Raw genomic sequence first — 57671 nt, forward strand, 5'->3', positions numbered from 1 at the left:
GGATTCTGACATCCACTGTCATTGAACCTCCCTGTCATTGGTTTTCTAAGGGTGAGCGACTATAGCCCCCCTTTTAATCATCTTGTTGGAACGGGTAATTAAAGCATAGCTGCTGTTTGCAAAAACTTTAAATACCACCAATTCACCGACTTTTATGGCAGGCTGCTCGGTTTCATCGCCCGATTTGAACACCGAGTTCAACCACGAACTCTCCCCTTCATATTTAGGTTCATCGGAAGCATTAATCTTTGGTCCCTGATTATAAATCCCCATCACTGTTCCGGGTACAACATCAGCGTTGCCTAAATTCAGCGCCACTACATCATATTTGCCCATCAACTGATGCTGCTGCAAGTTACTTAGGATGTAGCCACTTTGACTGCTGGCAGGAACAAGCCCTAGTGCTCTATCCGCAGACAACGGTGAGGAGCGCATGATCCTATCACCGCGCATCGCTTCAAATTTGGAACCTTCCACGTTGACTAAAGTACCTTTTCCAGCATCCGCTGGAACCAGTTTAGCATCCGCCACATGACGTATATGCAAACCTAATGTTTCACCTTGCATATCAATAATTTCGCCTTGTTGGCGAACAATAGCGTACTCACCTTTTAAGTCGGTTATTTTGTCACTTAATACCAAATCACCGCTGGCAAACCGAACTCCCCCATCCGCATCGCCCAAAATAATTGGCAATGCCTGATATTCATCTTCGGACAGGATAAAATCATTGGACACAAAGTTTTCAATGACTGACCAAGGAATGGTAGGAATCGGCAAAACCGGTTTAACAATCCGCTTGCCCTTTGGTGATAATTTTACCACTGGTTTCGTCACTTCAGGTTCACGCACCAATTCAAGTTCAGGTTCACCCGCTTGATTAGTCACCAGATACAGTTCATCACCCGGGTAAATTAGATGCGGATTGACAATATAAGTATTGTTACGCCACAACTCTGGCCATTGCCAAGGCTGCTGTAAATACAGGCTGGAAATATCCCAAAGCGTGTCGCCTTTTTTAACCACGTATTTTTCCGGCGCGCTGTCCTTTATCGTGATTGCGGCACAACAGAGTGGAAACATCAGCAATATGAATAGCCACCTTGCTACACGAGCGGTCATGGTTTTCCCCTTAATTTTTAGTTGTCACACTGTAATTTTATACCCAATACCGTAAATTCTAGACCTTAAGTCGTTGGGTATATCATCAGATATACGCTAGAATAGCCAGCAACTGTTAACGGAGTAAATACATTCATACGACGGATCGTATACTATTTCATACTAACCAATTGTAGCTGAATTAATAAATGGCAATATTAGAAGTACTCAGATTTCCCGATGAACGGTTACGCACTGTCGCCAAACCGGTCACAGAGGTGGACTCACAGATCAAAAATCTCGTGAATGATATGTTTGATACCATGTACGATGAAAACGGTATCGGTCTAGCCGCCACACAGGTCAATTCCCATGTGCGTGTGGTGGTCATGAACGTATCTGAAGAGCAAGATCAGCCTCTCGTGTTTATTAACCCCGAAATCACTGATCGTGAAGGTTCAACCATCAGTGAAGAAGGCTGTCTATCGGTTCCCGGAAACTACGCAAAAGTAGAAAGAGCTGAAAAAGTCTCTGTGACTGCGCTGGATAAAGACGGAAAGGAATTTAGCCTTGAAGCCGATGGATTACTGGCGATTTGTATTCAGCATGAACTGGATCATTTACAAGGCAAGTTATTTGTTGATTATCTATCGCCACTCAAGCGTCAGCGGATCCGCAAAAAACTGGAGAAAGAAGCCCGTTTGGACGCTAGACCTTAATAACCGGATGAATCACCTTTGAAGATTATTTTTGCCGGTACGCCGGATTTTGCTGCGAAACATTTAGAAGCGCTTATCGCATCAGAGCATCAAGTGATAGCGGTTTATAGCCAACCTGATCGTCCTGCCGGTCGAGGTAAAAAGTTACAAGCCAGTCCGGTCAAACAAGTAGCAGAACAACATCAAATTCCGGTTTATCAACCCGCTTCGTTAAAAGATTCAACCGCACAACAACAATTAGCGGAACTACAAGCTGATATTATGGTTGTGGTCGCGTACGGATTACTTCTGCCCAAAGAGGTACTGGAAACGCCAACATTTGGTTGCTTAAATGTGCATGGTTCATTACTGCCTAAATGGCGAGGAGCCGCCCCTATTCAGCGCGCGATATGGGCAGGAGATCAACAAACCGGTATCACTATCATGCAGATGGATGAAGGCTTGGATACCGGTAATATGCTGTCAAAAAGCCCCCTAACAATCCAAAGTAATGACACCAGCGCTTCATTATATGAAAAGCTCGCTGAATTAGGGCCCATCACCTTGATAGCAACCTTGGCCAACCTGTCAACATTAAAACCGGAAGTGCAAGATAATCAACTTAGTAGTTATGCACATAAACTTTCCAAACAGGAAGCGCAGATTGATTGGTCACTTAGCGCAACGCAATTAGAGCGCAATATTCGGGCATTTAATCCTTGGCCGGTAGCCTTTTTTACTCTGGATGAGTTAGCTATAAAAGTGTGGCAAGCAGAAGTGGTTGAGAAAGTAGCCCCGCAAGGTGACATGCTTGCCGGTCAAATACTGATGGCAGATAAACATGGCATTGTCGTCGCCTGTGGCGAGGATGCATTACGTATCACCCAACTGCAAATTCCAGGCAAAAAAGCCATGTCAGCAGCGGAAGTACTCAATGCCCGGCAAGACTGGTTTGTTAAGGGACGAGTATTATCTTGAGTAAACCTAATTTGCGGGCTGATGCCGCCAAAGTATTATTACAGGTACTTGATAAGGGACAATCTTTACGTGAAACCTTACCTGCCGCCCAAGACAGGCACCAAGATAAAGATAAGGCCTGGATACAAGAAATGGTATTTGGCGTGCTGCGCCAACTACCTTTATTACAATATTGGTTAAGACAACTATTGGACCGCCCCTTAAAAGGCCGTAATAAAGTCGCCGAACACTTAATCATCTTAGGGCTATATCAGCTGGCGTTTAGTCGTGTATCCGAGCACGCCGCAGTATCTGAAACGGTTGCCGCTTGTCCATCCTTGAAAGTACAGGGATTAAAAGGGTTAGTTAACGCGGTACTGCGGAATTTCATTCGCCAAAAGTGGGCAGACAACCAACCTGACGATGCACAAATACTTTCTGGTCTTCCCAGCTGGCTATTCAAGCAACTCAATCAACATTACCCGGATCAAGTCGAGCAAATCATCCAAAGTATGCGACAGAAAGCCCCAATCTGGTTGCGAGTCAATCAACAACAATGCTCAATAGAACAATATTGCCGAGCTTTGGATGAGCAGAATATCCGTTATCAACGCTCTGACTCTCATCCTGAGGGGCTAATTCTCTCACGCAGTGGCGATATTACGTCTCTGCCGGGTTATGCAGCCGGTTGGTTCGCCGTACAAGATGGGGCTGCGCAACTGGCAGCCCATTTACTAAATCCACAAGCTGGTGAACGGGTACTGGATGCTTGTGCAGCACCAGGCGGCAAGACCTGCCATATCCTGGAAATACAGCCCGAATTAAAGCGTTGTTTGGCTCTGGATGTAGATCAACAACGTTTAACCCGGGTTACAGAAAATTTGCAGCGTTTACAGCACCAAGCGGATTTAATTGCAGGGGATGCAAGTGATCCGTCAAGCTGGTGGGATGGCATTCCTTTTGATCGGATTTTACTCGATGCTCCATGCTCTGCGACAGGGGTTATCCGTCGTCATCCCGATATAAAGTGGCTACGTAAAGCCGCTGATATAGATGAACTGGTCGCGTTACAGGCACGTATACTGGACGCACTGTGGAGTACTTTGAAACCCGGTGGAAAAATGTTGTACGCCACCTGCTCAATCTTACCGCAAGAAAATGGTCAGCAAATCAGTGCCTTTTTATCCCGAACCCCTGACGCATCAGTGCAAATAATACCAAACGGAGCGATTGAACCATCGCCTGGCAGACAAATTCTACCTGGGGAGCAGCAAATGGATGGTTTCTATTATTGCATGCTGCTAAAGTCTTAATAATGCTATTACTTCCAACGAGTTAGATAACAGATGAAGATCATCATTCTGGGTGCCGGGCAGGTTGGCGCAACATTGGCGGAAAATTTGGTCGGTGAGCAAAATGAAATTACCGTTATTGATGCCAATGCCGAAACTCTAAGCAATATTCAGGACAGACTGGATCTTCAGGTCGTGGTGGGAACCGGTTCCCATCCTGATGTACTGAAAAGAGCTGGCGCTGAAGATGCCGACATGTTGATTGCCGTCACCAACTCCGATGAAACCAATATGATAGCTTGTCAGGTTGCATATAGCCTGTTTAAAACGCCCAGTAAAATAGCCCGGATCCGCTCCGAACAATATCTCAATTACCAAGACCAGCTATTCCGCCACAGTGATGTACCAGTTGATCACTTAATTGCACCAGAACAACTTGTCACTAAATCAATTCGTCGCTTAATTGATTACCCCGGCGCTCTGCAAGTTGTTGAATTTGCGGAAGGCAAAGTAAGTCTGGTCGCCGTCAAGGCTTATTATGGTGGCCTTTTGGTAGGACACGCTTTATCAGCATTACGTGACCACATGCCTAATGTGGAAACCCGGGTAGCCGCCATTTATCGTAAAGGACGCCCAATTCGCCCACTTGGCACCACGGTGATTGAAGCCGACGATGAAGTATTTTTTATTGCAGCGACCAAACATATTCGTGCTGTAATGAGTGAATTACAAAAACTCGAATCCAGCTACAAACGCATTATGATTGCCGGTGGAGGCTTAATTGGTGCGGGTTTAGCTAAGCAGCTCGAAAAAAACCACAACGTTAAATTAATTGAACGCTCTGCCGAGCAAGCCAGCTATCTATCTTCGATATTAAATAACACCTTAGTGTTTAATGGTGACGCATCCGATCAGGAATTACTTAGCGAAGAACACATTGAGCAGTCAGATGTCTTTATCGCTGTCACTAATGATGACGAAGCCAATATCATGTCAGCCATGCTAGCCAAACGTATGGGTGTGCAGAAAACCATGGTGTTAATTCAACGCAGTGCCTACGTAGATTTAGTTCAAGGCGGTGAAATCGATATTGCCATTTCACCACAGCAGGCGACTATTTCTGCACTGCTTACTCATGTTAGGCGTGGCGACATAGTCAATGTGTACTCACTTCGCCGTGGAGCCGCAGAAGCAATAGAGGTAATTGCTCACGGTGACGAAAAAACATCCAAAGTGGTCGGCAAACAAATTAAACAAATTAAATTACCTCCAGGCACGACTATTGGTGCCATTGTGCGTAAGCTGGAGCCGTTAGTGGCGCACTCAAACAAGATGCTTGAGTCTATCAGTAACAAAGAAGAAGTCATCATTGCCCATTCGGATACTGTCATCCAGCCTAATGATCATGTCATTATGTTTTTAGTGGATAAAAAATATGTTAATGACGTGGAAAAACTGTTTCAGCCCAGTGCGTTTTTCTTTGGTTAATATATAGCCACTCGACTAAACTTAGCGCTCGTCTCTAACAAGGAAAAATAACCGTGAATAAAAAACGCGTTTTAGCTTGTTTGTTTGTCACTAGTATCCCATTTCAAAGCTTTGCAGATGGCTGGTTAGATTCAATTACCAGCATTTTCAGCTCAAACACCCAAGATACTGCCGCTGTGGAGCAAAATGCTGCCACGAGTATTAACGGCTTGTTAGGTACCCTCACCTCTTCATTAGGCATCACCCACGAACAGGCTGAAGGAGGATTGGCATCCATTATGAACTACGTAAAAGGCAATGTTACCGCCAGCGACTTTAGCCAGATAGGGGAATCATTACCCGGCTTAAGTTCTATCATGAAAGCCGTACCAGAGGTTGATAATCTTGCTTCTGGTAATGGACTAAGTGGGCTGATGGATAAAGTGGGTAGCTATAGTGATTCACTGAAAGGGGCCAACGAGGTTAAAAAGCAGTTTGAATCCTTGGGATTATCACCGGATATGATCAGCCAATTTGTAAGCCAAATTCAAAATTATTTGAATACTCCCCAAGGGGCAGAAGCGAAAAAACTGGTGATGCAGGGTGTCGGTAAATTACTAGGCTAAATATTTGATGTTGAGTGCCCCAAAAGGTTGGCACTCAATACCTATCAATAATTGCTGGTTAACTGCGCCAAAACGCTGGGGTAAATAACACCAATAACGAAAATACTTCCAATCGGCCAAACAACATCGCTGAAATTAACAGCCATTTCGCCGTATCCGTCACATCACCATAATGTGCAGCCACTTCGTTTAAACCCGGGCCCAAATTATTCAAACACGCTGCGGTAGCAGAAAAAGCGGTGATATCATCTATTCCGGTGGCAATCAGCGATAACATAATAATCAAAAATACCGCGGCATAGGCCGAAAAGAAGCCCCAAACAGCATCCACCACTTTGTCAGGTAATGTTCGAGAGCCTAATTTAACCGCATACACTGCCTTAGGGTGGATTAAACGATTCACCTCACGTACTCCCTGAATATACAACAAGACCACGCGGATGACTTTCATTCCACCTCCGGTCGAGCCCGCGCAGCCACCAATAAAGCTGGCAAGAATAAGGATAATGGGCAGAAATACCGGCCAATCAGTGAAACCATCGGTAGCAAAACCGGCAGTGGTACTGATAGACACCGCCTGAAACATTGCATGATCAAAAGTCGTTTCAGCATTGGAATAAATATCATGCTGCATCAACACCCCAAAACAAATCACGATCAAAATGAACTGGATAAGAAAAAACGCTCGTAATTCCGGATCATGAATGTAATTGCGTAAACTCCGGTTACTCACCGCGGCATAGTGTAAAGCAAAGTTAAGCGCTGCAATCCATAAAAACACTGAACAGATAATATTGATAAGGCCACTGTTGAAATACCCCATACTGGCATCGTGGGTAGAAAAACCACCAATGGCAATCGTAGAGAAAGCATGGCAAACAGCATCGAACCAATCCATCCCCGCTGCCCAATATGAGAACGAACAAGCAATGGTTAATCCCAGATAGATATACCACAAATGCTTAGCGGTATCGGCTATCCGCGGGGTCATTTTAGAATCTTTTACCGGCCCGGGGGTTTCAGCGCGGTATAACTGCATACCTCCCACCCCCAAGATTGGCAAAATCGCTACCGCCAACACAATGATACCCATTCCGCCTAGCCACTGTAATTGCTGGCGATAGAACAACACCGCTTTAGGCAAATAATCGATGCCTTGAATTACCGTAGCTCCCGTGGTGGTTAACCCCGAAAAGGCCTCAAAAAAGGCATCTGTCACCGTTAATTGTGGCTGTTCCAACATCAGTAAGGGCAGCGCAGCAAAACTGGCCAGTACAGTCCAGAATAGCACTACAATTAAAAAGCCCTCACGCGCTTTTAAATCTTTACGATGTTCTCGATTGGGGTACCAGAAAATAAGACCGGTAAATAAACAAAGGAAGAAGGACAGCACGAATGGCAGGCCGCTGCCATCACCAAATACCACCGAAATGAGGGCTGGTGGGATCATCGTCACGCTAAACAATGCAACCAATAAACCCAAGATCCTGATTATTGAACGATATTGCATAATCTAGACGGACACACCCCGATTGTGTTGCAGAAAAATAAGTAACGGCATACTAACGCTTAATTTATTGTTTTTCCTATTATTGTCGGGTTTGGCCTAAATCAAAAGGACTATAATGATTATTATCAAAGATAAACAGCCCAGAAATAAAAATGGTTGTTTTTTGAGCTGCATGTTGACACTGATTACATCCTGACTTATCGTTAATGTAATCACCGATAACATCATCATGGACAGCAATGAAAATCTCTCACTTATCCCTTTTTACACTTGCCTTTTGCCTACAGGTTACTCAACTGAGCGCAGCCCCAACGGTAAAAACGGCCAATGTGCATTTTCAGAATTATGCTAAATCCATTTTGATTAGTGGCAAATTAGCCAATAAAGCGGAACAAAAGCTGTCATTCAAAATTTCGGGATTAGTGGACTCAATCAGTGTGGATGAAGGGCAGCCAGTCAAAGCCGGTCAATTACTAGCACGCTTAAACTCTGCCGAAATTAATGCACAAGTCGAGCAAGCTCAATCCGTTTTCGATAATGCAAAAAATAATCTGGCACGTTTCAAAACCCTATACAGGGATAACGTTATCAGCCAGGAACAGCTTAATAATATGCAAACCCAGCTTGAAGTGGCCCAAGCGGATTTACAAATTGCCCAGTTTAATCAAAAGCACGCTGAAATACGGGCCACCAGTGAGGGTTGGGTGTTACAGCGTAATATTGAAGTGAACGAGTTGGTCACCCCCAGTCACCCCGCATTTATTATTAGTAATTCCCAAAAAGGCTGGATCCTGCGAGCCGGTGTCACAGACAAAGATATTGTGCGCATTCATCAGCATGATCAGGTCGATGTAAAAGTAGATGCCTATCCAGATAAAATTTTACGCGGCCGAATAGCCGAAATCGCTGCGGCGGCCAGTCAAACCACCGGTTTGTTTGAAGTAGAAATACAATTGGATCAACAGGACCTAAGACTTTTCAGTGGCTTTGTGGCACAAGCTGAAATCTATTCCAGTCAACAGCAATCACTTGCATTGTTACCCATCGAATCCATTGTCAGTGCCAATGGCAAAAGCGCTCAGGTCTTTGTGATGAATTCCCAGCATCAGGCGGAACGACGGACAGTTGAAATCGCCTTTATTAAAGATGACCGCGTTGCCATTGTGCGAGGACTAAAAGATGGAGAACAGGTAATCAGCGTTGGAGCCGCTTATTTACGCGATGGGATGTCTATTGAATTAGCCAATAATTACTAAGGTTTTAAGGATGAATTTAGCCAAATTTGCGTTACGTAATTATCAGGTGTCAATGGTAGCGTTGCTATTGTTAGTAGTACTGGGAATCATTTCTTTGTTCACCATGCCCCGCTCGGAAGATCCCCAATTTGATTTCCCTGCCAGTATGATCACCGCAGTGTATCCAGGTACCAATCCGGTGGATATCGAAAAGCTCATCGTTGATCCGATTGAAGACGCCTTGAATGAGTTGGAAGATATTAAAATTATGCGTGCCGATATTGAAGATGGCTTAGCCGTTATTCGTATCGAATTTTTATATGGTGAAGATCCCGATGACAAATACGATGATGTCGTCTCCGCGATTGCCCGTATTCGTGATCAATTACCCACCGGGATTCAGCGCTTCTCGATTGATAAAATTGCACCGGCTGAAACCAATATTCTGCAACTGGCACTAATTGGTAAGCCGATGGATTATCGTCAGGCCAGCTATTTGGCGCAAAAGCTGGAAAAACGCCTACAAACCTTAAATGGGGTTAAGCGAGTCGAATCGGTAGGCATCCCGGCTCAGCATTTATCAGTCAGAGCCAACTTGCCACGTATGCGAGCGATGGGGATTTCGATGAATCAATTAATTGAGACAATCGAAAGTGCCAGCGGCAATATTCCAGCCGGGCACGTCAATGCCGGATTAAGACGCTTTACCGTGCGGACCAGTGGTGATTTTAAATCAGTAGAACAACTTAAGCGCACCTTGATTAGTCAACATGGTCCTGATCTTATCTATGTTGAAGATGTTGCTGACGTAAAAGTTGATAATGCCATGAGTAATTATGTGGCGGAATTTAATGGTCAGGATGCGGTGTTTATCAATATTGTGCAGCGCAAAGGTACCAATATCTTTGATGTCGTAAACAACATCAAAGATCGTCTAAAACAATTCGAGCAAAACTTGCCTGCCGAGTTTCATATCGAGATAGCCCATGACCAATCTGTTAGTGTCGAAAAACGCATTGACGGCTTCTTTAACAATTTATTGCAAGGACTCCTTATTGTTGGGGTATTGTCGATATTACTGATTGGTAGCCGGGCGGCCATTGTGGTGGTTTTGGCTATCCCTATGTCGGTATTTATTGGCTTGGGCTGGGTGGATCTAGCCGGCTTCGGATTACAACAGATGTCGATAGTCGGCTTGGTAATTGCGTTGGGCTTATTGGTCGACAACGCGATTGTGGTCACCGAAAACGTCGGACGTTATATCCGCAATGGAGAATCAGCAATCCAAGCGGCAGAAAAAGGTGCCAGTCAGGTGTCTTTGGCAGTGGCCAGCGGCACCCTAACCACGATATTAGCGTTTTTCCCGATATTACTATTACCAAGTGGCTCCGGTACTTTTATGCGCTCGATGCCGGTCACCGTGGTATTTACTCTTTTTGCTTCGTTGATTGTCGCGATCGCGTTTACTCCGATGTTAGCGGGTCGATTGCTCAAAACTAAAAAACCGATCCAAGATCCACTAATGCAGCGCAAACTGGAAGCCTTTGCCGATAATCGTTATCGTAAAATGCTGCAAGGTACCCTTTCTCATCCATTTAAGATTGTCGCTATCGCTATCGTGGTTTTTGTTGGCAGTGTGAGCTTGTTTCCCTATATCGGTGTTAGTTTGTTTCCTAAAGCGGAGAAACCCTCGTTACTCATTAACATCGACCTGCCCGAAGGAGCCAGCTTTGCCAATACTGAAGCGCTGGCCAAACAGGTGGCTCAGCGCACCAGTAAATATGATTTAGTCAAAAGCATTGCGCTCAATGTCGGTCGGGGCAATCCACATATTTATTACAATGTCTTTCCTAAACGACAAGTCCCTAACTTTGCCCAACTATATGTACAACTAAAAGACTATGACGCCGCTCAAGTCGATACGCTGATCGGTGATATGCGCAAGGAATTCAATAAGATTCCGGGGGCTCAAATCGCGATTAAAGAGTTTTTGCAGGGTCCACCTTCCGAAGCCCCGGTGGAAGTGCAATTGGAAGGAGACAATATTGAAGATCTGCGACGGGTATCGATGGACGTGGAAAAGATGGTTGAGAATACCGATGGCACAGTGAATATCGATAATCCCATTAGTAAGAACAAAGTCGATTTAGCGGTTAATATTAATCGCGATAAAGCCGCCTTAGCCGGTGTCAGTCTGGCTAATATTGATCAAACCATTCGGGCCAGTTTATCCGGATATTATGCCGGTACTTTTCGGGATAATTTAGGCGAAGATTTTGCTATTGTGATCCGCAAGCAAGGTGAGCACGAGCCGAGTATTGAAGAATTACAAACAATCTTTATTAGTAATCAACGAGGCGAGTTAATTCCTTTACAACAATTAGCTGACATTCAGTTAGTTACCGATATTCCGCGCTTTCGACATTTGAATATGCAACGTATGGTACATGTGACCTCAGACGTAATAGCCGGTCATCAAACCGAGGTGGTCACGAATGATATTATCGCTAAATTGGAGCAGTATGACTTTCCACCCGGGGTAACTTATTCCATTGGTGGCGAACAGGCTAATCGCAAAGATTCATTTTCAGGCATGGCAAAAGCTTTTCTGTTCGCCATGCTAGGGATTTTTGCCGTATTAGTCATGCAATTCCGTTCTTTTGCGCAACCGGCCATTATTTTTGCCGCCATACCTTTTGCCATCAGCGGTGCGTTTTTAGGGCTTTATATCACCGGTTATACTTTTTCGTTTACCGCCTTTATCGGGTTGACCTCACTAATCGGCATAGTGGTAAATAACTCAATTATATTGGTTGATTTCGCTAATCAAATGGTCGATGAGGGTCACTCGGTACAACAAGCCATTATTGAATCCGGTGTAACCCGCCTGCCTCCTATCTTGCTAACCACCCTCACAACGATTGGAGGATTGCTGCCATTGACCTTACAAGGTTCCACCATGTGGTCGCCAATGGGTTGGTCGATCATTGCCGGATTAGCGGTTTCGACGCTGCTAACGTTGTTTGTTATACCGGTATTATATCAATGGTTTAGCGGCAAAAACTCCGGTCAGGTTGACGCATGAAAAAAATACGTTTAGGCGACGCCCCTGGTATTGTGGCGCATCTATTTCATCCAGACACAGAGGTTAGAGGTGTTATTGTTATAGCCCCTGCAATGGGGGTTTCCCAATCGTTTTATTACCCGTTGGCAGCATGGTTGAGTCAACAAGGTTACGCCTGTATTACCTTTGATTATCAAGGCATGGGACTATCGCGGCACGGCCACATCAAACACTGTCAAGCCAATATAGTCCATTGGGCCGAGCACGACGCTTCATTAGCGCTCGCTTATATCAGCCAGCATTTTCCGAGTATTCCACGCTACTGGATTGGCCATAGTTTGGGTGGACAGATATTCCCGATGGTTAACAATATTGAGTCGGTGGATAAAGTCATCACTATTACCTCAGGGAACGGTTACTGGCGAGATAACGCAGCGACGTTGCGTAAGAAAGTGTTATTTATGTGGTATTTTCTGGTGCCGATATTAACACCGTTATTTGGTTACTTCCCAGGCAATAAATTAGGTGTTATCGCTGATTTACCTCGCCAAGCCATCTGGCAATGGCGCAAATGGTGTCTAAATCCTCACTATGTAGTCGGGATGGAAAGTGACCGAATCGATCATTTTTACCAAAGCATCAACAAACCCGTGACCGCCTTGTCTTTTAGTGATGATGAAATGCTCTCGCAACGGGGGATTGAGTCTTTACACCGGCTATTTAAGCAATGTGAATGCAAGTTTGTTCAGGTCACGCCACAGCAAGCTAACCTGCAGCGCATTGGTCATTTTGGTTTTTTCCGTGATGGGCATCAGCAATTATTGTGGGAAAAGTATTTGTTGCCGGAATTAAGATTGTAACTCTTCCCCGTTAGGATTATTTGACGACTTTAGCTATGATGGCGTTACGTTAACATCCAGATCACTAGGCAAACGATGAAAAAACTCAAAAATGAAGCAGGATTGCTAAAAAAAGCCATCGAAATTGGTGAGCGCTATGCCAATAACCTGGGTTATAACAAGTTCTCCCCCACCGACTCCGCCAATCAAAAAGTCGAAGCGCTGTATCGGCTATTAGTGCATCAGAAAATGATCCAGCCTTTAGCCTCTGATCAGGAAAACTTGCTCAATATGAAACATAAACTGGCCTTATGGATTGCCAAACAGTTACCTGAAAATCATCCTCTATTAAAAGAATAACAACCCATTGGCCTAGTCGGAACCAGCAAACACCTTAACCGCACCGGTATGAAAGAAATCCGCTAAACTCAATTCGCCTTTGGGATCGAGTTGTTGCATTTGTGCATACAATAATTCAACCGTCGCCATGGCATCATCTAAGGCATTATGCGCTGGTGCGGCTGGTAATTCATGGCGCTGACGGCTTACCTGTAACGTTGCACTATCAGGAGGAACGACTTGATGCTGTCTCTTCATCTCATATCGCGCTAGTTGCATTGTATCGAGCGTGACAATAGTCGGCCAAGGGATCTGCAATGTTTTACACACGCGTTGCAACACACTCATATCCAGAAAAGCATGATGGAAAACCCAAATATGCGACGTTGCATAGGTTAATAGCTGCTCTAATACAGGTACTAACTTTTTACCTTGCTTAATATCTTTTTCGGTTAGCCCATGTATTACCGGACTTTGATTGAGTGAGTTTTTAGTCGAAATGACCTCATAGAAGCTGCTATTGAGTTCTATGCTGTAAGCTTGGGCTTGTACCCACCCGATGGATAATATATCCGCCTGTTTATAGTCCAGTCCGGTTAATTCACAATCCACAGATAACAATGGTAACTCGTACCAAGGTTTACCCTGCCATTGTTCCGGTAGCTGAGTCGCTGGAAACAATCTACGCTTGATACGCTGCCACATTATTTTTCTGCCTGTTACCTTAGCCTAATCCAGCGGTAAATTTCATCTGTATCCCTTGTTGCGCCACACGAATGCCTTGTAATGAGGCCTTCAACTGATGTTTTTCAATTGCAGACAAGTCACTCACCGATACAAAATTATCGGTCACATGATTTTGTAATTGATGGCGCCAACGGATGCGATTTAGAAATAACCAAATATCCCGCAAGTTATCAGCATCTTTTTTGGTTAGCCCCGAGTCGGCGGGTAAATGTTTTAAACGTTCTAATGTCGAAGGCATCGTCAAACCATTGGCTAAGGCATATAAACGCACGATATCGTTGATAATTCCCACCGCCTTGCGTTTCAGATTGATCGCGTCTTTAACTTTATGATCCGATTCATAACTAAATTTCTGGAACATTGTTAGTGGCACCACTCCCTGAATCGCATGACGCGCTAAGGCAGAGAGAAAAAATGACTGTTTAAACAAAGGAACGCGGGCTTTTTGCAATTGATTCAATAAGGTTTTATTACCAGCCACCGCTCTTACATCCAGATAGATATTAAAATTTAAAATCGCTTGAGCACTAGGGGTTTTAACCCATTGCTTAGCTTCTTCAATCGCCTCATCTACTGATTTACGCAAATCTGGATTAGTCGCCATTACGTTGCCTTTACACAACTTGATACCGCACTTAGCTAATCCTTCACAAACATATTTAGCCATAGATTCAAAATAGGCCGCTTGCTGTTCATTCGGAGTTTGCGCTAGTAACAAACCATTATCCTGATCGGAGCCCATAAACTGATCTTCCCGGGCCTGTGAACCGTATGCTAACCAGCAATAGTCGAATGGCGCTTCCCCCTGTTGCTGAACAAAAAACTGTAACAACTTGCGGGTCATAATATCGGTAGCTTGCGATAACACTTTGCCAGCAATATCAAAATCCCCAGGACGACGGGCATGCCGAGAAAAGTAATGAGGCATTTGCCAAGACAGGCGAGTTAATTCATATAAACTCTTGGCTTTACTCAGCTCACCGATTAAAAACAAAATATTACCGCGCTGATAACGTATTACATCAGTCACCGTAATGATGCCTAGCGGTTTGCGGGATTCACTATCAATAACAGGCAAATGATGCACATTATGTTCGGTCATATAACTCATGGCGTCGAATAATGTGCGCTGATGAGAAATCAACACAGGCTCAGTGGTCATAATATTTTTAATTGGCTGGCTACTGTCGCGCTGTTCTGCAACCACCCGATTGCGAATATCACGATCAGTGACAATCCCTACTAATCGTTCTTTTTCGGTAATCAGTAATGACGACACACCTTTGTCTGACATCAATTTTGCGCTTTGATGAATACTCATTTCCACATCAGCAGCGACCGGTTCTGCATTAATTAGCTCGGTAAGAGACTTGTACAACCACATGGAATTGGAATCATCAGCCGCTTGATTCTGCAAACTTTGCGCTTTGCTATTATTAAAAAAACGGTCAAATTCGGGATAAAATTGCAGACATTGAATAAAGCGCTGTTGGCTGAGGCAATAAACCAAGCCGGGACTATCCACTTCCAGCTCGATGGGAATATCGGTATCGTCCAGCAAATTACCGTAACCAAAGTAATCGCCTTCACTTAAATAACGCAACGGACTATCCGAGTCTTTAACCAAAAACTGGCCGCTATGGATCAAAAACAAAGAATGACCTTGCTGGCTCAGCAACGCATTTTTATTTTCGTTGGTTAGATAAATGACGCGAATATCGCTGACAATATCCTGTAAACCCGTTTCATCAATACTGTCAAAGGGTGCAGAGGCCTGCAAAAACCCAATCACTTGCTGAGGTACTGCGGTCATAATATTCCTGATTATTTACTTGCTGTGGCCACTATACCTTTATTTAACACCTGTTCGATGCCTTGAAACTGCAGCATCGCTTGCTGCTCATCCAAATCGATCACACCATCAATCAATAACGACGCATAGCCATGCACCATACACCATGCAGCGGTGGCAATATCCGAGCTGTCATGGGGTGCAAAAACCTTGCTATCTAATCCCATGCGAATGACATCTTCCAGCACACAAAACCCTTCTGTATGGCCGGCATCCATTTCTTTGGTATTAAAATCTGACGCCTTCATACCAAACATCAACCGATAAGTTTCAGGATGTTGCATGGCAAATCTAACATAAGTTAAGCCAACCTGTCGCAATGAACTTTCCGGATCATTACCAGCAGCTTCAAATGCTTGTCGCATCGCATTGCCAAGTCGTTCAAACCCATCACTGGCTAAGGCCGATAATAACGCAACTTTATCTTTAAAATGACGATAAGGTGCTGCTTGAGACACCCCCAACTCTCTGGCTAAGGCTCGCAAACTCAAATGCTCTGCACCATGCTCACGAATACAATGTAGTGCACCATCCATCAACGCTTGACGTAAATTGCCATGATGGTAATTAGGCTTAGATTCAGTTGTCATTGCCGCAGTTAAAGTAAGTAATCAGTGTCAACATTAAAGCAAAACGGCTTGTGTAAGTAAAAATTTAATTACACTTAAAAATTAGTGCCTACAAACACCACGGTTTACACTACGTTAGCAGTATCAATACCGTCCAATAAATAAAAGGAATCAATAATGAAAAAATGGTTATTGGGGTTAGTATGGCTCACCGCTGCAATACCAGCGTTGGCTGTAACAAAAGCGGAAGATGTAAAGTCATTTACATTAACCAATGGAATGCAGATATTAGTACTGGAGGATGACTCTATTCCCAATGCCAATATGTACTCTTTTTGGAAAGTGGGGTCGCGTAATGAAGTCCCGGGCATCACAGGTCTATCTCATTTCTTTGAACATATGATGTTTAATGGCGCTAAAAAATACGGTCCGAAAATGTTTGATCGCACCATGGAAGCCGCTGGTGGCAGCAACAATGCCTACACCAGTGAAAATATCACCGCATATACCGACTGGTTTCCAGCGGACGCATTGGAATTAATGTTTGAACTCGAAGCCGACCGAATTGAGCATCTCGCTATTGATCCGGATATGGTAAAAAGCGAACGAGGAGTGGTGGCATCAGAACGCACAACCGGGCTGGAAAACTCCAACTTTCAGGCAATATGGGAAGAAGTAAAAGGCGCCGCTTTTCGTGCCCACCCTTATAGTTGGCCGGTGATTGGGCATGAATCAGATATAGCCAACTGGACTCTGGAAGACTTGCAGCAATATCACAAAACTTACTATGCCCCGAATAATGCTGTGGTTGTCATTGCCGGTGCAGTCAAACTTGAACAAGTTAAAAAGCTGGCCAAACAATATTTTGAGCCAATTCCTGCTCAGCCCGCTCCACGACCGGTACATACGGTAGAGCCTGAGCAAAAAGGTGAACGGCAGGTGTACTTGTACAAACCTTCCGTTTCCAGCCCGAATATTATGCTGGCATTTCATATCCCCGCCAGTCAAAGCGAGGATTATTATCCACTTCAAATGCTTGGCGATATTCTGTCCAATGGCAATAGCTCCAGATTAATGACGTCTTTGGTATTTGAGCAACAATTAGCCACCGACGTTTTTACCTATATTCCAGAATCTATCGACCCAAATTTATTTTATGTTTATGCGGTAGCAGCCCAAGATGTTACGGCCGATACTTTAAAAAAGGCCATTATTGAGCAGTTAAATAAGGTTGCCCTGCAGGGAGTCACTCAAGATGAACTACAAAAGGTAAAAAACACCCGCTTGGTAGATTTTTATCGCACCATGCAAACCATTAACGGAAAAGCCAACACTATTGGTACCTATCAAGTTTTCTTTAACGACTACCGCAAGCTTTTCGATGCGCCTAAAGCATTTGAGCAAGTTAGTGTTGAAGATATTCAACGCGTTGCCAGACAGTATTTACGCAAAGCCAATCGAACCGTAGGTATCTTAAACAACAAGGAAGACAGCAATGAAAATGATCTTTAAATCCCTTCTTCTTGTCTGCGTGATTTGTTTATCTCATTCTAGTTGGGCGGCCAATTTTCGCTTACCTGAATATCAAAAATTTACCCTTGATAATGGCCTCACCCTGTATTTGATGGAGCAACATGAAGTCCCCCTGATTGACGTTCAGGTAACGATTAAGGCTGGCGCCGTCCAAGATGGCCAACAAGCTGGATTGGCACAAATTACCGCGGCTAATCTTATGTTGGGCACCAAAACACTGGAAAAAGCGGAGTTTGAAGCCAAGCTCGACTTTATTGGTGCCCAAATGAATACCGATAGCGGCATGGAATCGTCTTTGATGCAGGCTTCTTTTGCTAAAAAAGATACCGATTTGGTTTTATCGCTACTACATGACGCATTACTCACTCCAGCCTTTTCGGAGCAAGAATTTAATAAACACAAACAGCGTTATTTAGCTGGATTACTGCAACAAAAAGAAAGCCCCAAGGCAGTGATTAAAGATTATTTCAATAAGCTGTTATTTAAGGGGCACCCCTATTCAGCTTTACAAGGCGGTGATAACACCAGCATCAATGACATGAACCTGGATGATATAAAAACCTTCCATCAACGCTGGTACACCCCCGATAACGCAGCTATCGCAGTCGTGGGTGATTTTGATAGCCAAAAAATGTTAAACCAATTGAAAACATTGTTTGCCAATTGGCAGGGACAGGCCCCCAAGTTTACGCTTGACGATACCATTTCGGCTCCTAAACAAGCCAATGTCGTATTAGTCAATAAATCCGATGCGATAGAAAGCACCTTTATGATTGGTGGATTAGGTATCAAGCGCAGTAATCCTGATTATATTGCCGTATCGGTAATTAATACGATTCTGGGAGGGCGTTTTACTTCTTGGTTAAATGACGAATTGCGTGTCAACTCTGGACTGACCTATGGCGCTCGGAGTACTTTTGAAGCCCATAAACAAGGTGGCAGTTTTTACATCAGCACCTTCACTAAAGCCGACTCTACTGAACAAGCCATGGACTTAGCGTTAAAAACCTATGCTCGTCTGTGGGAAAAGGGCATTGACCAAGACACATTGGATTCCGCCAAAGCCTATGTAAAAGGACAGTTTCCACCCCGTTATGAAACGTCGGGGGAATTAGCTAACTTACTTTCTAATATGTATCTCTTCGAATTTGATGAACAGTTCATCAATTCCTTTAGCCAGCAAGTAAACGCATTAGATATTAATAAGGCCAAGCAAATTATCCAACGTTATTTCCCCAAGGATAATCTGCAAACCGTGGTAATTGGCAAGGCTGAAGTAATTAAGAATATCGTTAAAAAGTATGGTCAGTTACACGAAGCAGACATTAAGGATAGCAGCATTAATTTCTGAACGATCAAACAGGGCTTGGGCAGATGTGATATCTGCCCAATCAAGTAAGCGGAACAATGCGGTAAGCACAGCGCCGTGCTCCATTTAAAATATGTTCTTCGCGACTCACATTAGCAATGCCTTGCAAGCAGCGCTTAAATAACTGTAATTCAGATCGACAAAATTCCTGACACTGGTTAGCTGCTGCGCAGATAGGACAATGGTTTTCCAATAACCAAAAATGACCTTGTTTATCCTGTTCATATTCTGCCATGTATCCCTCCTGACTGCGTATATTGGCCAATTCACGCACTCGCTCAAGTAAACTGCTTTTATCCTTAAGTAACTCCAGGTATTCCTGTTCACTGCGCGATTCTCGCTCAGCAAGCAATTTGTCCAATCCTTGTTGACCAAAAACAGTCCTAACTGACTCAAGCATACTTAATGTCAGTTGTTCATGCCGATCAGGAAAACGTCTCATCGCCAACTCCGTTAGTTGCCAATATTGACTGGGACGACCAACCTTTTCCGCAAGACTATAACTATTTACTAATTTACTTTTTTCAAGTTGCAACAAATGCTGACGAGCGCCCATCGACGTCATCCCCAACATTTTGGCCAAGGTTTGTGACTTTTGCGCTCCCCGGGTTTTTAACATGTATAAAATTTTATCTGCGTTTCCACTCATTCGTGCCACCTCGTGCCGCGCAGTTAGGCTAATGCCAGTACCGATAACACCCACTTGGTAATGCCAGCGTAAGCCTGCTCAATTGACTCTGCCAACATATAAGCTGGTGTTGAGACCACTTTGTGATTTTTATCCAGTACCACATCATCGACAGCACAATTCACATGATCTCCACCCATTGTCCGGATTGCCGCGGCGGTATCCTGATCATTACCAATCGTTAATTTAACTCCTGGCCCATAGATCCGCGCCATCATTGCTGGCGCAATACAAGCATACCCCACCGCTTTATCTGCTTGTGCAAAAGCCGAACAAACGCTTTCAACCTGGGGATGTAATTTGGCATCGGCTCCCTTTAAGGCGAAGTCACATAAATTCTTAGCCGCGCCAAACCCCCCGGGCAATAATAATGCGTCATAATCTTTAGCCTGTAATTCGGTTAACGGCTTGATTTCCCCTCTTGCAATCCGAGCAGACTCAATCAATACATTACGTTTTTCACCTTCCATTACTTGGCCATCAAGGTGGTTAACCACATGAAGCTGTTCTATATCAGGGGCAAAACACTGATAGTTAGCACCCGCCAACCTGATAGCCAGCAAGGTCAAAACTGACTCATGAATTTCAGCTCCATCAAATACACCGCAGCCACTTAATACCACTGCAACTTTTTTCATAATCCGCTCCATTCCTTGTAATTAAAGGCTTATGCTTTTTGACCATTTTTTTAGTTCTACTTGTGTCAAAAAACTTTAATAACAACACTTCTCATCATCCATGGTTATGGTAGAGTAGCTGCCCTACTACGCCAAGCTGTAATTTTTACGAGTAGTATTATCCACAGGGATATAATAAAAATAATAAAAGGTCTAAGTTCTTACTTTTATTCTTGCAGTCCACAATATATAAGGTTTTCAGGTACTTTTTTGATTTCTCAAAAAGGTAGCTTTAGTGATTTTATATTTTTCTTCAACAGAGTTATCCACAGAGACATAAACACCTCTCAACTGGTTTGGGTATATAATCTGTGGCATGCTTTTACGCAAATAAGCAAACGCTAAATTCCTATGACAAAAATTGCCGATAATCCTTTTATTCTGGTAGACGGTTCGTCTTACCTATTCCGTGCATTTCATGGCATGCCGCCACTAACTAACTCTAAAGGTAATCCTACCGGTGCAGTTTATGGTGTCATCAACATGCTTCGCAGTCTGATCAAACAATACAATCCAACCCATATTGCGGTGGTGTTTGATGCTAAAGGTAAAACCTTTAGAGATGATATTTATCCAGAATACAAGGCTCAACGCCCGCCTATGCCGGATGATTTACGCTGCCAGATAGAACCCCTGCATGACATTATTCGCGCAATGGGCTTACCGATTATTGTCGAGTCTGGCGTGGAAGCTGATGATGTAATCGGAACCTTGGCAAGGCAGGCAAGCGCAGCAGGGATACATACCTTAATCAGTACCGGTGATAAGGACATGGCGCAGTTAGTAGATGAACACGTCACGTTAATTAACACCATGAATAATAGCATTATGGATCCCGAGGGCGTCATTGAGAAATTTGGGGTTGGTCCTGAATTGATCATCGACTTTCTGGCGCTTAAAGGCGATAAAGTGGATAACATTCCCGGTGTTCCCGGTGTCGGCGACAAGAGTGCCTTAGGGTTATTACAAGGTATCGGGGGAATTGACGCTATCTATCAAAATCTGGATAAGATTGCCGGATTGGAATTTCGAGGTGCCAAAACCATGGCCGCAAAAATGGCCGAGTATGAAGAACAGGCTCGCCTTTCCTATGTGTTGGCGACAATTAAAGTTGACGTTGAGTTGGAATACACTCCACAAACCTTGTCACCCACCCCGGCCGATAACGATAAATTGGTAGAATTATTTTCTGAACTAGAATTTAAGCGATGGAAAGACGAAGCGGCACAGCCGACAACTCAGCAGCAGGATCACAATACGGCCAGCGCCAACGAAATAACCGCCGAACCAGTAAAAGATAATACCTACACCACAATATTGACTGAAACTGAATTACAGCAATGGATTAAAAAATTATCCGCTGCACGACTGTTTGCATTCGATACCGAAACAACCAGCTTAAATTATATGGATGCTGAATTAGTCGGCTTTTCATTTGCCACCCAGGCGGGAGAAGCGGCTTATTTACCTGTGGGGCACGACTACCCTGATGCTCCCGAGCAATTAGATCGCAATAAGGTATTAGAACAATTAAAGCCATTATTAGAAGATGCCAGCATTCATAAAGTCGGTCAGCACATCAAATATGATATGAATGTGCTAGCCAATTATCATATTGAGCTGCGCGGAGTTGCGTTCGATACCATGTTGGAATCCTACGTATTTAACAGTACCGCTGGGCGACATGATATGGACAGTCTGTCTGAACGTTATTTAGATCACCAGACAATTCACTTTGAAGACATTGCCGGTAAAGGTGCTAAACAACTGACTTTTAACCAAATTGAACTAGATAAAGCGGCACCTTACGCAGCTGAAGATGCGGATATTACGCTTAGGTTGCATCAACATTTGTGGCCACAACTGGAGCAATTAGCGGGTCAAAAGCAAATTTTGCAAGACATTGAAGTCCCCCTCATCCCAATCTTGGCGAAAATGGAACAAACAGGTGTCTTAATCGATAGCCAACGATTACTGGAACAAAGTCAATTTTTAGCCACTCGGATTATGCAGCTAGAACAAGAAGTTCAAGAAATTGCCGGACAGCCGTTCAATCTCAATTCAACGAAACAGTTACAGGAAATATTATTTGATAAACTCGAACTGCCGGTAATTAAAAAAACCCCGAAGGGTGCTCCGTCTACCGCGGAAGAAGTGTTACAGCAGCTCGCCGCTGATTACCCATTGCCCAAGCTGTTATTGGAATACCGTGGTTTAACCAAACTCAAATCCACTTATACCGATAAACTGCCAAAAATGATTAACCATCGTACCGGACGAGTACACACTTCTTATCATCAGGCTATTGCTGCAACAGGTCGTTTATCTTCCACTGATCCTAATTTACAAAACATTCCAATCCGGACCGAAGAAGGCCGCAAAGTTCGCCAGGCCTTTATTGCCAGAAAAGGCTACAAAATTGTCGCGGCGGATTATTCACAAATCGAACTGCGCATTATGGCGCATTTATCTGCCGATAAAGGTCTACTCGACGCCTTTTCCAGTGGTAAAGATATTCATAAATCCACCGCAGCAGAAGTATTTGGCGTGCCGCTGGATGAGGTAACAAGCAATCAACGCCGCAGTGCTAAAGCGATTAATTTCGGTTTAATCTATGGCATGTCAGCTTTTGGTTTAGCACGTCAATTACAAATACCACGTCATGAAGCACAGCAATATATGGATCTCTATTTTGAACGTTATCCCGGTGTGCTTACCTATATGGAAACCACCCGTGAATCAGCTAAACAAAATGGTTTTGTCGAAACCGTCTTTGGACGTCGCTTGTATTTACCTGAAATTAATTCACGTAATGGAGCCGCCCGCAAGGGAGCAGAACGGGCAGCAATTAACGCACCAATGCAAGGCACCGCGGCGGATATCATTAAAAAAGCGATGATTAAAGTTGCCGACTGGCTAAACACGCTGCCCGAGGGCGAAGTGAGTATGATCATGCAAGTACATGATGAACTTGTTTTTGAAATAAAAGAACAACTTATTGAACGTCATCAAAAAACGATTGTTGATCTAATGGAACAGGCAGCAACCCTATCAATCCCTTTACTAGTAGAGGCTGGAGAGGGAAAAAATTGGGATGAAGCCCACTAATGGCACTTACAAAAAATCGTTTCCATACAATTTTTTGTAGTTTTATTACATAAAAATATTGCAATCGTTCTCATTTTGGCTATTATTCGTCCTGTAGGGTACAGAGGGACGATTATTTATCAGACCTTTGCTTAGGCCTCGGCGATTGCCGAGGCTTTTTTTTGCCTGTAAAAAATAAATAAAAATATTTGAAATTTATTTTGAACTAAACAGATTACCGACACTCATAACTTACGAATGCACTGTACATTTGTTGTTGTCTCCCTTTACCCCACTAGTTTCTAGTGGGGTTTTCTTTTTTAAGGAGAGCACTCATTAAACTGAATACCCACAAAACGAGTGATACCAGTTCGAGGTTGTTGCAACCTCAGGGGGGATTAAAGGTAGTTAAACCATTTATTAAGGATGGCTTCCATATTTTGTAACCCTTCGCGCTTTAGAGATGAAAAACTCTCCACGGTCACATCACCACAAAATGCCAACGCGGCTTCACGTGCCATTAAAACCTGTGCTTTACGTTTTCCGGACTTTAACTTATCTGACTTGGTTAATAACGCCAGAACCGGCAAATCACTCGCCACAGCCCAAGAAATAAGCTGCTGATCAAGATCTTTAAAAGGATGGCGAATGTCCATTAATACCACCAAACCTTTTAAACTTTCACGCTTTTCTAAATATTCACTTAACGACTTTTGCCATTTCAGTTTCATCTCTAACGGAACTTGGGCAAAACCGTAGCCAGGTAAATCGATTAAACGACGCTCTTCATCTAACTCAAAAACATTAATAAGCTGGGTACGACCGGGAGTTTTACTGGTTCTGGCCAGACTTTTTTGCCGTGTTAATGTATTTAATGCACTTGATTTGCCGGCATTGGATCGCCCAGCAAAAGCGACCTCTATGCCACTATCCACGCCGAGGTGGCGTATATCTGGGGCACTTAACAAAAACTTAGCCTGACTATACTGAGACATCACTTTTTCCTTAGCTCAAATTCTGGCGCAACTATACCATTTTTTAGCTGGGATGCCGTGAATTGACTAATATTCGAAGCTAATTTTAATAATATCCATACAAATCAACGGGAATATATTTTACTCAATGGATAAATGTGTAAAATACGGCTTAGCATTTTTCGCCCGCCAACTAAAAGTACGACGAGAATCAATATGAAAAAACTATGCCTTCTGATTTGTCTGAGTTTGGGTTTTACCGCCACCGTTAATGCAGCTGGTGATGCCGAAGCTGGAAAAAATAAGTCTGCTACCTGTGCTGCCTGTCACGGAGCTGATGGTAACAGTGCTGTCGATATGTATCCGAAACTGGCTGGTCAGCACTCCGAGTATATTATTAAGCAACTACATGAATTCCGGGCTGCCTCTAAGTCTAATGGTGAAGAAGGACGTAACGATCCGGTCATGAATGGAATGGCTGCGGCGTTGTCTGATCAAGATATTGAAGATTTAGCCGCCTATTTTTCTAGTCAAAAAGCCAAACCAGGAGCGACACCTGAGAACGTAATTGAAGTAGGCAGACGTTTATTTCAGGGGGGCAATTCAGAACGAGGTATTACCGCTTGTTCAGCCTGTCATGGCCCTCGTGGCAATGGTATGGGATTAGCTAAATTCCCGGATATCAGTGGCCAACACAGCACCTATGTAAAAGCACAACTAGAAAAATTCAGAGAGGGCACTCGCCACAATGATCCTAATGGCATGATGCGGGATATGGCGAAACACTTATCTGATAAAGATATCGATATTTTGTCAAAATATGTCGGCGGTTTGCATTAGTTCAACTTCTTTGAAAAAGCGATCTACGGATCGCTTTTTTTCTACCTCTCAACGATAAACCAGCAGCCATAGCTCTCCAGCACCCGCAATTTTTTCTGTAATAATAATGTAAATAAGTTGTAAAACTTTTTTATTGCTGTAATCTCTTACTCCAATAAAAAAGGAGCAGCAAGTCGTCTTGCAACAAGGAAGAATGAGTAACAGGGCTAACGACTAGCCATTACTCCCTTAATACTTTCATTTTTAGAAAGAACATTGGACGAGCAATAAAGTGTCAGGAAGACCAACAAAAATAAAATATTGGCTTCGTAAATAAAAGCAAAAAGTGAAGCATACAGACATTGATGTCGCTAATATTTAGGGAACAAAAAAATGGGAGAAGTGTCATCTGACACTCAGTTTTATAAGAAGCGATAGCTTAAACTATCGCCTTTTTTCTATCTGTGGATTAGGTAATTAACCCACAAATATCAATATAATCGCCTAGTTTTATTCAAAAGCTCGCATAGCGGCTGTTGCGCAGGTAAAATGCGCTTACGATCCTAATGCTGAATCATTATGCCTAAAATTAAGAAAACTCGTAAAGTCGGTCAAATCGGTGTGCGTAGCGTACCTAAAGCCGAACGTGTCCGAAAACCCAAAGAAGATCGCAAAAAAAAGCCGAACGGCCGGCCTGCTGGCAGTCGACAAAATGTTGATCTGGACGCCAACACGGGCAAGAAAAACACTCTCGGCAATAAAGATCCAAGACTTGGCAGCAAAGTGCCGGTACCACTGATCGCAACGGATAAAGTGGTTAACAAAAAAGTCTCGAAAGTGAAGAAATATTTTTCTCCTGCTCAAGAACTTGAAGCAATAGAGAACGATCCACGTTTAGAGCACTTGCTTAATCAATTAGATAGAAATAAAAAACTCAGTTTTGACGACCAACAGTTTGTCGATAAACAACTAGCCCGACATAAGCAATTATGTGAACTGCTGGGTATTGATGACGAAGCAGAGGAACAATCAGCACCGGAAGGTGATTTGCTTGATCAGTTAGAGCAGAGTAATTTGGACAAATTTAAGTAATTTATGCCAACGATACTACTTATCCTTGCGCTCATTATTGTTGCGAGCTTAGCTTTTTATGCAGGTCAATTGTTATTCAAGCTGCGCCAGCAAACTCGACTACAACAGCAACGACGCCAAGATAGAGTCGAGAATATCACCAAAAGCATTAAAACCATCGCTATGGCGATGGAACAGCAACAGTGCAATATATCCGAGGGCGCTATTCGTTTATGTATTTTATTGGAGAGTTTACCAATTAATCCTTTGCCAGATTTTGCCGCTCGCTTTCCTGCCTTACATGACTTATATCGTCAGGTTAAACATATGCCAACCCATGAAGAGCGACAAAAGCAATCTCGTATGGAGCGACGTAAAATGGATTTGATTCGAGAAGAGCTCGAGGCTCAAATGGAAACCAGTATTTTGAAAGAAGTCGCTATATTACGCCACTTTTCAATTTAGGCTCACACTATCGGCGCGCCACATCAACACAATCCTGATAACAATGACAGCTGACAATATGATCATTGACCAAACCAACCGCTTGCATAAATGCGTAACAGATAGTGCTGCCAACAAAAGAAAAGCCTTGTTTCTTTAACGCTTTAGACATGGCATCTGATTCGGCTGTTGTTGCCGGAACCTGTTGCATGCTCTGCCAGTGATTGATAATGGTTTGGTTATTCACAAACTGCCAAATAAACTCACTGAAGTTAATCCCCTCCTCCTCCATTTTTAAATAAGCCCGGGCATTTTTAATGATGGAGTTGATTTTTAATCTATTCCGCACAATCCCTGCATTTTGCATGAGTTGTTCAACTTTTTGTTCGTCAAACTTGGCTATCTCATTAGGCTCAAAGTGAGCAAAGGCCTGCTCATAATGGGTTTGTTTTTTCAGAATAGTAATCCAGCTTAACCCCGCTTGTTGCCCATCAAGGCACAGTTTGGCGAACAATTCTTTAGGATCCGTGACCGCCCGCCCCCAGACTTGGTCATGATAATCCTGGTAAATTTTCTCCTTTCCCGCCCAACTGCACCTGATCACGTCCATTTATCACCTCATTTATTGATACATTGATTAAAAACGCGCTATTAGACTACATTCGAATGCGAGCAAAAGGTATACTTAGCGGCATTTTTCGTTAATCAATTAACAAGGCTTTTAGTGCGCTATGCAGAAGTTTGATATCAATACCTTTCAGGGACTGATCCTGGCCTTACAGGACTATTGGGCACGCCAAGGGTGTGTGATTATTCAACCTTTGGATATGCAGGTCGGTGCCGGCACATTTCATCCAATGACCTTTTTACGTTCAATCGGTCCCGAGCCTATTAGCAGCGCTTACGTGCAGCCTTGCCGGCGCCCCACAGACGGGCGCTATGGTGAAAACCCAAACCGTTTACAGCATTACTATCAATTTCAAGTCATGCTCAAACCGTCACCGGATAATATTCAACAGCTTTATTTAGATTCGTTACGTGAGCTGGGCTTTGATCCCCTCGTACACGACATTCGTTTTGTTGAAGATAACTGGGAATCTCCGACTTTAGGTGCTTGGGGTTTAGGTTGGGAGGTATGGCTAAATGGCATGGAAGTTACCCAGTTTACCTATTTTCAACAAGTGGGTGGTCTGGAATGCTCACCCGTTACCGGTGAAATTACCTACGGACTTGAACGTTTAGCCATGTACATCCAGGGTGTGGATAGTATTTATGATTTGGTCTGGACTGACGGGCCGATGGGACGGGTTACTTACGGCGATGTATTCCATCAAAACGAAGTTGAACAATCGACTTACAATTTTGAAATTGCCGATGTGCCAGCGTTATTTGCCGAATTCGACCAATGTGAGAAAGAAAGTCAGTTATTAATCGAAAAAGGGCTTCCTTTGCCAGCCTATGAGCAAGTAATGAAAGCCTCACATGCCTTTAATTTACTTGATGCTCGTCATGCTATATCCGTTACCGAACGTCAGCGCTATATCCTCAGAGTTCGCAGCTTGTCTAAAGCCTGTGCCGAAAGTTATTACCAGGCGCGTGAAGCCCTTGGTTTTCCAATGTGTAAGAAGGAGCAGTAATCCATGCAGTCGCAAAATTTGTTAATTGAAATTGGCACTGAGGAGCTGCCTCCAAAGTCACTAACCCAATTGGCTAGCGCTTTTTCTGAGCAAATACAAAGAGGACTAGAGGATGCCGAGTTAGCGTTTTCAGGCATACAATGGTTTGCTACGCCAAGACGCTTAGCGGTAAGTGTGAGCCAGTTAGCGTTTCAACAAGCGGATAAAATAGTTGAAAAACGCGGTCCCGCAGTCACTGCAGCCTTCGATGAACAAGGCAATCCAACCAAGGCTGCAATGGGCTGGGCGAAAGGTAATGGTATTGAAGTCGCCCAAGCGGATCGGTTAAAAACCGATAAAGGTGAATGGTTAGTCTATCAGGCCAATATTAAAGGTCTTAATTTAAGCGATCTTATTGAAGAGATAGTTAGCAATGCCTTAAACAAGCTACCGATCCCTAAGCCTATGCGCTGGGGCAGCGGTAAAAGCCAGTTTATCCGCCCGGTACATAGCGTCACCCTGCTATATGGAGAAACATTATTAGCCGCCACCATTTTAGGCATTAGTTCTTCCAAAGTTATTTATGGCCATCGTTTTCATGGTGAGAAAACCTTTGAGTTGGCTCATGCAGATCACTATCTTGATGCTCTGCAAAAACATTATGTCATTGCCGACTTTGATCAACGTCAAAACATGATTAAACAGGCGATTCTGCAAGCTGCTGCCAATGAAGACGGTGTAGCTGATATTGATGACGATTTACTAGCTGAAGTAACCGCATTAGTAGAGTGGCCAGTAATATTAACCGCTTCTTTTGAAAACAAGTTTTTGGACGTTCCGAAAGAAGCGCTGATTTATACCATGAAGGGTGACCAGAAATACTTCCCGGTATTGGATCAGCAAGGCCAACTAAAACCACGCTTTATCTTTGTCACCAATATTGAAAGTAAAGATCCTAAACAAATTATTAGTGGCAACGAAAAGGTCATCCGCCCTCGCCTTGCTGATGCCGAGTTTTTCTTTCAAACTGATAAAAAACAGACACTTGAATCACGTCTGGAAAGTCTGGGTACGGTTTTATTTCAAAAGCAATTAGGCACACTAAAAGAAAAATCCGAACGTATTGGTGCACTGGCCAAAGCGATTGCAGAGCAGATTGGTGCTGACGGACAACTTGCCCATCGAGCCGGATTATTATGTAAAACCGATTTAATGACCAATATGGTAATGGAATTTCCCGATGTTCAAGGCGTGATGGGAATGTATTACGCAAAACATGACGGTGAAGATCCGCAAGTTGCTAACGCATTAAATGAACAATATAAACCGCGCTTCGCTGGTGATAGCTTACCTCAATCAACGATAAGCTGTGCCGTAGCACTGGCTGATAAATTAGATACCTTGGTGGGCATTTTTGGTATTGGAATGCTGCCTAAAGGGGATAAAGATCCCTTTGCCTTGCGTCGAGCTGCCATCGGTGTGTTAAGAATTATCACAGATAACAACTTGCCACTGGACTTGGTTGATTTAATTACCCTAAGCAAGGATTTATTAGCCGATAAGTTGTCTAATGCTACGGTTGAATCTGATGTGTTGGACTTTATTCTGGCGCGTTTTAGAGCAATTTATCAGGAACAGAATATCGGAATCGACGTTATTCAAGCGGTGTTAGCGCGTAAACCAACCAAACCTGCTGACTTTGCCGCTCGAATAAAAGGTGTCGCTCATTTTAGTACTCTGGAGAGTGCGCAAAGCCTGGCTGCTGCGAATAAACGAGTAGGCAATATTTTAAATAAAAATGCGCAAAGCATACCCGCATCCTGTAATAGCGATTTACTTCAGGAACCTGCAGAAATTCAGCTAAATGACGCGCTAGTTCGCACTAAAAGTGCAACATTAAGTAGTCTCGAAGCTGGAGATTATCAGGCCGTACTGGCGGAACTCGCCAAGCTTAAAGACAGTATCGATGCTTTTTTTGATTCAGTCATGGTAATGACAGAGGACCAAGCGTTGCGATTAAACAGGCTGGCGCTGTTACAGGATTTACGCCAACAGTTTTTACATGTTGCTGATATTTCATTATTAAATCAGTAATTGATAATTTATTTCGATGTAGTTTGCAGGTTTAACATGCGATTAGCTAAACATATTATTGGTTGCGCAGTGGCACTCTCCTTACTCGGGGGGTGTGCCAGCAATATTTTGGATGAGATATACCAACCCGCAGCCAACCATGACGATCTCTATCTTAGAGGTGCCTTTACGTGGTGGGAAGCTGATGAAGCTTTTAAAGTTCGTCAAGTAAGTGATGATATTTACATGGTCAAAACGGAATTGATCGCCGATGGGCAACCATACGAATTTCGTTTTGTGGACAAAAATTGGAGTGCCGGCTCAAATTGCGGCTATCAAAATAAGGCTCTGGATCAAGTTATTGTGGTTAATCGCCCTGTGGTAAGCAATTGTGACAGCACCACTGAAAATTTTAAGTTTACGCCTCCTGACTCTGGAGAATATGAGTTTTATATCAATTTCGAGCAGGAAAATCATCCTACCGTTTATATAAAAAAATCTGTTTAATATAATTAAATCAGTAAGTTAAATAAATTTATTTAATCAGGTGGATAATGGATAGATAATGGCAACTTCGTCATGGGGTGGCGTTATCAGACTTGTTGACAATATCTTAAATCTAACGGTGATTGCGTCCCTGCCTGCCTCCTTGCGCGTATCCTTACCGTTTCTTTGCACCGATTGAAACTCTCACCGGTGCATTCCTTAACTGGACAAAGTGTAATCTGCATGGAAAAACAAATCTGACTTTTCCGATACGGATAAAACCGCTAAAGCGACAACTGCTGTTACTTACTCGCAGGCTTTGTATCATGTTCCATCTTTTTATTCTGAGCAGGATCTGTTTTACCTGGCTCAGCTTTTTTAGGAGCATTAAACGGCTTTTTATCACTTGCTTTTTGGTCTTTACTTGGATTTTGCATAAATACCTCGGTATCTCTTGCCAGTCGCGATAATGCGAAGAGCTAAGGAAATAAGCTTAACTCAACAATTATCGATTCACTGTGCGCCACCCCACCCATCATTAAAAAAACATACTCCCTTAAGCGCAGCAAACATTCATCATTATGTTTGCATTACCAGGCGCTTAACTTGCACTCGCAATGCTTCTGCGCCCGTTGTTTGAGCCGTAATATCTTCCAACAAACGTACGTGGCCGAATAATGCTTTACGATCATGCAAAAATGCAGCACTAATATGCACCAACCTGGTGGTGTTGTCTTTACGTAACATTCTCGCATGGGTCTTAAACGGTTGTTGAACTTGCAGCGCTTGGCGCCATTCCCGCTGGATCCTTAGACGATCTCCGGCATACACACCATCAACCCAATTCAGTCCTAATAATTGTTCTTCACTGAATCCGGTAATACGGTGATACGCATGATTTGTGTAGGTAATGTGACCAGAAAGGTTGGATATCATGATTCCCATTGATGAAGCATCACCAATCGCTTTAATTCCTGCGATAGTCTCACGTAACCTATCACGGGCCAAACGACTAGCCATACTGTTGACAAGAATGCGTTTCAGCGAATCGACATCAATCTCTTCTCTATCAATATAATCAGAAGCCCCCAATAGAATGGCTTGATGTGCAATGGGTTCATCTGTTTTAGTACAAAGTAATACATATAAGGCTCTGGGTGAGATCAATTGCAACGTCTCAAAACAGGCCAGTCCCTGGCTTCCTGCGCTGCTAATATCCAACAGGACAACTTCAAAGTATTCTTGATTCAATCGCTTAATGGCATCCGTAATATTGATGGCCGATTGCATCTCGAATATGGCCAGTTGCTCGGAACCTAAACATTCTTTAATTTGTTTAGCAAAAACCCGATCGTTTTCAACCACTAATAATTTGATCCGCATGTTTTGCATTAGTCAGCCTCTTTGGTTTTAACGTCCCAATATTTCACCTTAAATAACGACAGGAACAGGGTGGTATTTGTATCATCGAACTAACAAAAGCGGCTGGTCTGTACGCTATCGTACATTTAGACGCCCGAAGTGGGCTAATCAGACCTTATTAACCAATAAGCGTGATAGCGAACAGAATCTGTGCATCAATGACACTATGCTAAGTTTTCATCGCTATCATTCTGATGCCATCAACAATGGAGTGTTATCCAATTCAGTTGTAACAACAAAGCGACGACGGCTGTTGACGGTAATGACCGTTAACTTGGATTCAATTTAACTGAGCAGGAAACAATATATGACATTTCCAGACATACAAATTGACAACACAGAAGCATTGGCACGTGAAAAACCGGCCATCATTGCCAGCAAATTACTCGTTGGTTTAGAGGTGTGTAACCACAAAAAAGAAAAACTCGGCATTATCAAAGAATTGATGATAGATCCCGATAGCGGTAAAGTTGTTTTTGCCGTTATGTCTTTTGGAGGCTTTTGGGGGATGGGTGAACGCCTCACGGCAGTCCCTTGGTCCGCCTTGCTACTCGATGGCCCTCAAGATATGTGCATACTAACAATGGAAACCAATAAGTTTAAATCTGCCCCCTCCTTTGATAGTGATAGCTGGCCGGATATGACCGATAACCAATGGGCAAGCAAGATCTACAATTACTATGATCCACGTGCAGAGACGGCCAATATTTAAACCGTTAAAGCAGTCTTTTTCGCCCGCAGCAATCGCTGCGGATTTTATCTGTACGTAAACCCTCGATTAATCACCACCTATTTGACCGTTAAAAACTGACTGAAATCCTGACGATCAGTGAAATAACACTGACAGCTTTCCGCTTCGAGTCCTTGGCGAGACACTACTTTAATCGTGCCTCGACTATAATGTATCAAGCCTTTTTTCTGGAATTGACCTGCCGCCAGACTTATAGCACTGCGCCTCACCCCAAGCATGTTGGCGATAAATTGATGGGTTAGATGAAAACTTTGCAAATGAGCACGATCATGAGCCATCAACAACCAACGCGCCAAACGATGGGAGACCTCATGAACAGCATTACAATAGTTATTTTGTGCTAATTGCAGTAGTAGGACATATACATAGCGTCCCAATAATGTATGTAGTGCCGAGTATTCCAACATTAACTTGTAAAAATCGTTTGCTGACAGTACAAGTGTTTTTCCGGAGCCCTGCACCATCGCATTCAGAGGTGCTTGCCTAATCCCCAAAACCAACGTCGATCCCAACATTCCCTCACTGCCGATCATCCCCATCTCTAACAACTTGTTTTGATCAGGATGGGCGACTAAAGATATAAAGCCGCTTAATGGGAAGTAAACTTGTTGAAGTTTTTGTCCTGCAACACAAAGGACATCACCAAAATTCATTTGAATGGTGTCACATTGCTCAGTAATCAGTGTGTTTAACTTTTTGGGAAGAAGAGACAACAGCGAATTGGTACCAGTTAATGAAGTTTTGTCTAACATGGGAGTCTCATGCAACGCGGGTAACCAAGAATGGATGGAAAGCGGCTGCGTGACTCTCCACTGCCTAACATGCCTCGAATTTAACCTGTTGTATGTGCGTTACAGCACAACATCTATCTACCCATCTATATTGTTGGCATATACTTCTCTAACCGATCAGTTTCACTTTTAACAACGCTGTAACATTCACAGCAAAGTCTCTCTAATTTAGGCCGGTCGATAACCTCAATATGTCCCCGTTTATAGGTAATAACGCCCTGCTTTTGTAATTTACCCGCGGCTTCTGTCACCCCTTCTCTGCGCACTCCTAGCATATTGGCAATGAGCTCTTGGGTCATCGTAAGATTATTACTGGCTAAACGGTCTAGTGACAATAACAACCATCGGCATAATTGTTGGTCAATACTATGATGACGATTACAAACTGCAGTTTGCGCCATTTGTGTGATTAAAGCTTGGGTATAGCGCAGTAATAACATGCGTATTTCCGGTCTATTGTTAAACTCATGTCGCAGCTCTGCGGCAGGCATTTTGTAAGCGTAACCAGCACTTTGCACTATCGCTCTGCTAGGCGTGCTTTCACCTCCCATAAATACTGCAATACCCACTAGTCCTTCGTTCCCTACTACGGAAATCTCAGCAGATGCTCCATCTGCCATGACGTACAATAATGAAATGATCGAGTCGGTAGGGAAATAAACCGTATTGAGCTGTTGGCCGGACTCATACAATACTTGACCTAATTCCAGCGGAATCAGCTTTAAATGGGGAAAGATTCGTTGTTGAGCCTCTTTAGAAAGTACTTGCAGTAATTTATTGTGATATGTTTCCATCAGCCATATTCCCTTTAGTTGTAGTCTGTACTTGTAAGTTTAACCGCTTGTTCACTGGGACTATGGCTAAACAGGTTTAAGACTAAAATCCAGCTTTAATTGACTACCACTAGCTAATGACTTTGATCTATCGTTGGTCATGGTTTTCTGGACAACCTGGGCCGTAGGCCAATATGGACTCCGGTTAGCCGTGTTCATTTTTGGGTCTTGCCAACGGCGTTGAAACATAAATTCACTATTCTCAAATTTATCCATCATTAGTTCCTTAGCGTGCTAAAAACAATACAGTGTTATTTAGTAAAAATAGCAGAGTCGCCTCTATACATATGTGCGATACCACATATATGTTAGTAAAAAGTATGACATATCTATATTTGTATAAGGGATATATCTGCTAAAGGCCGAACGTTTATTTACGTTGCGCATAACAGCTACAGAGATGATTGCAATTCGTCACGGTTAACCAGTTATTTGCATTTAATGTGCGAATCCGCACAGATAGTTCATCACAAAGTGTTCAAACTGAGCTTCCATCAATAAAGCGTTTAACGAGGGATTATCATGCTGGGAATCATCGCTGTGGCACTCATTGCCATTTGGGCAGCAGGCCTGGTGTCATCTTATTCAATGGGTGGATTTATCCACCTGTTTCTTGTCTTAGCCATTATTGTAGTATTGGTCCGTGTTTTTCAGGGCCAACGCCTTTAATTTAACTGCCAATTCATTTTGAGGAGTTTACTATGCAATTATCATATACCCAGCCATCACATCATCCTTGGTCCATTATCGTTATTAGCTGCTTGTTGTTGCTAACTAATGGGTGTGCCAGTAATAAAAAGCCGCCCACCGAATCCGTCTGGGCGGCAGAGCAAGCGATCGACAATGCGCAGCGGGCTCGTGTTAGCCAATATGCGGCAGCGGAATTGATGCAAGCCAGAGAAATACTCAATCGCGCTCGTCAATCCATTAGTCAAAATGACATGGTTAATGCAGATCGCCTGGCGCAACAATCAGAAGTGACGGCTCAACTGGCTTTTGCCCGAGCAGAACTGGTCAAATCACAACAAATCAATGCTGAAATGTATAAGAGCATTACTCAGTTAGAGCAAGAAATACAACGTAACGAGGGGATAACCCCATGAATATTAACAAAATAATAAAACCAGCTTTGTTTATATCAGCGAGCATTTTTATAACAGCCTGTACAACGGTGCCAGCCAGATTTGCCGGTGCAGATGCCGCGAGGGAGCGACTAAATGCGTTGGAAAGTAATACTAAACTGGCGGATCAGGCACCGATGGCCATGGAAGATGCACGCCAAGCCGTGCTCAGTGCAGAACAGTCACACAAAGAACCAGGTCTTTCTGAACATCTTGTCTTTATTGCCGAACGCAAAGTTGATATTGCCGAAACAGAATCTCAACGACGATATTTGGAAGAGCAGCGTAGTGAGCTCAAAACGAAGCGAGATAATATGCAATTAAATGCTCGAACAGAGGAATCTAGAAGGGCCAAAATCTCTGCAAATCAAGCACAACAAAATGCGCTACAAGCACAGGAACGGGCAGCTAAATCTCAACAGGATACGGCCAAAGCCCAACAAGACTTAAACACTGCAGAAGAAAAAACAGCTAAAACACAACAGCAGTTAAAGGATATGCAACAACAGCTTGCCGAATTAAATGCTCACAATACACTTAGGGGAGCAGTGGTTACCTTGGGTGATTTATTGTTTGATTTCAATAAGTCAGAAATCAAACCCGGGGCCATTTCACACTTAACCAAACTAGCCAGTTTTCTTAACCAAAACACCGATCGCAATGTCACGATCGAGGGGCATACTGATAATGTGGGAGCAGATGATGTTAACCAGCTTCTTTCACAACAACGTGCTGAGGCAGTTAAAAATTATTTGCTAAGCCAAGGTGTTGCCGAACAACGTTTGCAAGCCTTAGGAAAAGGTTCGTTATTGCCTGTTACGGATAACAGCACAGCCTTAAAAAGGCAACAGAATAGACGAGTAGAAGTTATTATTAGTAATCCTGTTACTTAACATAAACCTTGCACAAGTTGGTTATGGTTCCACTAAACCATAGCCTTCAATATTAAAGCTTATGTGATTATGATTAATCTGGAGTATCAATTAGTGGGTGTAATGGAAATGAAATGCGTCTTGATAGAACCATAGCCATTGCAATAACAACACTAAAATAGCCAATAAAAACATATAGTTATAGTTATTTTATCTTATAAAAAAGGCTATTCCATTACTGGAATAGCCTTTATATTATTGGTTTATAATTTACTAAACATCTAGATTAGCAACTCGTAAAGCATTTTCTTCAATAAATGCTCTACGGGGTTCAACATGATCACCCATTAACGTGGTAAACAATAAGTCAGCACCGATCGCATCTTCAATTTTGACTTGCAACATTCTACGAGATTCAGGATCCATAGTCGTTTCCCACAATTGACTTGGGTTCATTTCCCCTAGCCCTTTATAGCGCTGAATATATTGCCCTTTCTTGGACTCTGCCATTAACCAGTCTAGTGCTTCGACAAAATAGTTAATCGGTTTAACTTTTTCGCCACGCTTAACATATCCACCTTCTTCAATTAGACCATTGATGGTTTTGTTCAATTCAACTATTCGCTTGTATTCCGTTGAATCAATAAAATCATGATCGAGTCGATATTCGGTATCTATACCATGTTGTCTAACAATAATGCAGACATAGTAATTGTGTCGCTCTTTATCTTCTCTAATTTCATGGCGATACAATGCACCATCCACTTCATGTTCTTGTAGAGCAGAAATGAATTGTTGCCCAACACTCTCCAGTTTTTCCTGATTGGAAAGGTCCGCTATATCCAATATATCGTTATAGATCATCCGAATTAACAGATTTTTCGGCATCATACGGCTTATTCTATCGATCATGGCGAAAGTTGATTGATATTGTTTAACCATAGCTTCTAATGCAACACCAGAAATCGCCGGTGCCGTTTCATTAACATGCAATGAAGCGCCATCTAGTGCAATGCTGGTCAAATGCTCGGTTAAAGCCGGATCATCTTTAAGATATTGCTCTTGCTTACCTTTTTTAATTTTATACAAAGGTGGTTGAGCGATATAAATATAACCTCTCTCTATTATTTCCGGCATTTGACGATAAAAGAAGGTGAGCAACAATGTACGTATATGCGATCCGTCTACGTCCGCATCCGTCATAATAATGATTCGATGATAACGTAATTTTTCCGGATTATATTCATCTCGACCAATCCCGCACCCCAGTGCGGTAATTAGTGTGGCTACCTCTTGTGAAGATAGCATCTTATCGAAACGCGCTTTTTCTACGTTAAGAATTTTACCCTTAAGCGGCAATATGGCCTGATTTTTTCGATTCCGTCCCTGCTTGGCAGAACCGCCAGCAGAGTCCCCTTCCACAATATAAAGTTCCGAAAGTGACGGATCTTTTTCCTGGCAGTCAGCCAATTTTCCCGGTAAACCGGCAAGGTCCAACGCCCCTTTGCGACGGGTCATATCACGCGCTTTTCTTGCCGCTTCCCTGGCTCTGGCAGCATCAATAATTTTTCCAACAATAATCTTAGCTTCTACCGGGTTTTCTAATAGAAACTCATTTAGACGCTCGCCCATCGCCGATTCAACAGCGGACTTTATTTCTGAAGACACAAGCTTATCTTTGGTTTGCGAAGAGAACTTGGGGTCAGGTACTTTAACAGAAACAACCGCGGTTAATCCTTCACGCGCATCATCACCCGTTGCTGTAGATTTCTCTTTCTTGTTCATACCTTCTTTTTCCATAAAGGTATTAAGTGTCCGAGTTAACGCGGAGCGGAATCCAGCAAGGTGAGTTCCGCCATCACGTTGAGGTATATTGTTAGTAAAACAGAAAATATTTTCTTGAAATCCATCATTCCATTGCATTGACACTTCGACGGAAACACCATCTTCACGATCAACAGAAAGGTGAAATACTTTTTGGTGAACGGGATTTTTATTCTGATTTAGATATTCAACGAAGGCTTTAATACCACCCTCATATTTGAAATGATCGCTTTTACCACTGCGCTCATCGACTAATTTTATCGAAACACCTGAGTTCAAAAAGGATAATTCACGTAATCGCTTAGCTAAAATATCATAGTGAAATTCAATATTAGTGAACGTCTCTTCACTCGGCCAAAAACGTATTGATGTACCAGAGGTCTCTGTTTCTCCCACTACCGCTAAAGGAGAAACCGGGTCACCCATACTATATTCTTGTTCGTGAATTTGGCCTCTACGACGGATTCTTAATTGCAATCTTTTCGACAGCGCGTTGACAACGGAAACACCAACACCGTGTAAGCCGCCTGAAACTTTATAGGAATTATCATCAAACTTTCCGCCTGCATGCAGTACGGTCATGATAACTTCTGCAGCCGAAACCCCTTCTTCTTCATGAATTTCAGTAGGAATCCCACGGCCATCATCTTTTACGGAAACGGAATTGTCACCATGAATAGTGACTACGATTTCATTACAATGACCGGCCAAAGCTTCATCAATTGAGTTATCGACAACCTCAAATACCATATGATGCAGGCCTGTTCCGTCATCAGTATCACCGATATACATCCCCGGACGTTTTCTAACAGCATCAAGTCCTTTTAAAACTTTAATACTGGACGAATCATAATTACCTTGTTCAGCCATTTATCGTTTTCTCCTCGTTCACTTGGCCTTGTTCCACGTGAAACATTTTTATGTTGCTTACATTATTCAAGAACGCAACTTGTTGTTTTTCTGTTGCAGTAATAAATATCTGCGCATTCGTTGCTAACAACTGCTGTATAAATAACTGCCTTTTCTCCGTATCCAGCTCTGCGGCAATATCGTCTAAAAGATAAATGCAGTGCAGATTTCGTTTATCAAAAAGCAATGTTGATTGGGCTATTTGCATAGCTGCAGTTAATACTCGCAATTGTCCTCTAGACAGTACTTCTTGTACGGCCCTAGAATCCACTCTAAGCCGCAAATCGGCTTTATGCGGCCCAACCGTTGTATAGCCATATAATTTGTCTTTATCGCTATTTTTGGTTAACGCCTGAGCTAGATCCAACCCTTTGTCCCAGCCCCTATAATACGCTATTTCGATAGAAAACTCAGGTAAGAATTGCTTAATTTGATGGTCAAAATAAGGTTTTATTGCATCAATATAGTCTTGGCGATACGACGATATTGCTTCGCCTGCCAGTTGCAATTGATGACGCCAATATTCTTCTTGCTTATGTTGCCCCTGGCTTTGTTTTAAAATGGCATTTCGTTGTTTTAGCAGCTTATTAAATAGTGAAATTTTATTTAAAAAAAGAGGTTCCACGTGGAACAATCCCCAATCCATATAACTCCGCCGCAATCCTGGCGAACCGATCAATAAGTCTGAGCTCTGCGGAGTAAAAATCTGCGTGGGCATTTTAAGCGCTAACGTAGAGATGCGCGTTTGTTTATCCCCATCTATTTTTATATCAATTACACCTTGCCTACTTCTTAAAATTCCAACTTTACTTACCTTATCTGCATCCACGCTATCTCTAAGCAATGAAAACAGGACAAACTTATCTTGTTGATCTGAAATAAGGCTTTGAAATTTATTTGTACGAAATGAACGGCCGTAACTCAAATAATGCAACGCTTCGAGAAAAGAGGTTTTGCCACTGCCGTTCTTTCCAACAAATAGATTTATGTTGTCAGAAAGTTGAATGGAAACGTTAGAGAGATTTCTAAATTGTTGTATCTGGACGCTGTCCAGTTTCATCACATTATGCAACTAGAATAATAAGAACAGGATCAAAATATCCGATGAGATCTATAATCTCATCGGCATAATAACGTACAAGACAGATTCGTCGCCAATATCTTCAATTAACGCACTACTGTTGGAATCTGCCATGGTCACTTTAACAACTTCGGAATTTAATGCATTTAATGCATCAATTAAATACGCCACGTTGAAACCGATTTCTAAATCGTCACCCTGATACTGAACATCTACAATTTCTTCCGCTTCTTCCTGTTCAGGGTTATTTGCGGTTATTTTCAATTCTGCGTTACTAAGGTTTAAACGAACACCTCGAAATTTTTCGTTAGATAAAATCGCTGCTCGCGAGAACGCGTTTTTAAGCAGGTTTTTATTCGCTTCAATGAACTTGTCACCGTCTTTAGGTAATACGCGACGATAATCAGGAAAACGACCATCGACCAATTTACTGGTAAAGATAAACGCACTGGAAAAAATACGAATATGATTTGAGCCAATCTGAACTTTTAAGGACTTATCACTATCGTCAATTAAACGTGAAATTTCTAACACACCCTTACGAGGTATAATCACTTGTTTACTGGGTAAATTAGAACTGTATTCAAGACGACACAGGGCCAAACGATGACCATCCGTAGCAACCGTTCTAATAACGGTATCCTCAGTTTCTAAAGATAAACCGTTCAAGTAATAACGCACGTCTTGTTGTGCCATGGCAAAATGAGTACTTTCAATAAGTTTTTTCAACTGTGACTGAGAAAGCTCAAATTCCACCTCTCCTTGCCAATCTTCCAGATTTGGATAATCAGCTGCCGACAAGGTAGATAAGGTAAATTTACTACGACCAGATTTTAAAATTGCACGACTATCTTCAACCGAAAAGATTAGTTCACTACCTTCTTGTAATCCCCGACAAATATCAAATAATTTTTTAGCCGGTACCGTGATTTCACCGTCTGTATAGTCTCCGGACAAACTGATATTAGAAATTAATTCAACCTCTAAATCCGTGCCGGTAAGCCATAGTGAGCCTTCACTCACTTTGATAAGGACGTTGGATAAAATAGGGAGTGTGTGACGACGCTCAACGGCACCTGACACCAATTGCAACGGTTGTAAGAAGTTTTCCCTGCTAATAGTAAATTTCATTGTTGCTACTCTTATTTATTCTTTTTTATGATGACAGTGTTCTTATCAAGTTTTGATAATCTTCTTTTATGTCGTGATTCTCATCGCGAAGCTGTACGATCTTGCGACACGCATGTAATACAGTTGTATGATCCCGCCCCCCAAATGCATCACCAATTTCCGGTAAGCTATGGTTAGTAAGCTCTTTAGCCAATGCCATAGCCACTTGTCTGGGCCTGGCAACACTTCGACTACGACGCTTTGACAGAATATCAGCAATTTTTATTTTGTAATACTCTGCGACCGTTTTTTGTATGTTATCGATAGTAACGAGTTTTTCCTGCAACGCCAAAAGATCTCTTAAGGCTTCGCGTACAAAGTCTATCGTAATTGGACGACCTGTGAAATTAGCATTTGCTATAACCCGATTTAACGCCCCTTCCAGTTCCCTGACATTGGAACGTAACCGCTTGGCAATAAAAAAGGCTACTTCATCCGGAAGATGTATTTTATTTTCCAAAGCCTTTCGCATCAGAATAGCCACGCGGGTTTCTAATTCAGGTGGTTCTACTGCAATTGTTAATCCCCAACCAAAGCGAGACTTGAGCCTGTCTTCAACACCATCAATTTCTTTGGGATACCGATCCGAAGTCAAAATAATTTGCTGGTTACCTTCCAGCAATGCGTTGAACGTATGAAAAAATTCTTCTTGTGAACGTTCTTTATTAGCAAAAAATTGAATATCATCAATTAATAACGCATCTACCGAACGGTAATAACGCTTAAACTCTTCAATAGCATTATTTTGCAGTGCTTTAACCATATCCTGAACAAAACGCTCAGAATGCATATACACCACTTTCGCGTCTTTCTTATTCTCTAATATGCCATTGCCCACAGCGTGCAATAAGTGAGTCTTACCTAATCCAGTGCCGCCATATATAAACAATGGGTTATAAGCACCACCTGGATTATCAGATACTTGACTGGCAGCGGCCCTGGCCAACTGATTGGATTTACCTTCAACGAAATTTTCAAACCGATAATTAAGATTAATATTACTTTTGTTTTGCCCAACCTTCATTTGAGTGGCGCTGGCAGTTTGGCTGCTGGGCGCTTTACCGGCGTTAACAACAGAACTAACACTTTTTTCTGTGGTTAAAATAGGCTCTTTTCTAACCGCCCCCGTGCCTATATCAAGTTTTAAAACCGGCGCATCGTTGCCACAAATTTCAGTAAACAAGGCTGTAATTTGACTGATATATTTATCTCTTACCCAGTCTAATACAAATCGATTGGGTGCAAATAAGGTCAATATTCCACCGTCTTGATCAGCGCGCAGCGGTCTTATCCACATGCTAAATTGTTGTGTTGGCAGTTCTTGTTGAAGCCTTTCCAGGCATTGATTCCACAGAGACATAATTATGCTAGTCCTATAGGCTTTCTTATGGTTAGAGCCTATTTATATAGAGAGAAAACCGATCCATCGATCGCAATATAGTTCAATCTCGAAAATTGAATTTCTATACTTGAGAGTACTAAATAGAGATTATCGCGCTATTTTATCCACAACTTCAATATTGATCTTTTTTATATTTATGCATTACCTGCATACTAACGCTATAATATTGATTTAATTAGCTTTTTAATTGTGGTTAAAAAGTTTTCAGATCACTGTTCATACATACAATAAAAACCATGGTGTATAAAAAGTGACTTAAAAATAAGATATTTACCTAAAATACCAATCAAATCTGTGAATAAAAATACATAACGATATAAGTTATTAACAATAATATATGAGTTTACCCTATTATTTGATTTATATTTTTGAACATAGATTGACTTATCCTGTTTCGATCTCTAGAATTCAGCGTCCTTTTTGAGCGCCTACAGTGTTCAATAGGTTTTATTAACGTTAAAGCAGCGGATTAGGTCATGAAAAGAACATTTCAACCAAGTAATTTAAAGCGTAAACGTTCACACGGCTTTCGTGCTCGTATGGCAACGAAAAATGGTCGTCAGGTTTTAGCGCGTCGCCGCGCCAAAGGCCGTGCTCGTTTATCAGCATAAACGCATTTGTCGAAGTGGGTGAAAATACTTTTTCTCGGGACGTGAGGTTACTCACTCCCACCCATTTCGGAAATGTATTTCAAGATGCAACTTCAGCTCCATCCCCCCAAATAACACTACTTGCAAAAACAAATCAACTCACCAACGCCAGATTGGGTATTACCATTGCTAAAAAAAGGGTAAAAAAAGCTCATGACAGAAATCGTATAAAGCGTATTATTCGTGAGAGTTTTCGCCACCATCAATCCGAACTAGGTAATATTGATATAGTCGTCATTGGTAAAAGTGGGCTGGATAACATGAGTAACCGGGAAATTTTTACACTCCTAGATAAATTATGGAAAAAAATATTTCGCCGCTGCAATCCTTCTTTATCAGTTTGATAAAGGGGTATCAACGCTGGCTGTCGCCCATAATGGGTCAACAGTGCCGTTTTCACCCAACTTGCTCTCATTACTCAATTGAAGCAATTAAAATCCATGGAAGTTGGATTGGGTGTTGGTTAACTGTTAAACGCATACTAAAATGCCAGCCTTTACATTCGGGGGGATTTGATCCCGTGCCACCTAAACAACGAGAAATGAAGTAAATATTATGGAATCCCAACGTAGTTTATTAGTAGTAGGTCTACTTTTTGTTAGTTTTTTATTGTGGCAACAATGGCAAATTGATTACAGCCCACAACCCGTGACCCCAGCTAACCCTATTACTCAAGATCAGCAACAACCTGACTTACATAGTGATGTGCCTGTTAGCCAAGACGTCCCTTCTTCTACAGTCGTTAACAAAACTGATTCATTAGCGAATGATGCCACTACTATCAGAGTAAGTACTGATACATTAGAGCTTTTGATTAATACCAAAGGTGGTGACATTGTTAGTGCCAACTTAAATGATTTTTCACTAACTCAAGGCTCAGACGAAAAATTTAGCTTACTTAGACCGAATCAAGCTGAATTATATATTGCCCAAAGTGGTTTAATTGGCGCAGATGGTCCAGATGCAAGCAAAGATGGCCGCCCTGTATACCAAACAACCGCACAATCTTATGTACTTAATGGCGAGGAACTTGTCGTTCCGTTAACCTGGCAATCTGAGAATGGTTTAAGCATTACCAAAAACTTTATTTTCCATGCTGGAAAACACAATATCGAAGTTAAATATGATATTCAAAACAATGGCACTTCTGCCGCTAATATCCAGCAATATGCGCAGTTAAAGCAATCTGTCGCCGGCAAGAAAAGCGGTGGCATGTTTATGCCAACTTATCGAGGCACTGCATACTCGACAGCCGAATCCCGCTACGAGAAATATACATTTGATGACGTAAATGAAGCTAATTTACGTAAAGTTACCCAAGGTGGTTGGGTCGCTATGTTAGAGCACTATTTTGTTTCGGCTTGGATCCCACCTGAACAACAACAAAACACGCTATTCAGTAAAAGTACTAACAATGGCGCGTTTGCCACTATAGGTTATACCAGTCAGCCAGTCGTAGTTGAACCAGGACAACAAACCAGTATCAGCAGTGAGTTATATCTTGGTCCTAAAAACCAGGATGCATTAGAGCATTTAGCTAAAGGTTTAGATTTAACCGTAGATTACGGGATCCTTTGGTGGATTTCCCAGCCTCTGTTTGCACTATTAAAGTTTATTCAAAGCTTTGTAGGAAACTGGGGGGTAGCTATCATTATTATCACCATTATCGTTAAAGGAGCCATGTATCCGTTAACCAAAGCCCAATATGTGTCTATGGGTAAGATGCGTGCCCTGCAACCTAAAATGGCAGCGTTAAAAGAACGTTATGGTGATGACAGACAGAAAATGTCACAGGGAATGATGGAGTTATACAAAAAGGAAAAGGTCAATCCAATGGGAGGCTGCTTCCCGTTAATTTTGCAAATGCCTATTTTCCTGGCGTTGTATTATGTTTTTCTTGAAAGCGTTGAATTCCGTCATGCCGGTTTCTTTTTATGGATAACTGACTTATCCGTACAAGATCCCTACTATGTATTACCTGTTCTGATGGGCGCGAGTATGTTCTTGTTACAAAAACTCAATCCCGCCACAGTACAAGATCCCATGCAGCAAAAAATCATGCAATGGATGCCTGTCGCAATGACCGTATTTTTCCTATGGTTCCCCGCTGGATTAGTATTGTACTGGTTAGTGAGCAACTTGATTACCATTACTCAAGCAAAAATTATTTATGCTGGTATGGAGAAAAAAGGGATTAAGATAAAATAGTCTAACTATTATTTTTATTGAGCCCACCTTTGGTGGGCTTTTTTATATGCCACCAACACAATGCTCGTTAGTTATCGCTGAATTAAGCAATTTGAAGTAGTTTGAGTATATAAATAGTAATCGATTATAATCATCACAAATAATTGGAGTATGTTATGCCTTCTTTTGACATTGTTTCTGAAATTGATTTGGTAGAAGTAAAAAATGCAGTAGACAACGCTAGCAGAGAACTGGATACCCGCTTTGACTTTAGGGGAGCAGAAGCCAGTTTTGAACTGAAAGATGGCGTGGTTACAATGACCACAGAGAGTGATTTTCAGCTGCAACAAATGAAAGATATATTGCGTGCAAAATGTGTAAAACGAAATATCGATGCCAATAGTCTCGAATCGCAAGAATTAGTCCGGGTTGGTAAATCATTCAAACAAAATATCGTGTTTAAACAAGGTATCGACCAACCAATGGCTAAGAAAATCATCGCCAAAATTAAAGAAGCCAAAATTAAAGTTCAAGCTTCAATACAAGGTGAACAACTTAGAGTAACAGGTAAAAAACGCGATGATTTGCAACAAGCTATGGCAATTATCAAACAAGCTGATCTAGGTCAGCCATTTCAATTTAATAATTTCCGCGATTAAATGCAAAACGAACAAACTATTGTTGCCCAAGCAACAGCTCCGGGTCGGGGTGGTGTTGGTATTATTCGTGTTTCAGGTCATATGGCGGCTTCAGTCGCCCAGCGGATACTAGGTAAAGTCCCCAAGACCCGTCAGGCAGAGTATTTAGCTTTTTATGACGCGAATAACACTACTCTGGATCAAGGTATTGCACTATTTTTCCAAGGTCCAAACTCTTTTACCGGAGAGGATGTATTGGAGTTGCAGGGGCATGGTGGTCAAGTTGTTCTGGATATGCTGCTCAAGACCATCTTGGAAGACAATAATATTCGTTTAGCCCGTCCTGGTGAGTTCAGTGAGCGGGCCTTTTTAAACGATAAACTCGATTTAGCCCAAGCAGAAGCCATCGCTGATCTTATCGATGCCAGTTCGGAACAGGCGGCTCGTAGCGCATTACGATCCTTGCAAGGTGAGTTTTCATTGCACATCAATCAGCTTGTGGAAATGACTATTCATTTGCGTATGTATGTAGAAGCGGCTATCGATTTTCCTGATGAAGAAATCGACTTTCTTAGCGACGGTAAAGTACTTAACGATCTGCAACACATCATTCAACATCTGCAACAGGTTCAACAGCAAGCCAAACAAGGTAGTATTCTGCGTGAAGGTATGCGAGTCGTCATTGCTGGGCGACCCAATGCCGGTAAATCCAGTTTACTAAATGCCCTGGCAGGACGCGAAGCTGCCATTGTTACCGATATTGCAGGCACCACTCGAGACGTATTAAAAGAACATATCCATATCGACGGCATGCCATTGCATATTATTGATACTGCCGGACTTCGGGAAAGTCACGACAAAGTGGAACAAATTGGTATTGAGCGCGCGTGGCAAGAAATTGAACAAGCAGACCGGGTATTATTTATGCTCGACAGCACTGAAACCGATGCCACCGATCCCCATGATATTTGGCCGGATTTTGTCGATCGTTTACCCGATAATATGAAAATGACCGTTATTCGTAACAAGGCCGATCTTTCCGGTGAGACTATCCAGCAAACGACTTTTAATCATTATCCCGTGCTACATATATCCGCAAGTAACAAGCAAGGTATTGATTTGCTCGCACAACATTTAAAAGACTGTATGGGTTTTGAAGCCAAAACAGAAGGGCAGTTTATCGCACGACGCAGACATCTTGATGCACTGGATAAAGCTGCGGAACATCTGCAAACTGGGCAACTACAATTAGAAAATAATCTGGCTGGTGAACTGTTAGCGGAAGAATTACGTTTAGCTCAACAACACTTAAATGAGATTACCGGTGAATTCAGTTCCGATGACTTACTGGGTAAAATATTCTCTTCGTTTTGTATTGGTAAATAGCCTCACTACTCCAAATAAGCGATAAACTATTATAAAAATAGCTGTATATGTCGTCAGCATAGAGCAGCCAGGATCAAGTAGCATGAAGTACGGCCGTTCAATTATTTTATTGTTTATGCTAGTCATCTGTTCGGTGGCACGTGCACAAAATCCTCTTTTGCCCAGTTTAAACTTAAGTAACGTTAATCACGTTAATGTTGCTGATAAAATAGCCTATTACCAGTTAGACCAACAGACTATCCCCAGCACCAGAAACGAATTGGCTAAATGGATAATGGCGCTCACTCCACACCATTCAACCAAATTGAATGGTGATCGTTATATTGCCGCTTTCACTTTGCATAATGATACAAAACAAGAAAACTGGTTTATCTATCCATATGGTTCGGTAATAGAAAATATCCACATAATCACTTACGGATCAGAGGCTACAACTGTTGGTATATCGGGTTACAACCACCGTAATAAAGTAAATTATCATTATGGCGATGAAGTCTATATCCCTGCTGGAAAAAGCCGGGACATCGTCATACTGTTCGATAGCCAGTTCTTCTTTGCCCCAATCAAACTGGTTGTAGCACCCCAACAGCAAATGGAACCGGAACTGCAGTTGGAAAACACACTGTTACTGCTCTGTCTGGGAGTTTGTATTGCACTAGGTTTATATAATCTATTTCTTTATATCGGTAGCAGACAACGCGTTTATATTTTCTACGCATTTGCTACATTAAGTTACGCATGGGGTTGGGCTCATGTATTTGGCGTAATAGAAAATATTACCCACCAGCAATACCCTAATTTATTAATGCTTCCCTATAATTTGGGTGCGCTGTTTTCCTGCTATTTCACGATTGAATTTTTACAATTAAAACGGCGGGCACCTCGGCTTTACAAATTATTAATTTTCAATGCCATCTTTGCTGCCATTGCCTGCCCACTGTCAATCGCGAGTCCAGCTAATGGATTAATATTAGCCTCTATCAGTACCAGTATTGTGCTGATATTAGGCTTATATGCAGGCATTGCTTCCTGGCGAAAGGGGTTTTCGCCAGCCAAATATTTCGTTATCGCATTTATGTGTGTTGTATTGCCCAATATCGTAGGCAATTTAATGAATTTGGGCATATTGCCCGGACTGAACGTCAATATTTATTTATTGGGTTTAATCGGCAACACCATGGATAGCTTGTTGTTAGCATTTGCGGTTGCAAACAAAGTAGATGTACTTAATTTGAAAAACAACCAGCTAACTCTGGAGTTAGAAAATAAAATCAAAGAATTACATTTACTTAATTCAACATTGGAACAAAAAGTAGAGGAACGTACTACTGATCTGCAAAAACAAAAACATAAAGCAGAACAAGCAGCAAAATTATTAGAACACCTGGCCAATATTGATCCTGTAACCCAAATAGCTAACCGACGTCGCTTCAATGAGGTATTAGCCCTAGAATGGCGAAATGCTCTTAGAAATAAGTCATGCCTATCAATTATTATGGTCGACATCGATAATTTTAAACAATACAACGATCATTATGGTCATGCGGCAGGAGATGAAGTTTTACAGAAAGTGGCGGATGTATTGCGCCAGCAATTAAAACGTCCTAAAGATCTGGTTGCTCGATTTGGTGGTGAAGAATTTATAATTATTCTGCCCGACATTGACAAACAAGGCGGCTTTGAACTTATGCAACAATGTTGTCATGCCATTGAAAACCTGAACATTAAGAATCCAATTAATAACACTAATAGCGTTATTACTATTAGTGTTGGTGGAACAAGCTGTATCGTTGATAATTCAATTCAGAGCGAAACATTACTAAAAATTGCGGATGACATGATGTATCAAGCCAAAAAACTCGGCAAGAACAACGTTGTATGGTCCACATAAGCAGCAATAGCGGGAAATAACATGCAAGTTGAAATTATTGTCGGCTCAATGTTGGGAGCCAGTGAATATGTAGCCGACGCATTAGCAGCTAAACTGGAAACGCTAGGAATTGCCAGCGAAATTCATTTGCAACCAGATACGCAACAACTGGATCAGAATAAATTATGGTGTATCTGCACCTCTACTCACGGAGCGGGAGATTTACCTGACAATATCCAACCTTTTGCAGAACAATTAAAACAGCAGCAGTTACCCCAGGTTCATTATATAATTGTTGGCTTAGGCGACAGTAGTTACGATACGTTTTGTCAGGGGGGTAAAAAAATGCATCAATTGATGCAGTCAGCCAATGCGATATTATTAACGGATCCGTTATATATTGATGTGCTTCACCACCCTATTCCTGAAGATGAAGCAGAAGCCTGGTTAGAAAACTTATTTAACCAACCTGACTTTAAACAACAAATTCACTCTTTATGCTAAATCAATCTGAACTAAACGCGTTAAAACAATCTGTTAGCAACGAAGCAAGAGTTCTTTATTTCATGGGTTTACGCAATAGCGTAGATGAAAAAAGCGGAACCACTTCGCCACTAAATTACAATCAGTTGAAAGATCTACTAAATGGTAAAACTGAAATAATTAGTTTAGGCCGACAAATTAATGCGCTAATCAAAGAATTAGTCGATGTTGGATTAGTTAATTACACCGAGATACAGCAAGAAAATCATAGTCTTAACGGCAAGCAATTATTACTTCCCCTAGTAGCGACACAAAACAATGATTATCAAAACTTGCATATGCAATGGCAATCTATGCGCCCAGATTGGCAACCTAATAACATTTTATTTAATCAACTGGCTAGTCTGGTAGGTATTATTGAAAAAGCCTATAGTGATGATGAGCTAGGTGAGTTTATCGCCTATTGGTTAACTCGGCCTGAATCCAATTTTACTTTATTTCAATGGACTCAAAAATTTGTCCAACATTTAAAGAAAAAACGCTTAGCCTACAATAGCAAACCGCAAAAACGCGTAGGTAACCAATTAATAAATCCTAAAGCGGCATTAAAGGCCGACGAAAACGCCAAAAAGCTGGTGGAGAAATACAGTGCAAAGCATCAAAAATAAAATTGATCAATTAGCCAAAACACTGGGACGGAAACCTGTTGATGAACAGCCTGTCGATTACCAGAGTTTGCGGGCTGTATATGAGCAACAAGCTAATAACGATATTAAAAAATTACAGCTTCAAGCCAAAAAAGAACGTATTCATAATATTCATGGTCGTTCTGATTTAAATCCCAAGTGGACGTTTGACAATCTAGTCGAAGACAGTGATGACGTCATTGAAGCTATCAGTATTGCTAAATCTTTTATTGCCGCTCACGACGATGTTGACTGGCGTCAAAGTGGCTCACATATGATGATATTTTATGGTGATTACGGCCGTGGAAAATCACATATAGCAGGTGCAATCGCCCATGAACTCATCGATCAATATGAAATTTCGGTATTGTACCGCCAACTGTCAACCTTACTGGAAATGCGTTTCTCATCTTTTGATTACAATGCACAAGACAATATTGGTGAAAAGTTTCGTGAAGTAAATCAAGAATTATTAAACGTTGATTTACTCATTCTTGACGAAGTTTGTGTAAATGAAACCATTTTGAAAAAAAATACCCAGAGCTGGTTAGGAAATCTGTTACGTCAACGTCTGGTTAACCATAAAAACTGTATATTAATAACTAACCATAATTTGGCTGAACTGGAAAATGCATTAGGTCATTATTGTTTCGAATCAATCAAAGAATATGATACTTATCGAGTCCAGTTTTCAGGCCCTAGCAGACGTAAAACCCTGGCAACAGAGGCAGAAGAAACTGCATACAGCAACACTAACGCTTATCACCCAAATCAAATTAAATAAATTCCCATCCCCTATTTATAGATAAAGTTTGTCTGCAACAAGGATCTATATTGAATAGATCCTGCTTTCTTTTTCCTCGATTTAAACATCAATTAACCGGACCAGTCACTCAGCAACAGATTATTTTAGATTAAAAAGACAAACTTCACTTGATAGGTTATTGATTAACATGGCCAATCCTTGAGTGGATCTGTGTACAAAATAATAACTAATTATGACGAGTAAAAAACAGTTAGTATTGGCTTAAAATAACTTTTAAAACAGTTAGTTATAACTGATTTATTATTTACCTAATTTTTATTGATCACAATTTACACACAGTTAGATCACTGGAAATAAATAATTGTGTATAACTTAGTGAATAACCTATTATTTAAGTATTATTATCCACTTTATAAAATTATTTAAATATTCATCTGTGGATAAAATAGTGAGTTATCCCCATGATTTGAGTATGTTATTTGATCAATACCAACAACTTAAATTTTATATAAATAACTGTTTTATATGAATTTAATCAACTTATACATGATATACGGTTGCTTAATAGTAGTAATAGTAAGTAAAAGATCTATATAGATCTTATATTAATTAAGATCTCTAAAAACAATATTGCTCGAATTTTAATCGTTTCAATAACAACAGAAAATCTATAGAATATGCGCCCCCGATTTTGCCGGGTTAAACATTGAGGTAGGTATGCTTTACGAACAACAATTTGATGTCATTGTTATTGGTGGTGGCCATGCAGGAACTGAAGCTGCATTAGCGTCAGCCAGAATGGGTTCAAACACATTATTGCTTACCCACAATATTGAAACTCTTGGACAAATGTCCTGTAATCCGGCAATTGGTGGTATAGGTAAAGGACATTTGGTCAAAGAAATTGATGCTTTAGGTGGTGTAATGGCACAAGCCATTGACCATGGTGGTATTCAATTTCGTACATTAAATTCCAGTAAAGGCCCAGCGGTTAGAGCGACTAGAGCCCAAGCCGATAGAACCTTATATAAAAACTTTGTACGTCAGGTACTGGAAAATCAACCTAATCTAACCTTATTTCAACAATCATGTGATGATTTGATAGTAGAAAATCATCGTGTTACCGGCGTCGTTACCCAAATGGGATTAAAGTTTAAAGCCAAAACCGTGGTTTTGACGGTAGGAACATTTTTGGGTGGTGTTATTCATATTGGATTGGATAATTATCAAGGAGGACGAGCTGGCGATCCTCCTTCAAATGCTCTGGCACAACGCTTACGCGCTTTACCCTTTAGAACGGATAGGTTAAAAACCGGTACCCCGGCCCGATTAGATGCGCGTACATTAGATTTTTCAGTCATGCAGGAACAAGCAGGTGATAATCCAGTTCCGGTATTTTCTTTTATGGGAAAAGCAGAACATCATCCTCGTCAAATTTCCTGCTATATCACGCATACCAATGAAAAAACTCACGATATTATCCGTGGTGGGCTAGATCGATCGCCCATGTATACTGGCGTAATAGAAGGAATTGGACCAAGATATTGTCCGTCTATTGAAGATAAAATTAATCGTTTTGCGGATAAAACGTCACACCAAATTTTTGTTGAGCCCGAAGGGCTTAACAGTATTGAAGTGTATCCAAATGGTATTTCAACCAGTCTTCCTTTTGATGTACAAATGGCATTAGTACGTTCGATAAAAGGTTTTGAAAATGCGCATATTATTCGTCCTGGTTATGCTATTGAATATGACTTTTTTGATCCGAGAGATTTAAAGCAATCGCTTGAAACCAAATTTATAGAAGGATTATTTTTCGCTGGCCAAATTAATGGCACAACAGGTTATGAAGAAGCCGGTGCGCAAGGATTAATTGCCGGAATGAATGCGTCATTACAATCTCAAAATAAAGAAAGTTGGACGCCTCGTCGAGATGAGGCATACATGGGCGTGTTAATTGACGATTTATCCACCATGGGGACTAAAGAACCCTATCGAATGTTTACTAGTAGAGCTGAATATCGATTATTACTGCGAGAAGATAATGCCGATATTCGTTTAACTGGCAAAGGACGAGAATTAGGTTTGGTCGATGATGCAAGATGGCAGGCATTCAATCAAAAGCTCGAGGCAATTGAGTTAGAAAAGCAACGTTTGAAATCAACTTGGGTGTCGCCTTCACATGTGGCAGCAGAAGCATTAAATCCGAGCTTGAAAAACCCGATTACCAAAGAAAATTCGCTGGAAGAATTGTTGCGTCGTCCCGAAATGACCTATGAGAAATTGATGCAGATTGAATCATTAGGGCCGGGGTTAGAAAATAAGCAAGCGGCAGAACAAATTGAAATCCAGACTAAATATGCTGGATATATTGAACGTCAATATGATGAAATAGCGCGCACTTTACGTAATGAAAATACCTTATTACCGATGGATTTTGATTACAGCAAAATTTCAGGTTTATCCAATGAAGTGGTAGCTAAATTAACTGATGCCAGACCAGAAACCATTGGTAAAGCATCACGGATTTCAGGTATTACTCCAGCTGCGATTTCTTTGCTATTGGTGTATTTGAAAAAACAGGGTTTGTTACGCAAAGAATCGAGAAACATAGCCTGATGATACAACCTGATCCCGCTTTACTTGCTCAATTACAAAAATGGGTTGAGCAAACAAAAATAACAGTTAGTCAGCAACAGTTGCAGCAATTAGTTTGCTTTGTGCAGTTAATTGATAAGTGGAATAAAGCCTATAATTTAACTTCTGTTCGTGATCCAATGCAGATGTTAAGCAAACATATCCTTGATTCTATTGTTGTTGCCCCTGAACTGGATAAACAATCCTATATCGATGTCGGTACAGGACCTGGTTTACCTGGTATTCCACTAGCAATTATGTGCCCGGACAAACATTTTGTTTTACTTGATAGTTTAGGAAAACGAGTTCGTTTTATGAAACAAGCCGGTTATGAACTTGGCTTAAACAATATTCAACCGGTGCAGTCACGAGTAGAACAATACCAAAGCGATATTCGCTTTGATGGTGTCATTAGCCGTGCATTCGCCTCACTAAAAGATATGTTGCACTGGTGTCAGCATCTGGTAGATTCACAGGGGAATTTTTTAGCCCTGAAAGGCCAATATCCTCAACAGGAACTTAATGAATTATCATCTGAATTTAGTTTATTGCAGGCAATTAAACTGAATGTACCGGGTCTTGAGGGTGATCGTCATTTGATTAAAATAAGCAAAAAATAAAAATTATTGTACTCAACAACATTTGGATATTTATTTTGGGAAAGGTCATTGCAATAGCTAATCAGAAAGGTGGTGTAGGTAAAACGACCACTGCCGTTAACGTTGCCGCTTCCATGGCAGCGACCAGACGCAAAGTATTACTGATTGATCTTGATCCACAAGGCAATGCCACCATGGGCAGTGGTGTAGATAAATTTGATGTTGAATCAACCTGCTATGAATTACTCATTGAAGAAAAACCGGTTGATGAAGTTATCGTCAAAGAAACAAGCGGTAAATATCATCTTATTGCGGCTAATAGTGATGTCACTGCGGCAGAAATAAAATTAATGGAAGTGTTTGCCCGTGAATTACGTTTGCGTAATGCCTTGCAGCCCGTGCGTGATTACTATGATTATATTTTTATCGATTGCCCCCCTTCACTAAGTCAGTTAACGGTCAATGCGATGGCAGCTGCCGATTCAGTATTGGTTCCAATGCAATGTGAATATTATGCCTTGGAAGGATTAACCGCGTTAATGGATACTATTAGAAAATTAGCCTCGGTGGTTAACCCTGAACTAACAATTGAAGGTGTTTTGCGTACCATGTACGATCCGCGCAATAGATTGGCTAATGATGTTTCCGAACAGTTAAAACGTCACTTTGGCGCACAGGTATACCGTACTGTAATACCACGTAATGTCAGATTGGCAGAAGCACCCAGTTTTGGAACCCCAGCAATGTATTATGAAAAATCATCTACCGGTGCGAAAGCTTATCTGGCATTAGCCGGTGAGATTTTGCGTCGCGGAAAAACTAACCAAGCCACATCAACCAGTTAGAACTGAGGAAAACATGTCGACCAAAAAAAGAGGATTGGGTAGAGGCTTGGATGCATTGTTGGCAACCAGTCAACAGACCCGGAATGAAAAAAATACTCAACCGCTTGAAAATGGTGAATTACAAAAATTACCTATAGAATTTTTACAGCCTGGTAAATATCAGCCTCGTAAAGACATGTCTCCTGACGCATTGGAAGATTTAGCCTCGTCTATCCGATCACAAGGTATTATTCAGCCTATAGTGGTACGAAAGCTTTCTAACGATAAATATGAAATTATTGCCGGTGAACGCCGTTGGCGTGCATCGCAATTAGCTCATTTAGATGAGATTCCTTGTCTAATCAAAAATGTCCCCGATGAAGCAGCTGTTGCGATTGCCTTGATCGAAAATATTCAACGTGAAGATCTCAACGCAATGGAAGAAGCTCAAGCCTTGGATCGTTTATTAACAGAATTTGAATTAACCCATCAGGAAGTGGCTGAAGCGGTGGGTAAATCCCGAGCCAGCGTGACCAATTTATTACGTCTGAATAATCTTAACGAAGATGTTAAATTATTGTTAGAGTATGGTGATATTGAAATGGGCCATGCTCGGGCGTTGTTAGCATTAGAAGGTGAAAGTCAGCTTGAAGCTGCGCGCACAGTGGCTGGTAAAGGATTAACCGTTCGTGATACTGAAAATCTGGTGCGTAAAATTCTTGAACCTGCCAAGCAAAAAGAACAGCAAAAAGACGACCCGGATGTAAAAAGGCTGGAAACTAAATTATCTGAAAATCTGGGTGCTGCTGTATCTATTTCACACAATACCAAAGGCAAAGGGAAAATGGTGATTAATTACAGCAGTCTAGATGAGTTAGATGGTATATTAGCCCACTTTAAAATCAGTTAATAACTGAAATAGACTGGTCGGTTATCAGTTGTAAAAACTGCGTAAAACAGTATAATTCCGGCGCTTTTATTGAATTTAATGCACAAGAGGCCATTAATGGCACAAAATTTGGCCGGAACAGGGCGATTACTGGTCAGAAAAATTTTTTTATATCAGTGCATAACAGCACTGATTAGCGCCTTGATTTGTTTATTAATTTGGAATCAGCAACAAGCAGTTTCAATATTGGTAGGTGGCTTAATTTGTACATTTAGCCATTTTATTTTTGGCCTCATGGCATTTAGATATGCTGGAGGCAGCAAGAACAAACAGGTAGTAAAAAGTTTTAATCAAGGATTAAAACTGAAATTAGCATTGAGTATTATTTTTTTCGTTGTTGCGTTTCAATGGCTAAAATTACCTTTCCTGCCCTTATTGGCAGGTTATTTTTTAACACAAATTAGTCAATGGTTTTGTATTGCATATTCAAGTCACGAAAGTTGAATCGGGGCTGTAAAAAATTTTTAACTTTAAACAATTGGGATAGATGATGTCTGGAACTGGTGAAGAACAAACCATTAGTGGTTATATTCAGCACCACTTGACCAATGCAACGGTTGGGGAAGGTTTTTGGACCTTTCACATTGATACTCTTGCATGGTCTGTGGGCTTAGGACTTGTATTTCTATGGCTTTTCCGCTCAGTAGCAAAAACCGCTACTACAGGGGTGCCGGGAAAATGGCAAGC

55 protein-coding genes (1 of these 55 running past the window's edge) are annotated in these 57671 nt (G+C 41.8%); 38 read left to right on the forward strand and 17 right to left on the reverse strand.

Annotated features, from left to right (window positions below):
* Positions 1-45: 45 nt before the first annotated feature.
* Complete coding sequence (locus tag ACTD55_RS14725) at positions 46-1122, reverse strand: LysM peptidoglycan-binding domain-containing protein (protein WP_438865099.1); 1077 nt, start codon at positions 1120-1122, stop codon at positions 46-48.
* 188 nt (positions 1123-1310) lie between these two features.
* Here ACTD55_RS14725 and def point away from each other — a divergent pair, with 188 nt between their 5' ends.
* Genes def through ACTD55_RS14750 form a run of 5 tightly spaced genes read left to right on the forward strand, consistent with a single transcriptional unit; the run spans position 1311 to position 6141 of the window.
* Complete coding sequence (def, locus tag ACTD55_RS14730; protein ID WP_438865100.1) at positions 1311-1820, forward strand: peptide deformylase; 510 nt, start codon at positions 1311-1313, stop codon at positions 1818-1820.
* Positions 1821-1838: 18 nt separating this feature from the next.
* Complete coding sequence (gene fmt / locus ACTD55_RS14735) at positions 1839-2777, forward strand: methionyl-tRNA formyltransferase (protein ID WP_438865101.1); 939 nt, start codon at positions 1839-1841, stop codon at positions 2775-2777.
* A complete protein-coding gene (gene rsmB, locus ACTD55_RS14740) occupies positions 2774-4069 on the forward strand; it encodes a 16S rRNA (cytosine(967)-C(5))-methyltransferase RsmB (RefSeq protein ID WP_438865102.1) in 1296 nt (431 codons plus the stop codon). The genes fmt and rsmB overlap by 4 nt, the downstream gene beginning before the upstream one ends.
* 33 nt (positions 4070-4102) lie before the next feature.
* Positions 4103-5536 carry a Trk system potassium transporter TrkA gene (trkA, locus tag ACTD55_RS14745; protein WP_438865103.1) on the forward strand — a complete coding sequence of 478 codons (1434 nt, stop codon included), beginning with the start codon at positions 4103-4105 and terminating at the stop codon, positions 5534-5536.
* Between the two features lie 53 nt (positions 5537-5589).
* Entirely contained in the window at positions 5590-6141 is a 552-nt protein-coding gene (locus ACTD55_RS14750; protein WP_438865104.1) for a DUF2780 domain-containing protein, read from the forward strand.
* Between the two features lie 58 nt (positions 6142-6199).
* Here the strand turns inward: ACTD55_RS14750 and ACTD55_RS14755 are convergent, their stop codons facing one another.
* Positions 6200-7651, reverse strand: a complete 1452-nt coding sequence (locus ACTD55_RS14755; protein WP_438865105.1) for a TrkH family potassium uptake protein — start codon at positions 7649-7651, stop codon at positions 6200-6202.
* Between the two features lie 239 nt (positions 7652-7890).
* On the opposite strand from ACTD55_RS14755, the gene ACTD55_RS14760 reads away from it, so the two are divergent.
* The 4 genes from ACTD55_RS14760 (at position 7891) to ACTD55_RS14775 (ending at position 13149) form a co-directional block, all read left to right on the forward strand.
* Positions 7891-8907, forward strand: coding sequence for an efflux RND transporter periplasmic adaptor subunit (locus ACTD55_RS14760; protein ID WP_438865106.1), 1017 nt, complete (start codon positions 7891-7893; stop codon positions 8905-8907).
* Positions 8908-8917: 10 nt separating this feature from the next.
* Positions 8918-11971, forward strand: coding sequence for an efflux RND transporter permease subunit (locus tag ACTD55_RS14765; RefSeq protein WP_438865107.1), 3054 nt, complete (start codon positions 8918-8920; stop codon positions 11969-11971).
* Positions 11968-12810 carry an alpha/beta hydrolase family protein gene (locus tag ACTD55_RS14770; RefSeq protein WP_438865108.1) on the forward strand — a complete coding sequence of 281 codons (843 nt, stop codon included), beginning with the start codon at positions 11968-11970 and terminating at the stop codon, positions 12808-12810. The genes ACTD55_RS14765 and ACTD55_RS14770 overlap by 4 nt, the downstream gene beginning before the upstream one ends.
* A 75-nt stretch (positions 12811-12885) precedes the next feature.
* Positions 12886-13149, forward strand: coding sequence for a DUF5062 family protein (locus tag ACTD55_RS14775; RefSeq protein ID WP_438865109.1), 264 nt, complete (start codon positions 12886-12888; stop codon positions 13147-13149).
* A gap of 12 nt (positions 13150-13161) precedes the next feature.
* Here the strand turns inward: ACTD55_RS14775 and ACTD55_RS14780 are convergent, their stop codons facing one another.
* Genes ACTD55_RS14780 through ACTD55_RS14790 form a run of 3 tightly spaced genes read right to left on the reverse strand, consistent with a single transcriptional unit; the run spans position 13162 to position 16317 of the window.
* On the reverse strand, positions 13162-13833 hold the full coding sequence (locus tag ACTD55_RS14780) for a 3'-5' exonuclease (RefSeq protein ID WP_438865110.1): 672 nt from the start codon (positions 13831-13833) through the stop codon (positions 13162-13164).
* A gap of 19 nt (positions 13834-13852) precedes the next feature.
* On the reverse strand, positions 13853-15688 hold the full coding sequence (locus ACTD55_RS14785) for a DUF294 nucleotidyltransferase-like domain-containing protein (protein ID WP_438865111.1): 1836 nt from the start codon (positions 15686-15688) through the stop codon (positions 13853-13855).
* Positions 15689-15699: 11 nt separating this feature from the next.
* Complete coding sequence (locus ACTD55_RS14790; RefSeq protein WP_438865112.1) at positions 15700-16317, reverse strand: TetR/AcrR family transcriptional regulator; 618 nt, start codon at positions 16315-16317, stop codon at positions 15700-15702.
* A gap of 156 nt (positions 16318-16473) precedes the next feature.
* Here ACTD55_RS14790 and ACTD55_RS14795 point away from each other — a divergent pair, with 156 nt between their 5' ends.
* Positions 16474-17808: a M16 family metallopeptidase gene (locus tag ACTD55_RS14795; RefSeq protein ID WP_438865113.1), complete on the forward strand. Its 1335-nt coding sequence runs from the start codon at positions 16474-16476 to the stop codon at positions 17806-17808.
* Positions 17792-19180 (forward strand): M16 family metallopeptidase, encoded by a 1389-nt coding sequence (locus ACTD55_RS14800; RefSeq protein WP_438865114.1) that lies wholly within the window; start codon positions 17792-17794, stop codon positions 19178-19180. Before ACTD55_RS14795 ends, ACTD55_RS14800 begins: the two co-directional genes overlap by 17 nt.
* Before the next feature lie 40 nt (positions 19181-19220).
* Here ACTD55_RS14800 and ACTD55_RS14805 read toward each other — a convergent pair whose 3' ends face one another.
* Together ACTD55_RS14805 and elbB are read right to left on the reverse strand one after the other, a co-directional pair.
* Positions 19221-19847: a helix-turn-helix transcriptional regulator gene (locus ACTD55_RS14805; RefSeq protein ID WP_438865115.1), complete on the reverse strand. Its 627-nt coding sequence runs from the start codon at positions 19845-19847 to the stop codon at positions 19221-19223.
* Positions 19848-19870: 23 nt separating this feature from the next.
* Positions 19871-20524: an isoprenoid biosynthesis glyoxalase ElbB gene (gene elbB, locus ACTD55_RS14810; protein ID WP_438865116.1), complete on the reverse strand. Its 654-nt coding sequence runs from the start codon at positions 20522-20524 to the stop codon at positions 19871-19873.
* Between the two features lie 390 nt (positions 20525-20914).
* On the opposite strand from elbB, the gene polA reads away from it, so the two are divergent.
* A complete protein-coding gene (gene polA, locus ACTD55_RS14815; RefSeq protein WP_438865117.1) occupies positions 20915-23671 on the forward strand; it encodes a DNA polymerase I in 2757 nt (918 codons plus the stop codon).
* 377 nt (positions 23672-24048) lie between these two features.
* Here the strand turns inward: polA and yihA are convergent, their stop codons facing one another.
* Positions 24049-24645 (reverse strand): ribosome biogenesis GTP-binding protein YihA/YsxC, encoded by a 597-nt coding sequence (yihA, locus tag ACTD55_RS14820; RefSeq protein WP_438865118.1) that lies wholly within the window; start codon positions 24643-24645, stop codon positions 24049-24051.
* Between the two features lie 195 nt (positions 24646-24840).
* Between yihA and ACTD55_RS14825 the strand changes: the two genes are divergently transcribed.
* From ACTD55_RS14825 to ACTD55_RS14835, 3 genes are all read left to right on the forward strand, one after another.
* Positions 24841-25464 carry a c-type cytochrome gene (locus ACTD55_RS14825; protein WP_438865119.1) on the forward strand — a complete coding sequence of 208 codons (624 nt, stop codon included), beginning with the start codon at positions 24841-24843 and terminating at the stop codon, positions 25462-25464.
* A gap of 558 nt (positions 25465-26022) precedes the next feature.
* Positions 26023-26535 carry a Der GTPase-activating protein YihI gene (gene yihI, locus ACTD55_RS14830; RefSeq protein ID WP_438865120.1) on the forward strand — a complete coding sequence of 171 codons (513 nt, stop codon included), beginning with the start codon at positions 26023-26025 and terminating at the stop codon, positions 26533-26535.
* Positions 26536-26538: 3 nt separating this feature from the next.
* Positions 26539-26979, forward strand: coding sequence for a DUF2489 domain-containing protein (locus ACTD55_RS14835; RefSeq protein ID WP_438865121.1), 441 nt, complete (start codon positions 26539-26541; stop codon positions 26977-26979).
* 7 nt (positions 26980-26986) lie between these two features.
* Here the strand turns inward: ACTD55_RS14835 and ACTD55_RS14840 are convergent, their stop codons facing one another.
* Positions 26987-27568: a DNA-3-methyladenine glycosylase I gene (locus ACTD55_RS14840; RefSeq protein WP_438865122.1), complete on the reverse strand. Its 582-nt coding sequence runs from the start codon at positions 27566-27568 to the stop codon at positions 26987-26989.
* A gap of 121 nt (positions 27569-27689) precedes the next feature.
* Between ACTD55_RS14840 and glyQ the strand changes: the two genes are divergently transcribed.
* From glyQ to ACTD55_RS14855, 3 genes are read left to right on the forward strand one after another with little or no spacing between them, the layout of a single operon-like run.
* A complete protein-coding gene (glyQ, locus tag ACTD55_RS14845) occupies positions 27690-28595 on the forward strand; it encodes a glycine--tRNA ligase subunit alpha (RefSeq protein ID WP_438865123.1) in 906 nt (301 codons plus the stop codon).
* A gap of 3 nt (positions 28596-28598) precedes the next feature.
* Positions 28599-30668 (forward strand): glycine--tRNA ligase subunit beta, encoded by a 2070-nt coding sequence (gene glyS / locus ACTD55_RS14850; RefSeq protein ID WP_438865124.1) that lies wholly within the window; start codon positions 28599-28601, stop codon positions 30666-30668.
* A 36-nt stretch (positions 30669-30704) separates the two neighbouring features.
* Positions 30705-31154 (forward strand): hypothetical protein, encoded by a 450-nt coding sequence (locus tag ACTD55_RS14855; protein WP_438865125.1) that lies wholly within the window; start codon positions 30705-30707, stop codon positions 31152-31154.
* Positions 31155-31435: 281 nt separating this feature from the next.
* Here the strand turns inward: ACTD55_RS14855 and ACTD55_RS14860 are convergent, their stop codons facing one another.
* Entirely contained in the window at positions 31436-31570 is a 135-nt protein-coding gene (locus tag ACTD55_RS14860) for a hypothetical protein (RefSeq protein WP_438865126.1), read from the reverse strand.
* A gap of 142 nt (positions 31571-31712) precedes the next feature.
* A complete protein-coding gene (locus tag ACTD55_RS14865; RefSeq protein WP_438865127.1) occupies positions 31713-32525 on the reverse strand; it encodes a PAS domain S-box protein in 813 nt (270 codons plus the stop codon).
* A 337-nt stretch (positions 32526-32862) separates the two neighbouring features.
* Here ACTD55_RS14865 and ACTD55_RS14870 point away from each other — a divergent pair, with 337 nt between their 5' ends.
* Positions 32863-33267, forward strand: coding sequence for a PRC-barrel domain-containing protein (locus tag ACTD55_RS14870; RefSeq protein WP_438865128.1), 405 nt, complete (start codon positions 32863-32865; stop codon positions 33265-33267).
* A 77-nt stretch (positions 33268-33344) separates the two neighbouring features.
* On the opposite strand, the gene ACTD55_RS14875 is transcribed toward ACTD55_RS14870, so the two are convergent.
* Positions 33345-34058, reverse strand: coding sequence for a Crp/Fnr family transcriptional regulator (locus tag ACTD55_RS14875; RefSeq protein WP_438865129.1), 714 nt, complete (start codon positions 34056-34058; stop codon positions 33345-33347).
* A 125-nt stretch (positions 34059-34183) separates the two neighbouring features.
* Positions 34184-34891: a Crp/Fnr family transcriptional regulator gene (locus ACTD55_RS14880; protein WP_438865130.1), complete on the reverse strand. Its 708-nt coding sequence runs from the start codon at positions 34889-34891 to the stop codon at positions 34184-34186.
* A gap of 561 nt (positions 34892-35452) precedes the next feature.
* Here ACTD55_RS14880 and ACTD55_RS14885 point away from each other — a divergent pair.
* Genes ACTD55_RS14885 through ACTD55_RS14895 form a run of 3 tightly spaced genes read left to right on the forward strand, consistent with a single transcriptional unit; the run spans position 35453 to position 36944 of the window.
* Entirely contained in the window at positions 35453-35599 is a 147-nt protein-coding gene (locus ACTD55_RS14885) for a lmo0937 family membrane protein (protein WP_438865131.1), read from the forward strand.
* A 32-nt stretch (positions 35600-35631) separates the two neighbouring features.
* Positions 35632-36033 carry a DUF4398 domain-containing protein gene (locus tag ACTD55_RS14890; protein ID WP_438865132.1) on the forward strand — a complete coding sequence of 134 codons (402 nt, stop codon included), beginning with the start codon at positions 35632-35634 and terminating at the stop codon, positions 36031-36033.
* Positions 36030-36944 carry an OmpA family protein gene (locus tag ACTD55_RS14895; protein ID WP_438865133.1) on the forward strand — a complete coding sequence of 305 codons (915 nt, stop codon included), beginning with the start codon at positions 36030-36032 and terminating at the stop codon, positions 36942-36944. Before ACTD55_RS14890 ends, ACTD55_RS14895 begins: the two co-directional genes overlap by 4 nt.
* A 252-nt stretch (positions 36945-37196) precedes the next feature.
* Here ACTD55_RS14895 and gyrB read toward each other — a convergent pair whose 3' ends face one another.
* Genes gyrB through dnaA form a run of 4 tightly spaced genes read right to left on the reverse strand, consistent with a single transcriptional unit; the run spans position 37197 to position 43267 of the window.
* Positions 37197-39617: a DNA topoisomerase (ATP-hydrolyzing) subunit B gene (gyrB, locus tag ACTD55_RS14900; RefSeq protein ID WP_438865134.1), complete on the reverse strand. Its 2421-nt coding sequence runs from the start codon at positions 39615-39617 to the stop codon at positions 37197-37199.
* Positions 39610-40716: a DNA replication/repair protein RecF gene (gene recF / locus ACTD55_RS14905; protein ID WP_438865185.1), complete on the reverse strand. Its 1107-nt coding sequence runs from the start codon at positions 40714-40716 to the stop codon at positions 39610-39612. Before recF ends, gyrB begins: the two co-directional genes overlap by 8 nt.
* Positions 40717-40767: 51 nt before the next feature.
* Entirely contained in the window at positions 40768-41868 is a 1101-nt protein-coding gene (gene dnaN / locus ACTD55_RS14910) for a DNA polymerase III subunit beta (protein WP_438865135.1), read from the reverse strand.
* Between the two features lie 25 nt (positions 41869-41893).
* Positions 41894-43267, reverse strand: coding sequence for a chromosomal replication initiator protein DnaA (dnaA, locus tag ACTD55_RS14915; RefSeq protein ID WP_438865136.1), 1374 nt, complete (start codon positions 43265-43267; stop codon positions 41894-41896).
* A 518-nt stretch (positions 43268-43785) separates the two neighbouring features.
* Here dnaA and rpmH point away from each other — a divergent pair.
* The 16 genes from rpmH to atpB form a co-directional block, all read left to right on the forward strand.
* Positions 43786-43920 (forward strand): 50S ribosomal protein L34, encoded by a 135-nt coding sequence (gene rpmH, locus ACTD55_RS14920; RefSeq protein WP_186507167.1) that lies wholly within the window; start codon positions 43786-43788, stop codon positions 43918-43920.
* Between the two features lie 14 nt (positions 43921-43934).
* Positions 43935-44303 carry a ribonuclease P protein component gene (gene rnpA, locus ACTD55_RS14925; protein WP_438865137.1) on the forward strand — a complete coding sequence of 123 codons (369 nt, stop codon included), beginning with the start codon at positions 43935-43937 and terminating at the stop codon, positions 44301-44303.
* Entirely contained in the window at positions 44258-44509 is a 252-nt protein-coding gene (yidD, locus tag ACTD55_RS14930; protein WP_438865138.1) for a membrane protein insertion efficiency factor YidD, read from the forward strand. Before rnpA ends, yidD begins: the two co-directional genes overlap by 46 nt.
* Positions 44510-44514: 5 nt before the next feature.
* A complete protein-coding gene (gene yidC / locus ACTD55_RS14935; RefSeq protein WP_438865139.1) occupies positions 44515-46167 on the forward strand; it encodes a membrane protein insertase YidC in 1653 nt (550 codons plus the stop codon).
* A 155-nt stretch (positions 46168-46322) separates the two neighbouring features.
* Positions 46323-46805, forward strand: a complete 483-nt coding sequence (locus tag ACTD55_RS14940) for a YajQ family cyclic di-GMP-binding protein (protein WP_438865140.1) — start codon at positions 46323-46325, stop codon at positions 46803-46805.
* Positions 46806-48170, forward strand: a complete 1365-nt coding sequence (gene mnmE / locus ACTD55_RS14945; protein WP_438865141.1) for a tRNA uridine-5-carboxymethylaminomethyl(34) synthesis GTPase MnmE — start codon at positions 46806-46808, stop codon at positions 48168-48170. It abuts the gene before it with no gap.
* A gap of 304 nt (positions 48171-48474) precedes the next feature.
* Positions 48475-50061: a diguanylate cyclase gene (locus ACTD55_RS14950; protein ID WP_438865142.1), complete on the forward strand. Its 1587-nt coding sequence runs from the start codon at positions 48475-48477 to the stop codon at positions 50059-50061.
* Between the two features lie 21 nt (positions 50062-50082).
* On the forward strand, positions 50083-50544 hold the full coding sequence (gene mioC / locus ACTD55_RS14955) for an FMN-binding protein MioC (protein ID WP_438865143.1): 462 nt from the start codon (positions 50083-50085) through the stop codon (positions 50542-50544).
* A gap of 62 nt (positions 50545-50606) precedes the next feature.
* Entirely contained in the window at positions 50607-51191 is a 585-nt protein-coding gene (locus ACTD55_RS14960) for a DnaT-like ssDNA-binding domain-containing protein (RefSeq protein WP_438865144.1), read from the forward strand.
* Positions 51172-51993, forward strand: coding sequence for an ATP-binding protein (locus ACTD55_RS14965; RefSeq protein ID WP_438865145.1), 822 nt, complete (start codon positions 51172-51174; stop codon positions 51991-51993). The genes ACTD55_RS14960 and ACTD55_RS14965 overlap by 20 nt, the downstream gene beginning before the upstream one ends.
* Positions 51994-52692: 699 nt before the next feature.
* Complete coding sequence (gene mnmG / locus ACTD55_RS14970; protein WP_438865146.1) at positions 52693-54594, forward strand: tRNA uridine-5-carboxymethylaminomethyl(34) synthesis enzyme MnmG; 1902 nt, start codon at positions 52693-52695, stop codon at positions 54592-54594.
* Positions 54594-55232 (forward strand): 16S rRNA (guanine(527)-N(7))-methyltransferase RsmG, encoded by a 639-nt coding sequence (gene rsmG, locus ACTD55_RS14975; protein WP_438865147.1) that lies wholly within the window; start codon positions 54594-54596, stop codon positions 55230-55232. The genes mnmG and rsmG overlap by 1 nt, the downstream gene beginning before the upstream one ends.
* Before the next feature lie 35 nt (positions 55233-55267).
* Complete coding sequence (locus ACTD55_RS14980; protein ID WP_438865148.1) at positions 55268-56056, forward strand: ParA family protein; 789 nt, start codon at positions 55268-55270, stop codon at positions 56054-56056.
* Between the two features lie 13 nt (positions 56057-56069).
* Positions 56070-56945 (forward strand): ParB/RepB/Spo0J family partition protein, encoded by an 876-nt coding sequence (locus ACTD55_RS14985; protein WP_438865149.1) that lies wholly within the window; start codon positions 56070-56072, stop codon positions 56943-56945.
* Positions 56946-57041: 96 nt separating this feature from the next.
* Positions 57042-57428, forward strand: a complete 387-nt coding sequence (locus ACTD55_RS14990; protein ID WP_438865150.1) for an ATP synthase subunit I — start codon at positions 57042-57044, stop codon at positions 57426-57428.
* Between the two features lie 46 nt (positions 57429-57474).
* On the forward strand, positions 57475-57671 hold the 5' end (the start) of the coding sequence (gene atpB / locus ACTD55_RS14995; protein WP_438865151.1) for a F0F1 ATP synthase subunit A. 604 nt of this gene lie beyond the right edge of the window; the window shows 197 of its 801 coding nt (coding positions 1-197); it begins with the start codon at positions 57475-57477; the stop codon falls past the right edge of the window.

It is taken from the genome of Neptunicella sp. (assembly GCF_048268085.1).
Lineage (GTDB): Bacteria > Pseudomonadota > Gammaproteobacteria > Enterobacterales > Alteromonadaceae > Neptunicella.

Bases quoted from the DNA above. Each gene is read 5' to 3' on its own strand.
- ACTD55_RS14800 (WP_438865114.1), top strand. From the start codon at position 17,792: ATGAAAATGATCTTTAAATCCCTTCTTCTTGTCTGCGTGATTTGTTTA.
- ACTD55_RS14890 (WP_438865132.1), top strand. From the start codon at position 35,632: ATGCAATTATCATATACCCAGCCATCACATCATCCTTGGTCCATTATC.
- ACTD55_RS14795 (WP_438865113.1), top strand. From the start codon at position 16,474: ATGAAAAAATGGTTATTGGGGTTAGTATGGCTCACCGCTGCAATACCA.
- mnmG (WP_438865146.1), top strand. From the start codon at position 52,693: ATGCTTTACGAACAACAATTTGATGTCATTGTTATTGGTGGTGGCCAT.
- ACTD55_RS14765 (WP_438865107.1), top strand. From the start codon at position 8,918: ATGAATTTAGCCAAATTTGCGTTACGTAATTATCAGGTGTCAATGGTA.
- gyrB (WP_438865134.1), bottom strand. From the start codon at position 39,617: ATGGCTGAACAAGGTAATTATGATTCGTCCAGTATTAAAGTTTTAAAA.
- ACTD55_RS14870 (WP_438865128.1), top strand. From the start codon at position 32,863: ATGACATTTCCAGACATACAAATTGACAACACAGAAGCATTGGCACGT.
- ACTD55_RS14825 (WP_438865119.1), top strand. From the start codon at position 24,841: ATGAAAAAACTATGCCTTCTGATTTGTCTGAGTTTGGGTTTTACCGCC.
- ACTD55_RS14835 (WP_438865121.1), top strand. From the start codon at position 26,539: ATGCCAACGATACTACTTATCCTTGCGCTCATTATTGTTGCGAGCTTA.
- ACTD55_RS14960 (WP_438865144.1), top strand. From the start codon at position 50,607: ATGGGTTTACGCAATAGCGTAGATGAAAAAAGCGGAACCACTTCGCCA.
- ACTD55_RS14770 (WP_438865108.1), top strand. From the start codon at position 11,968: ATGAAAAAAATACGTTTAGGCGACGCCCCTGGTATTGTGGCGCATCTA.
- mnmE (WP_438865141.1), top strand. From the start codon at position 46,806: ATGCAAAACGAACAAACTATTGTTGCCCAAGCAACAGCTCCGGGTCGG.
- ACTD55_RS14885 (WP_438865131.1), top strand. From the start codon at position 35,453: ATGCTGGGAATCATCGCTGTGGCACTCATTGCCATTTGGGCAGCAGGC.
- glyS (WP_438865124.1), top strand. From the start codon at position 28,599: ATGCAGTCGCAAAATTTGTTAATTGAAATTGGCACTGAGGAGCTGCCT.
- ACTD55_RS14940 (WP_438865140.1), top strand. From the start codon at position 46,323: ATGCCTTCTTTTGACATTGTTTCTGAAATTGATTTGGTAGAAGTAAAA.
- ACTD55_RS14775 (WP_438865109.1), top strand. From the start codon at position 12,886: ATGAAAAAACTCAAAAATGAAGCAGGATTGCTAAAAAAAGCCATCGAA.
- mioC (WP_438865143.1), top strand. From the start codon at position 50,083: ATGCAAGTTGAAATTATTGTCGGCTCAATGTTGGGAGCCAGTGAATAT.
- yihI (WP_438865120.1), top strand. From the start codon at position 26,023: ATGCCTAAAATTAAGAAAACTCGTAAAGTCGGTCAAATCGGTGTGCGT.
- yihA (WP_438865118.1), bottom strand. From the start codon at position 24,645: ATGTCTCAGTATAGTCAGGCTAAGTTTTTGTTAAGTGCCCCAGATATA.
- ACTD55_RS14760 (WP_438865106.1), top strand. From the start codon at position 7,891: ATGAAAATCTCTCACTTATCCCTTTTTACACTTGCCTTTTGCCTACAG.
- recF (WP_438865185.1), bottom strand. From the start codon at position 40,716: ATGAAACTGGACAGCGTCCAGATACAACAATTTAGAAATCTCTCTAAC.
- ACTD55_RS14780 (WP_438865110.1), bottom strand. From the start codon at position 13,833: ATGTGGCAGCGTATCAAGCGTAGATTGTTTCCAGCGACTCAGCTACCG.
- ACTD55_RS14755 (WP_438865105.1), bottom strand. From the start codon at position 7,651: ATGCAATATCGTTCAATAATCAGGATCTTGGGTTTATTGGTTGCATTG.
- dnaA (WP_438865136.1), bottom strand. From the start codon at position 43,267: ATGTCTCTGTGGAATCAATGCCTGGAAAGGCTTCAACAAGAACTGCCA.
- dnaN (WP_438865135.1), bottom strand. From the start codon at position 41,868: ATGAAATTTACTATTAGCAGGGAAAACTTCTTACAACCGTTGCAATTG.
- ACTD55_RS14725 (WP_438865099.1), bottom strand. From the start codon at position 1,122: ATGACCGCTCGTGTAGCAAGGTGGCTATTCATATTGCTGATGTTTCCA.
- trkA (WP_438865103.1), top strand. From the start codon at position 4,103: ATGAAGATCATCATTCTGGGTGCCGGGCAGGTTGGCGCAACATTGGCG.
- ACTD55_RS14860 (WP_438865126.1), bottom strand. From the start codon at position 31,570: ATGCAAAATCCAAGTAAAGACCAAAAAGCAAGTGATAAAAAGCCGTTT.
- ACTD55_RS14880 (WP_438865130.1), bottom strand. From the start codon at position 34,891: ATGGAAACATATCACAATAAATTACTGCAAGTACTTTCTAAAGAGGCT.
- ACTD55_RS14790 (WP_438865112.1), bottom strand. From the start codon at position 16,317: ATGACAACTGAATCTAAGCCTAATTACCATCATGGCAATTTACGTCAA.
- ACTD55_RS14985 (WP_438865149.1), top strand. From the start codon at position 56,070: ATGTCGACCAAAAAAAGAGGATTGGGTAGAGGCTTGGATGCATTGTTG.
- ACTD55_RS14785 (WP_438865111.1), bottom strand. From the start codon at position 15,688: ATGACCGCAGTACCTCAGCAAGTGATTGGGTTTTTGCAGGCCTCTGCA.
- glyQ (WP_438865123.1), top strand. From the start codon at position 27,690: ATGCAGAAGTTTGATATCAATACCTTTCAGGGACTGATCCTGGCCTTA.
- yidC (WP_438865139.1), top strand. From the start codon at position 44,515: ATGGAATCCCAACGTAGTTTATTAGTAGTAGGTCTACTTTTTGTTAGT.
- elbB (WP_438865116.1), bottom strand. From the start codon at position 20,524: ATGAAAAAAGTTGCAGTGGTATTAAGTGGCTGCGGTGTATTTGATGGA.
- polA (WP_438865117.1), top strand. From the start codon at position 20,915: ATGACAAAAATTGCCGATAATCCTTTTATTCTGGTAGACGGTTCGTCT.
- ACTD55_RS14895 (WP_438865133.1), top strand. From the start codon at position 36,030: ATGAATATTAACAAAATAATAAAACCAGCTTTGTTTATATCAGCGAGC.
- ACTD55_RS14840 (WP_438865122.1), bottom strand. From the start codon at position 27,568: ATGGACGTGATCAGGTGCAGTTGGGCGGGAAAGGAGAAAATTTACCAG.
- ACTD55_RS14865 (WP_438865127.1), bottom strand. From the start codon at position 32,525: ATGCAAAACATGCGGATCAAATTATTAGTGGTTGAAAACGATCGGGTT.
- def (WP_438865100.1), top strand. From the start codon at position 1,311: ATGGCAATATTAGAAGTACTCAGATTTCCCGATGAACGGTTACGCACT.
- yidD (WP_438865138.1), top strand. From the start codon at position 44,258: ATGGAAAAAAATATTTCGCCGCTGCAATCCTTCTTTATCAGTTTGATA.
- ACTD55_RS14990 (WP_438865150.1), top strand. From the start codon at position 57,042: ATGGCACAAAATTTGGCCGGAACAGGGCGATTACTGGTCAGAAAAATT.
- rsmG (WP_438865147.1), top strand. From the start codon at position 54,594: ATGATACAACCTGATCCCGCTTTACTTGCTCAATTACAAAAATGGGTT.
- ACTD55_RS14855 (WP_438865125.1), top strand. From the start codon at position 30,705: ATGCGATTAGCTAAACATATTATTGGTTGCGCAGTGGCACTCTCCTTA.
- ACTD55_RS14875 (WP_438865129.1), bottom strand. From the start codon at position 34,058: ATGTTAGACAAAACTTCATTAACTGGTACCAATTCGCTGTTGTCTCTT.
- ACTD55_RS14805 (WP_438865115.1), bottom strand. From the start codon at position 19,847: ATGAGTGGAAACGCAGATAAAATTTTATACATGTTAAAAACCCGGGGA.
- rpmH (WP_186507167.1), top strand. From the start codon at position 43,786: ATGAAAAGAACATTTCAACCAAGTAATTTAAAGCGTAAACGTTCACAC.